At 66.4% G+C, this 57,671-nt stretch carries 46 protein-coding genes and 2 CRISPR repeat arrays (1 of these 48 running past the window's edge); of the genes, 14 read left to right on the top strand and 32 right to left on the bottom strand.

Annotation, left to right across the window (positions count from 1 at the left end):
- On the top strand, positions 1 to 481 hold the 3' portion of the coding sequence (locus J2852_RS28065; protein WP_209882076.1) for a uracil-DNA glycosylase. 209 nt of this gene lie to the left of the window's left edge; the window shows 481 of its 690 coding nt (coding positions 210-690); its start codon lies beyond the left edge, outside the window; its stop codon occupies positions 479 to 481.
- A 165-nt stretch (positions 482 to 646) separates the two neighbouring features.
- Here the strand turns inward: J2852_RS28065 and J2852_RS28060 are convergent, their stop codons facing one another.
- The 6 genes from J2852_RS28060 to J2852_RS28035 form a co-directional block, all read right to left on the bottom strand.
- Positions 647 to 880 carry a hypothetical protein gene (locus J2852_RS28060; RefSeq protein WP_209882073.1) on the bottom strand — a complete coding sequence of 78 codons (234 nt, stop codon included), beginning with the start codon at positions 878 to 880 and terminating at the stop codon, positions 647 to 649.
- A 182-nt stretch (positions 881 to 1,062) separates the two neighbouring features.
- Positions 1,063 to 1,677, bottom strand: a complete 615-nt coding sequence (locus tag J2852_RS28055; RefSeq protein ID WP_209882071.1) for a hypothetical protein — start codon at positions 1,675 to 1,677, stop codon at positions 1,063 to 1,065.
- Between the two features lie 116 nt (positions 1,678 to 1,793).
- Entirely contained in the window at positions 1,794 to 2,834 is a 1,041-nt protein-coding gene (locus J2852_RS28050) for a sulfate/molybdate ABC transporter ATP-binding protein (RefSeq protein ID WP_209882069.1), read from the bottom strand.
- Between the two features lie 10 nt (positions 2,835 to 2,844).
- Complete coding sequence (gene cysW, locus J2852_RS28045) at positions 2,845 to 3,702, bottom strand: sulfate ABC transporter permease subunit CysW (protein WP_209882067.1); 858 nt, start codon at positions 3,700 to 3,702, stop codon at positions 2,845 to 2,847.
- Positions 3,692 to 4,525 carry a sulfate ABC transporter permease subunit CysT gene (gene cysT, locus J2852_RS28040; protein ID WP_211112366.1) on the bottom strand — a complete coding sequence of 278 codons (834 nt, stop codon included), beginning with the start codon at positions 4,523 to 4,525 and terminating at the stop codon, positions 3,692 to 3,694. Before cysT ends, cysW begins: the two co-directional genes overlap by 11 nt.
- Positions 4,526 to 4,582: 57 nt before the next feature.
- Entirely contained in the window at positions 4,583 to 5,596 is a 1,014-nt protein-coding gene (locus tag J2852_RS28035) for a sulfate ABC transporter substrate-binding protein (RefSeq protein ID WP_281418492.1), read from the bottom strand.
- Positions 5,597 to 5,835: 239 nt separating this feature from the next.
- Here J2852_RS28035 and J2852_RS28030 point away from each other — a divergent pair, with 239 nt between their 5' ends.
- The gene (locus J2852_RS28030) at positions 5,836 to 6,972 is read left to right on the top strand and encodes a hypothetical protein (protein WP_209882063.1); all 1,137 of its coding nucleotides are present in this window, start codon (positions 5,836 to 5,838) and stop codon (positions 6,970 to 6,972) included.
- A 24-nt stretch (positions 6,973 to 6,996) separates the two neighbouring features.
- On the opposite strand, the gene J2852_RS28025 is transcribed toward J2852_RS28030, so the two are convergent.
- Positions 6,997 to 7,560, bottom strand: coding sequence for a manganese efflux pump MntP (locus tag J2852_RS28025; RefSeq protein ID WP_209882061.1), 564 nt, complete (start codon positions 7,558 to 7,560; stop codon positions 6,997 to 6,999).
- Positions 7,561 to 7,843: 283 nt separating this feature from the next.
- Complete coding sequence (locus J2852_RS28020) at positions 7,844 to 8,485, bottom strand: cation efflux transmembrane domain-containing protein (RefSeq protein ID WP_209882059.1); 642 nt, start codon at positions 8,483 to 8,485, stop codon at positions 7,844 to 7,846.
- A 77-nt stretch (positions 8,486 to 8,562) separates the two neighbouring features.
- On the opposite strand from J2852_RS28020, the gene J2852_RS28015 reads away from it, so the two are divergent.
- Both J2852_RS28015 and J2852_RS28010 read left to right on the top strand, forming a co-directional pair.
- Positions 8,563 to 9,003 carry a MerR family transcriptional regulator gene (locus tag J2852_RS28015; RefSeq protein WP_209882057.1) on the top strand — a complete coding sequence of 147 codons (441 nt, stop codon included), beginning with the start codon at positions 8,563 to 8,565 and terminating at the stop codon, positions 9,001 to 9,003.
- A complete protein-coding gene (locus tag J2852_RS28010) occupies positions 9,000 to 9,326 on the top strand; it encodes a YnfA family protein (RefSeq protein WP_209882056.1) in 327 nt (108 codons plus the stop codon). Before J2852_RS28015 ends, J2852_RS28010 begins: the two co-directional genes overlap by 4 nt.
- Here the strand turns inward: J2852_RS28010 and J2852_RS28005 are convergent.
- On the bottom strand, positions 9,321 to 9,782 hold the full coding sequence (locus J2852_RS28005; RefSeq protein ID WP_209882054.1) for an Lrp/AsnC ligand binding domain-containing protein: 462 nt from the start codon (positions 9,780 to 9,782) through the stop codon (positions 9,321 to 9,323). The genes J2852_RS28010 and J2852_RS28005 overlap by 6 nt on opposite strands.
- A gap of 151 nt (positions 9,783 to 9,933) precedes the next feature.
- On the opposite strand from J2852_RS28005, the gene putA reads away from it, so the two are divergent.
- The 3 genes from putA to hmgA all read left to right on the top strand — a co-directional run bounded on the left by putA (position 9,934) and on the right by hmgA (position 16,080).
- Positions 9,934 to 13,656 (top strand): trifunctional transcriptional regulator/proline dehydrogenase/L-glutamate gamma-semialdehyde dehydrogenase, encoded by a 3,723-nt coding sequence (gene putA / locus J2852_RS28000; RefSeq protein WP_209882052.1) that lies wholly within the window; start codon positions 9,934 to 9,936, stop codon positions 13,654 to 13,656.
- Positions 13,657 to 13,764: 108 nt separating this feature from the next.
- Entirely contained in the window at positions 13,765 to 14,694 is a 930-nt protein-coding gene (gene lhpI / locus J2852_RS27995; RefSeq protein ID WP_209882050.1) for a bifunctional Delta(1)-pyrroline-2-carboxylate/Delta(1)-piperideine-2-carboxylate reductase, read from the top strand.
- An 84-nt stretch (positions 14,695 to 14,778) separates the two neighbouring features.
- Positions 14,779 to 16,080, top strand: coding sequence for a homogentisate 1,2-dioxygenase (gene hmgA / locus J2852_RS27990; protein WP_209882048.1), 1,302 nt, complete (start codon positions 14,779 to 14,781; stop codon positions 16,078 to 16,080).
- On the opposite strand, the gene J2852_RS27985 is transcribed toward hmgA, so the two are convergent.
- The 5 genes from J2852_RS27985 to J2852_RS27965 all read right to left on the bottom strand — a co-directional run bounded on the left by J2852_RS27985 (position 16,049) and on the right by J2852_RS27965 (position 22,145).
- Positions 16,049 to 17,380: an acetylornithine deacetylase/succinyl-diaminopimelate desuccinylase family protein gene (locus J2852_RS27985; protein WP_209882046.1), complete on the bottom strand. Its 1,332-nt coding sequence runs from the start codon at positions 17,378 to 17,380 to the stop codon at positions 16,049 to 16,051. The genes hmgA and J2852_RS27985 overlap by 32 nt on opposite strands.
- Positions 17,381 to 17,433: 53 nt before the next feature.
- Positions 17,434 to 18,267: a carboxylating nicotinate-nucleotide diphosphorylase gene (nadC, locus tag J2852_RS27980; RefSeq protein WP_209882045.1), complete on the bottom strand. Its 834-nt coding sequence runs from the start codon at positions 18,265 to 18,267 to the stop codon at positions 17,434 to 17,436.
- A complete protein-coding gene (locus J2852_RS27975) occupies positions 18,252 to 19,904 on the bottom strand; it encodes an L-aspartate oxidase (RefSeq protein WP_209882044.1) in 1,653 nt (550 codons plus the stop codon). Before J2852_RS27975 ends, nadC begins: the two co-directional genes overlap by 16 nt.
- Before the next feature lie 22 nt (positions 19,905 to 19,926).
- Positions 19,927 to 20,925, bottom strand: coding sequence for a quinolinate synthase NadA (gene nadA, locus J2852_RS27970; RefSeq protein ID WP_209882043.1), 999 nt, complete (start codon positions 20,923 to 20,925; stop codon positions 19,927 to 19,929).
- A 128-nt stretch (positions 20,926 to 21,053) separates the two neighbouring features.
- Positions 21,054 to 22,145, bottom strand: coding sequence for a TRAP transporter substrate-binding protein (locus J2852_RS27965; RefSeq protein WP_209882042.1), 1,092 nt, complete (start codon positions 22,143 to 22,145; stop codon positions 21,054 to 21,056).
- Between the two features lie 211 nt (positions 22,146 to 22,356).
- Between J2852_RS27965 and J2852_RS27960 the strand changes: the two genes are divergently transcribed.
- On the top strand, positions 22,357 to 22,863 hold the full coding sequence (locus J2852_RS27960) for an OsmC family protein (protein WP_209882041.1): 507 nt from the start codon (positions 22,357 to 22,359) through the stop codon (positions 22,861 to 22,863).
- Positions 22,864 to 23,411: 548 nt separating this feature from the next.
- On the opposite strand, the gene J2852_RS27955 is transcribed toward J2852_RS27960, so the two are convergent.
- Together J2852_RS27955 and J2852_RS27950 are read right to left on the bottom strand one after the other, a co-directional pair.
- Positions 23,412 to 24,359 (bottom strand): replication protein RepA, encoded by a 948-nt coding sequence (locus tag J2852_RS27955; RefSeq protein ID WP_209882040.1) that lies wholly within the window; start codon positions 24,357 to 24,359, stop codon positions 23,412 to 23,414.
- Between the two features lie 325 nt (positions 24,360 to 24,684).
- Positions 24,685 to 25,317, bottom strand: coding sequence for an MBL fold metallo-hydrolase (locus J2852_RS27950; protein WP_209882038.1), 633 nt, complete (start codon positions 25,315 to 25,317; stop codon positions 24,685 to 24,687).
- A 163-nt stretch (positions 25,318 to 25,480) separates the two neighbouring features.
- On the opposite strand from J2852_RS27950, the gene J2852_RS27945 reads away from it, so the two are divergent.
- Positions 25,481 to 25,933, top strand: a complete 453-nt coding sequence (locus J2852_RS27945; RefSeq protein WP_209882036.1) for an RrF2 family transcriptional regulator — start codon at positions 25,481 to 25,483, stop codon at positions 25,931 to 25,933.
- A gap of 26 nt (positions 25,934 to 25,959) precedes the next feature.
- On the opposite strand, the gene J2852_RS27940 is transcribed toward J2852_RS27945, so the two are convergent.
- The 8 genes from J2852_RS27940 to J2852_RS27905 form a co-directional block, all read right to left on the bottom strand.
- Positions 25,960 to 26,562 carry a response regulator transcription factor gene (locus J2852_RS27940; protein ID WP_209882034.1) on the bottom strand — a complete coding sequence of 201 codons (603 nt, stop codon included), beginning with the start codon at positions 26,560 to 26,562 and terminating at the stop codon, positions 25,960 to 25,962.
- Positions 26,555 to 27,664, bottom strand: coding sequence for a sensor histidine kinase (locus J2852_RS27935; protein WP_209882032.1), 1,110 nt, complete (start codon positions 27,662 to 27,664; stop codon positions 26,555 to 26,557). The genes J2852_RS27940 and J2852_RS27935 overlap by 8 nt, the downstream gene beginning before the upstream one ends.
- Before the next feature lie 133 nt (positions 27,665 to 27,797).
- Positions 27,798 to 28,991, bottom strand: coding sequence for a 2OG-Fe(II) oxygenase (locus tag J2852_RS27930; RefSeq protein ID WP_209882030.1), 1,194 nt, complete (start codon positions 28,989 to 28,991; stop codon positions 27,798 to 27,800).
- 373 nt (positions 28,992 to 29,364) lie between these two features.
- Entirely contained in the window at positions 29,365 to 30,087 is a 723-nt protein-coding gene (locus tag J2852_RS27925) for a Bax inhibitor-1/YccA family protein (RefSeq protein ID WP_209882028.1), read from the bottom strand.
- Between the two features lie 45 nt (positions 30,088 to 30,132).
- A complete protein-coding gene (locus tag J2852_RS27920; protein WP_209882026.1) occupies positions 30,133 to 31,035 on the bottom strand; it encodes an anti-sigma factor family protein in 903 nt (300 codons plus the stop codon).
- Entirely contained in the window at positions 31,032 to 31,562 is a 531-nt protein-coding gene (locus tag J2852_RS27915) for a sigma-70 family RNA polymerase sigma factor (RefSeq protein ID WP_209882024.1), read from the bottom strand. Before J2852_RS27915 ends, J2852_RS27920 begins: the two co-directional genes overlap by 4 nt.
- A gap of 240 nt (positions 31,563 to 31,802) precedes the next feature.
- On the bottom strand, positions 31,803 to 35,222 hold the full coding sequence (locus J2852_RS27910; protein WP_209882022.1) for a calcium-binding protein: 3,420 nt from the start codon (positions 35,220 to 35,222) through the stop codon (positions 31,803 to 31,805).
- A 121-nt stretch (positions 35,223 to 35,343) separates the two neighbouring features.
- Positions 35,344 to 36,039: a response regulator transcription factor gene (locus J2852_RS27905; protein WP_209882020.1), complete on the bottom strand. Its 696-nt coding sequence runs from the start codon at positions 36,037 to 36,039 to the stop codon at positions 35,344 to 35,346.
- 179 nt (positions 36,040 to 36,218) lie between these two features.
- Here J2852_RS27905 and J2852_RS27900 point away from each other — a divergent pair, with 179 nt between their 5' ends.
- Complete coding sequence (locus tag J2852_RS27900) at positions 36,219 to 38,696, top strand: ATP-binding protein (protein ID WP_209882018.1); 2,478 nt, start codon at positions 36,219 to 36,221, stop codon at positions 38,694 to 38,696.
- 35 nt (positions 38,697 to 38,731) lie between these two features.
- Positions 38,732 to 41,407: direct repeats of the CRISPR family, unit length 32 nt; unit sequence GTTTCAATCCACGCCCTCGCACGGAGGGCGAC.
- 203 nt (positions 41,408 to 41,610) lie between these two features.
- On the opposite strand, the gene cas2 is transcribed toward J2852_RS27900, so the two are convergent.
- From cas2 to J2852_RS27860, 8 genes are all read right to left on the bottom strand, one after another.
- Positions 41,611 to 41,901: a CRISPR-associated endonuclease Cas2 gene (cas2, locus tag J2852_RS27895; RefSeq protein ID WP_209882017.1), complete on the bottom strand. Its 291-nt coding sequence runs from the start codon at positions 41,899 to 41,901 to the stop codon at positions 41,611 to 41,613.
- 9 nt (positions 41,902 to 41,910) lie between these two features.
- On the bottom strand, positions 41,911 to 42,948 hold the full coding sequence (gene cas1c / locus J2852_RS27890) for a type I-C CRISPR-associated endonuclease Cas1c (protein ID WP_209882015.1): 1,038 nt from the start codon (positions 42,946 to 42,948) through the stop codon (positions 41,911 to 41,913).
- Positions 42,945 to 43,601, bottom strand: a complete 657-nt coding sequence (gene cas4 / locus J2852_RS27885; protein ID WP_209882013.1) for a CRISPR-associated protein Cas4 — start codon at positions 43,599 to 43,601, stop codon at positions 42,945 to 42,947. The genes cas1c and cas4 overlap by 4 nt, the downstream gene beginning before the upstream one ends.
- Before the next feature lie 3 nt (positions 43,602 to 43,604).
- Positions 43,605 to 44,477, bottom strand: coding sequence for a type I-C CRISPR-associated protein Cas7/Csd2 (gene cas7c / locus J2852_RS27880; RefSeq protein ID WP_209882011.1), 873 nt, complete (start codon positions 44,475 to 44,477; stop codon positions 43,605 to 43,607).
- A 6-nt stretch (positions 44,478 to 44,483) separates the two neighbouring features.
- Entirely contained in the window at positions 44,484 to 46,310 is a 1,827-nt protein-coding gene (cas8c, locus tag J2852_RS27875) for a type I-C CRISPR-associated protein Cas8c/Csd1 (RefSeq protein ID WP_209882009.1), read from the bottom strand.
- 3 nt (positions 46,311 to 46,313) lie between these two features.
- Positions 46,314 to 46,967: a type I-C CRISPR-associated protein Cas5c gene (cas5c, locus tag J2852_RS27870; RefSeq protein ID WP_209882008.1), complete on the bottom strand. Its 654-nt coding sequence runs from the start codon at positions 46,965 to 46,967 to the stop codon at positions 46,314 to 46,316.
- A gap of 208 nt (positions 46,968 to 47,175) precedes the next feature.
- Positions 47,176 to 47,352 carry a hypothetical protein gene (locus J2852_RS27865; RefSeq protein ID WP_209882006.1) on the bottom strand — a complete coding sequence of 59 codons (177 nt, stop codon included), beginning with the start codon at positions 47,350 to 47,352 and terminating at the stop codon, positions 47,176 to 47,178.
- A 222-nt stretch (positions 47,353 to 47,574) separates the two neighbouring features.
- Complete coding sequence (locus tag J2852_RS27860; RefSeq protein ID WP_209882004.1) at positions 47,575 to 49,842, bottom strand: CRISPR-associated endonuclease Cas3''; 2,268 nt, start codon at positions 49,840 to 49,842, stop codon at positions 47,575 to 47,577.
- Positions 49,843 to 50,068: 226 nt separating this feature from the next.
- Positions 50,069 to 51,166: direct repeats of the CRISPR family, unit length 32 nt; unit sequence GTCGCCTTCCGTGCGGAGGCGTGGATTGAAAC.
- A gap of 878 nt (positions 51,167 to 52,044) precedes the next feature.
- Here J2852_RS27860 and J2852_RS27855 point away from each other — a divergent pair.
- The 4 genes from J2852_RS27855 to J2852_RS27840 are packed head-to-tail and all read left to right on the top strand — an operon-like array spanning position 52,045 to position 57,551.
- Complete coding sequence (locus J2852_RS27855; protein ID WP_209882002.1) at positions 52,045 to 53,475, top strand: class I SAM-dependent DNA methyltransferase; 1,431 nt, start codon at positions 52,045 to 52,047, stop codon at positions 53,473 to 53,475.
- Positions 53,472 to 55,025, top strand: a complete 1,554-nt coding sequence (locus tag J2852_RS27850; protein ID WP_209882000.1) for a restriction endonuclease subunit S — start codon at positions 53,472 to 53,474, stop codon at positions 55,023 to 55,025. Before J2852_RS27855 ends, J2852_RS27850 begins: the two co-directional genes overlap by 4 nt.
- A 1-nt stretch (position 55,026) precedes the next feature.
- Positions 55,027 to 56,703, top strand: coding sequence for an AAA family ATPase (locus tag J2852_RS27845; protein WP_209881999.1), 1,677 nt, complete (start codon positions 55,027 to 55,029; stop codon positions 56,701 to 56,703).
- Positions 56,700 to 57,551, top strand: coding sequence for a hypothetical protein (locus J2852_RS27840; RefSeq protein ID WP_209881997.1), 852 nt, complete (start codon positions 56,700 to 56,702; stop codon positions 57,549 to 57,551). Before J2852_RS27845 ends, J2852_RS27840 begins: the two co-directional genes overlap by 4 nt.
- The last annotated feature ends 120 nt before the right edge of the window (positions 57,552 to 57,671 follow it).

The raw sequence follows: 57,671 nt of genomic DNA, 5'->3' as shown, positions 1-57,671 counted from the left end.
CCGCTTCAGCGGCATCCCCATGACCTGCGAGCGCACCCTGCTGGGCGCGAAGCCGCAGGTTTCGCCGGACCTCGTCTTCGCCGGCCCGAAGCGGCGGACCAGCGTCGCCTCCGTCGCCCGCAACGCGGCGGAACGGAGCGGCGGCTTCTGCGAGCCGACCGCGACCATCGTGTGGACGACCCTGCTGGGGCTGGGCGTGCCGGCCGACGGCTTCGTGCTGTGGAACAGCTTCGCCTTTCACCCGCACCGTCCCGGCGAGCCGCTGACCAACCGCACGCCGACCGACCGCGAGGTGGAGGAGCAGGCCGAGGTTCTGGACGCCTTCCTCGCGCTGTTCCCGCGTGTGCCGGTGGTCGCGGTGGGCGAGACGGCGCGGCGGCGGCTGGCCGCGCACGGGACGGATGTGCCCGCCGTACGCCATCCGGCGAACGGTGGCGCCACGGCCTTTCGGGAGGGGGTGGGGAGGATCGTGAAGGGATGAGGCAAGCCACATCCCCTCTCCCCCCTGGGGAGAGGGTTAGGGTGAGGGGGAAACATCGGTGGATCTGAGATTTTCCGGCCTATCGGCCGCCCCCTCACCCCAACCCTTCTCCCGCTCTCGGCGGCCACAGGCCAAGGGGGAGAAGGGCTTGAGGAACCGTAGCGATCAGCGCAGAAGGATCTGCGTCTCTCCGGTGCAGGTGTTCTTCTTGTACAGATACGGGGTCGTGTAGGTGACCCAGACACACAGTTTGGTCTGTGGGGTCATGCTGGCATAGGGCGACCGGATGCGGCTGGTCCAGCTGGTGTCGGCCAGCGACGGGCCGGCGGCGGAGGCGGAGGCGGTGGCAACGGCGGCGAGCACGGCAAGGCGCAGAGGACGGGACAGCGAGCGGACCATGTCGGGTTCTCCATCGGGGCCGCGGCGCCGGTGCCCAGTGCCCCGGCTGGTCGCGATGGACGCAACCCTACCTGCCAGCGCGCCGGGCGGCTGTGAACCGCCCGACACTCCGCGTGATTTTTAGCGACTCGTATAGCCATCCCGTCAAACAGAAAAACAGCCTAGCGAACCCCAAAAGCGACCTAACTCATCGCCGTCAGAGGCAATCTGCCAGCACGCCTGAAACAAGCAATGACATAGATAAAAACTATAAAAGCAAAGCACATTGCATAAACACTCTTGCAAGCAGAGTAGAATTTACTTAAAAAGTCATCCAAACTAATTTTGCTTACCCCATTCTTCGACACAAAGTCAATCATTATATTTATTTCGAAAATCTCTGATCGCAAAAAATAAAGCATAATTCCGCCAAAGCATAGCATTACAACGAAAAACGCCATTTGCCCCCACATATTCCTCAATGTCCTTCCAATATTAATTCCCCAGCCCAAACAAATGATAGACGCTGCAAGCAAAATTGACGACACAACCCCATAAGCAACAGCGACGTCGAAATACGCATAAGCCGCACTTGTGACTATACGCGCCGTCTCCCAATGCGGAACATTACCCTTAACTGAGGAAAGGAAAATTCCGCTCGGTAGAAATTTCATTATTGTGGAATGATCGTAGGCCGCTGATAGTTTAGAAAATATTGGCAGTGTTGAGCGATCAAAAATATACATTTTCGCTGGCAGCAGGAGCGCTGCCGACAAAATCATAATACACAGGCCTATGCGCCCCGCGTTCTTGACCATAGCGCACCTTTCGTGCAATGGGCACAAAGGCGCACAACAACCCAACATTTTGCAGAGCTGAAGCAGGCTGGGATTCGCGTGCGCTCAGCCCAACCTACGCAGCCTTAAAGATGTCGTCAACGCCGCGCGAACACCCGCGCGCGGTCGATGTGCACGGCGCAGCGGTCGCCGGGGCTGAGGCCCAGGACGCCGAGACGCTCGCGGTCCATTTCCGCTTCCAGAACCAGACCGGCCAAATCCACCTCGATCCGCGCGTCGGGGCCGACGACCTGGATGGAGGACACACGGCCCGGTCCGCCCACCGTGGGGCTGAGGCCGAGGTCGTGCGGGCGGACATAGGCGATGGCCGGACCCTGGACGGCGCCGTCGGTCGCGATGGACAGGGCGCCGTTCGCCGCCTTCGCCACGCCGTCTTCCACGGCGCAGTCGAAGCGGTTCACCTGCCCCAGGAACTCGTACACGAAGGCCGAGGCCGGGTGGTCGTAGACCTCGGCCGGGCTGCCCACCTGCTCAATCCGGCCCTGGCTCATCACCACGACGCGGTCGGCCAGCTCCAGCGCTTCCTCCTGGTCATGGGTCACGAAGACCGAGGTGACGTGGATGTCGTCGTGCAGCTTGCGCAGCCAGCGCCGCAATTCCTTGCGGACCTTGGCGTCGAGCGCGCCGAACGGCTCGTCCAGCAGCAGGACCTTCGGCTCGATGGCCAGCGCGCGGGCCAGCGCCACGCGCTGCCGCTGGCCGCCCGACAGCTGCGCCGGATAGCGGTCGGCGAAGTGGGCGAGCTGAACCAATTCCAGCAGCTCCATCACGCGGCGCTTGATCTCCGCGCTGGCGAAACGCTGGCCGCGCGGGCGTACCTTCAGGCCGAAGGCAATGTTGTCGAACACCGTCATGTGACGGAACAGGGCGTAGTGCTGGAAGACGAAGCCGACCTGCCGCTCGCGCGGCTTCAGGCCCAGAGCCTCCTCGCCATGCAGCTGGAGGCTGCCGGCGTCGGCGTGCTCCAGCCCCGCCATGATGCGCAGAAGCGTCGTCTTGCCCGAACCTGACGGCCCGAGCAGGGCCAGAAGCTCGCCCGAGCGGACTTCGAGATCCACCGAATCGAGCGCCAGATAGGACCCGAACCGCTTGGTGATGCCGGAAACCTGGATCGCCATCGTTTGCGCCTCAATGCCGGGTCGCGGCCAGCTCGGCCCCGAAGCGCCACTCCAGAACCGCCTTCGCCACCAGCGTGACGAGGGCGAGCAGGGCAAGCACCGAGGCCACCGAGAAGGCGGCGACAAAGTTGTATTCGTTGTATAGAATTTCGACGTGCAGCGGCATCGTGTTGGTCTCGCCCCGGATATGGCCGGAAACGACCGACACGGCGCCGAATTCGCCCATCGCGCGGGCGTTGCACAGCAGAACGCCGTACATCAGGCCCCACTTGATGTTCGGCAGCGTCACCCGCCAGAAGGTCTGCCAGCCGCTTGCCCCCAGCACCAGCGCGGCCTCCTCCTCCTCCGTGCCCTGCTCCTGCATCAGCGGGATCAGCTCGCGCGCGACGAAGGGAAAGGTGACGAAGACGGTGGCGAGCACGAGGCCCGGCACGGCGAAGATGATTTGGATGCCCTGCGACTTCAAAAACGGCCCTATCAGCCCGTGCAGGCCGAACAGCAGCACGTAGATCAGGCCGGAAATGACCGGCGACACCGAAAAGGGCAGATCGATCAGCGTGATCAGCAGGTCCTTGCCGCGAAAGTCGAACTTCGCGATGCACCAGCTGGCTGCGATGCCGAAGACTAGGTTCATCGGCACGGCGATGGCGGCCACGGTCAGGGTCAGCTGGATGGCCGCCAGTGCGTCCGGCTCGACCAGCGCCGCCCAATAGGCGCCGACGCCGCGCCGCAACGCCTCGACGAAGACGGAGGCCAGCGGAAGCACCAGGAACAGCAGCAGGAAGCCCAGCGCCGTCGCGATCATCAAGGCCCGGACCAGCGCGGAATCGCCGGTGGCCGGTGCATGGCCGCGTGCCTTAGCGAGCATGACGCCACCTCATCCAGGCTTGCAGAAGGTTCAGGATCAGCAGCAGGAAGAACGAGACCACCAGCATCATCGTGCCGACGGCAGCCGCCCCGCCGTAATCGTACTGCTCCAGCTTGATGACGATCAGCAGGGGCACGATCTCCGATATGCCCGGCATGTTGCCGGCGATGAAGATCACCGAACCGTATTCGCCGACCGCCCGCGCGAAGGCCAGCGCGAAGCCGGTCACCAGCGCCGGCAGCAGGGCCGGGAAAACCACCCGCGAGAAGGTCTGCCAGCGCGAGGCGCCGAGCGAGGCGGCAGCCTCCTCCTCCTCCGGCGGCAGGTCCTGAAGGATCGGCTGCACCGTCCGCACCACGAAGGGCAGGCCGATGAAGGTCAGCGCGATGGCGATGCCGATCGGCGTGAAGGCGACCTTCAGCCCGAACCAGTCCATCAGCAGCTTGCCGATCCAGCCGTTCGGCGCGTACAGCGCGCTGAGCGCGATGCCGGCCACGGCGGTCGGCAGGGCGAAGGGCAGATCGACCAGCGCATCGACGATCCGGTGGCCGGGAAAGCGATAGCGCACCAGCACCCAGGCGACGATGAAGCCGAAGACGGCGTTGACCGCGGCGGCGGCCAGCGACAGGCCGAAGCTGACCTGAAACGCCGACAGGACACGCGGCGTCAGCACCGCGTTCCAGAAGCCGGACCAGCCGAGCCCGCCCGCCTTGATCGTCAGCGCCGCCAGCGGCAGCAGCACGATCAGGCCCAGGTAGGTCAGGGTGAACCCTAGCGTCAGGCCAAATCCGGGAATAACGCTGGGCTTTTTCAGAACACTCAAGACCGTGCCCCCCGATGAGGGGAGCACGGTGTCGGTCGAGGCCGCCGCAACCACGGATCAGCGACCCTTCTGGTAGATCTGGTCGAAGACGCCGCCATCCGCGAAATGCTTCTCCTGTGCCGCGCGCCAGCCGCCGAACGACTGGTCGATGGTCACCAGCTTAACATCCGCGAAGCGGCCCGCATACTGGGTTGCCAGTTCCGGCTGGCGGGGGCGGTAGAAGTGCTTGGCGGCCAATTCCTGCCCTTCACGGGTGTAAAGGAACTGCAGATACGCCTCGGCAATCTTGCGGGTGCCCTTGCGATCGACCACCGAGTCCACCACGGTCACCGGCGGTTCGGCCAGGATCGACAGGGATGGGACGACGATCTCCAGCTTGTCGGCGCCGAACTCCTGCAACGACAGGAAGGCCTCGTTCTCCCAGGCGAGCAGGACGTCGCCGATCTCGCGCTGCGTGAAGGTCACGGTCGAACCGCGCGCACCGCTGTCCAGCACCGGCACGTTCTTGAACACATCGGCCACGAACTGCTTGGCCTTGGCCTCGTCATTGCCGTTCTTCTCCAGCGCGTAGGCCCAGGCGGCGAGGTAGTTCCAGCGCGCGCCGCCGGAGGTCTTCGGGTTCGGCGTGATGACCTGGACGCCCGGCTTCGCCAGATCGTTCCAGTCCTTGATCTGCTTTGGGTTGCCCTTGCGCACCAGGAACACGATGGTCGAGGTGTAGGGGGAGCTGTTGTTGGGCAGGCGCGACTGCCAGTTCTTGGCCAAGGCGCCGGAATCGGCAATGGCGTCGATGTCGTAGGCCAGAGCCAGCGTCACCACGTCGGCATCAAGGCCGTCGATGACCGAGCGGGCCTGCTTGCCCGAACCGCCGTGCGACTGCTTGACGGTGACCGAGCGGCCGGTTTCCGCCTTCCACTTCTTGGCGAACGCCTGGTTGAACTCCACATAGAACTCGCGCGTCGGGTCGTAGGAGACGTTCAGCACGGTATCCTGCGCCGTCGCGGCAGCGGCGCCCAGAACGGTCAGGGCCAAGCCGGCGGCCAGCAGGGACAGGCGATAACGGAACGACATGACGCACTCCTTCGGTTGCCCAAACTCAGTGACTCACGGCAGAAACGATATACAACAGTATTTACACACAAACACTGCGTATTAATTTCTATTTGTCCCGTAGAGTTTGCCAAAACGCGTCGTGCCTGCAAAGCCATTTTTTGTCCTCTGGCGCAAAAGACAATACACATTCCACACAGGCCCCGGAACCCGGCCCAGAACCAGCTGGTAGCGATGGCGCGGATCGGTATCATGGGGCCATGCCGTCACAGCCCCTCTCCCCCGCCCTTTTGACCGCTCTGTTGGAGGCCGAACGCGCGCTCGGCCGCTTGGCGGAGGTGACCAACGATCCCCTGCGCAAACGCCGCCTGTGGGCTGATGCGGCGCGGCGGGAGGCCTGCGCGGCGGCCCGGTTGGACGGCGTCGCGGTGGACAGCACGGAATTCCTGGTGGCGACCGTCAGCACCGACCTCGTTCCCACCGCCGGGCGGGGGGCGGCCCAATCGGTTCGCGCGCTGTGGCAGGGCGCGCGCTTCTCCCAAGGCGTGATTTCCGCCCCGGCTCGCTACGAGGACGGCCGCGCGCCCATGTGCCCCACCGGCGGCGCGGCGGCCGACGCGTGGCGCGCCGTGGCGGAACTGGAAGCCGGGCTGACCGACCTCGACACACCGGCACTGGACGAGAATGACGACACGGATACGCGCGCGGACGCGCTGCTGCCCTGGACGCTCGGCTGGATGGAGGCGCTGTGGCGCTGCCTGGAGGCCGAGGTGTCGGGGCGCGATCCGGGGCGGCTGGTCTTCTCACCCCAGCGCGAGGGGGAAGCCGTCGTCCTGCTGGAACGGCTGGAGGCGGCGGGCGAGGCCCCTGCCCTGCTCGGCGGGGTCGGCATGCTGGCGGAACTGCTGCGCCCGGCGCCCGACCTGCGGATCCCCAGCTGGGCGGTGCCGTCGGCGCGGCTGATGGGGGCGCTGGCGGTGGCGCGGACCTGCCGGGTGCCGTCGGTGTGGCTGCCCATGTCCGTCGCGCTGCACACCGACCGCACCGCCGCCGGCATCGCCGCGCGCGGCCGCGACGAATCCTGGCGGCTGTGGCTGGCCGACACGGTAGCGGAAACCGCCCGGCGCGAGCGCCAGCGCGCCCTGATGCTGGATCAGGCGGCAACCCACTGGCGCCGCCGGGTCGGGACAAAGCGCCGCAATTCCCGCCTGCCGGAGATTCTGGAGTTTCTGTTCGACGAACCGGCCTTCACCGTGCGCCGCGTCCAGAAGCTGCTGGGCAGCACCTTCCGAGGCGCGCAATTGCTGGTGGACGAGTTGATCGAGGCCGGCATCGTGCGCGAGGCCACCAACCGCGCGCTCGACCGCGTGTTCGTCGCCGTGGATTTGATGCCGTAAGCGCCCCTGATCGAAACCCGCCGCCTAGAACAGGGTGTGCTCGACGAGGATCTTGGCGCCGATGGCCATCAGACCGAGGCCGCCGACCAGCTCGGCCCGGCGGCCCAACAGGGGACCGGCGGCGCGGCCCAGCAGCACGCCGCCGAAGCCCATCAGGAAGGTGACCACGCCGATCAGCGTCGCGGTGACCACGATGTCCAGGTCGGCCATGGCGAGGCCGACGCCGACCGCGCTGGCGTCGATGCTGGTGGCGACCGCCATGGTCAGCAGGGCCAGCCAGCCCGACCGCTTCACGGCGGCCTCGTCGTCCTCCTCGCCACCCACGGCGTTGCGGACCATCGACCCGCCGATCAACAGCAGCAGGCCGAAGGCGATCCAGTGGTCGATGGCCTGAACCTGTTCGGCAAACGACACGCCCAGCGCCCAGCCGATGAGCGCCATGGCGAGCTGCACCGCCCCGAAACTAAGGCCGACCCGCAACGCCTCGGAAACGCTGGGGCGCTTCTGCGCGGCGCCGCAGCCGAGCGCGGCGGCAAAGCTGTCCATGGAGAGGCTGACGGCAAGGGCGATGGAGGTAACGCCGAGCATGGGACTTCTCCGGCCAATCGGGACACGACAGCGCCGCCATCCCCCGGTTGGCCGCGAAGGACGATGCGCCATCGGTCTCGCCGAGCCTCCAGACCAGTGTCCGGCTGCCGCGCGCGCCACGGAGCGTCCCTGAAGTCGGTCGGCCCCGAGTCTGTTGGCGCGCACCCCTCTTCGCCGAGGGTGGCTACTCCCCAATGCTGGGGCGATAACTACCGCCACCCCGCGCAAACGTCAACCTATATGAACAGCTGTTCACACTCTTTTAGAGTGGTTCTAAAAATCCTCATTCCGCGGCCACCCCCGCCGGACCGGGGCGGAGTTCCGCGAGGGCCTGCCGGACGATCTGCGCAGCGCCAGACACCGACAGTCCGGCCATCACGGCGGCCACCACGACGTCGGGCCAGCCAGTGCCCGTGCCGAAGACGCCCGCCGCCGCCGCCAGAACCGCCAGATTGGCGATGGCGTCGTTGCGCGAGCAAATCCACACCGACTGGCGGTTCGAATCGCCGTGCCGGTGGGCGTACAGCAGAACGGCGACGCCGACGTTGGCCAGCAGCGCCAGGGTGCCGACCACGCCCATGACGTGGGCCTCGGGCACGGTCTGATGAATCGCGTTCCACAGGGTCTGCCCGGCCACCCAAAGGCCGATGACGCCGAGGGACAGCCCCTTCAGCAAAGCGGCGCGCGCCCGCCAGGTCAGCGCCATGCCGAGGACCAGAAGCGAAATCAGGTAATTCGCGGAATCGGCCAGAAAATCCATGGCGTCGGCCTGGAGCGACACCGACCCGGCCGCCGCCCCCGCGACCAGTTCGACCAGGAACATCGTCGCGTTGACCGCCAGCGCGATCCACAGGATGCGGCGGTAGGTCCGGTCGACCGGCGGCTTTGACGACGAACAGCTGCTTGCGCAGCAGGACGATCCCATGACGGCTCTCCTTGCAATTGTGTGTGCCGTCCATGACGATGGACCTTCGAGTAACTAGAAGGTCAAGGGGTGTTTCGATGAAACCGGGCCTGAGCATCGGAGCCCTGGCGAAGGCCACCGGGACGAAGGCGGAGACCATCCGCTATTACGAACAGATCGGCATCCTGCCACCGCCCGCGCGCACGGCGGGAAACTACCGCAGCTATGACGGGGAACATGTCCGGCGGCTGGCCTTCGTGCGCCGGGTGCGCGCCCTCGGCTTCCCGTTGGAGACGGTGCGGGCGCTGCTCGCCCTGGCGGACCAGCCGGACCGGCCCTGCGGCGAGGTCGATGCGCTCGTGGTCGAGCAACTGCGCGAGGTCGAGCGCAAAATCGCGGATCTCCAGCGGCTGCGCGCCGAACTCGACCGTCTGGCGCACCAGTGCCGGAACGACGGGCGCGTCGCCGACTGCCGCATCATCGAGGCGCTGTCGCCGCAGGATCCCGCCCCAAATCCCACTCCGGGGGATCGCCCGTGAACGCGCTGGCCGTCTACGCCGCCGCCGCCGTGTGCGAGATCGCCGGCTGCTTCGCCTTCTGGGCGTGGCTGCGGCTGGACAAGACGCCGCTGTGGGTGCTGCCGGGCATCGGCAGTCTGGCGCTGTTCGCCTGGGCGCTGACCCGCATCGACGCGGATTTCGCGGGACGCGCCTACGCGGCCTACGGCGGCATCTACATCCTGGCGTCGCTGCTGTGGATGTGGGCGGTCGAGGGGTCGCGGCCCGACCGCTGGGACATGGCCGGCGCCGCCCTGTGCGTGGCCGGCGCCCTGGTCATCCTCCACGGGCCGCGCGCGTCATAGCGGCAGCGGGCTGTCGTTCTTCACCTCCTCCATCACCGCGTAGGTGCGGGTTTCCTTGACGCCCGGCAGGGAGAGCAGAACCTCCCCCAGGAAATGCCGGTAGGAGGCCATGTCGGCGACGCGGGTCTTGACCAGATAGTCGAACCCGCCGGCGACCATGTGGCACTCCAGCACCTCCGGCATGGCGCGCACCGCCTTGGCGAACTTGTCAAAGACGTCGGGCGTGGTCTTGTCCAGCAGCACCTCCACGAACACCAGCAGCCCGAAGCCGAGCCGGTGCGGGTTCAGCCGCGCGCCGAAGCCGGTGATGTAGCCGTCCTTCTGAAGGCGGCGCAGCCGTTCGCCCGTCGTCGTCGGCGACAGGCCGACCTGTTCGGCGAGGTCCACAGCGGAAATCCGGCCATCGACCTGCAAGGTCGCGAGGATGCGCCGGTCGAACTTGTCGATGTCCGTCATAGTCACGATCTTTTGCCTGTTTCTCCGTGCTTATCGCGGAAAACCGGCGAAATCAACTGTGGAGCCACGGCCGGTCCATTCGTAAGCTTGGTTCATACGCTTGGGCAACAAACAGGCCGCTCCCGGCCGGTCGAACAGGGCGACGAGACCAATGACGATCCTCAGCACTCCGAACGACATCACCGTTCCCGGCCACGGTCCGGATTCGTGCGGCCCTGAGACGCGGCCGCATCCCTTCGCCGCCTTCGCCCGGCCGATCCGCCCGGCGAGCGACCTGCGCGCCGCCATCACCGCCGCCTACCGCCGGCCGGAAAGCGAATGTTTGCCCGTCCTGCTGGAGCAGGCGACGCTTCCCCCCGCGACCGCCAAGGCCGCCGAGACGACCGCGCACACACTGATCGCAGCACTCCGCGCCAAGCCGCCGGGGCGCGGGGTGGAAGGGCTGATCCACGAATACAGCCTGTCCAGCCAGGAAGGCCTTGCCCTGATGTGCCTGGCGGAAGCGCTGCTGCGCATCCCCGACGCCGCCACCCGCGATGCGCTGATCCGCGACAAGCTGGCCGGCGGCGACTGGCAAGCGCATCTCGGCAACAGCCCGTCGCTGTTCGTCAACGCCGCCACCTGGGGCCTGCTGATAACCGGCAAGCTGACCGCGTCGGTCAACGAACAGGCGCTGTCCTCCGCGCTGACCCGGATGATCGCGCGCGGCGGCGAGCCGCTGATCCGCAAGGGCGTCGATTTCGCCATGCGCATGATGGGGGAACAGTTCGTCACCGGCCAGACCATCGCCGAAGCGCTCGCCAACAGCCGCGCGATGGAGGCGGAGGGCTTCCGCTATTCCTACGACATGCTGGGCGAGGCCGCGCTGACCGCCGAGGACGCCGCCCGCTACTACGCCGACTACGAGCAGGCCATCCACGCCATCGGCAAGGCCTCGGCCGGGCGCGGCATCCACGAGGGGCCGGGCATCTCCATCAAGCTGTCGGCCATCCACCCCCGCTATTCCCGCGCCCAGGCGGACCGCGTGATGGCGGAGCTGCTGCCGCGCGTGCGGGAGCTGGCGCTGCTGGCCAAGGGCTACGACATCGGCCTGAACATCGACGCGGAGGAGGCCGACCGCCTGGAACTCTCGCTCGACCTCATGGAATCGCTGTGCTTCGATCCGGTTCTGGCGGGATGGAACGGCCTGGGCTTCGTGGTGCAGGCCTACGGCAAGCGCTGCCCCTACGTCATCGACTTCCTGATCGATCTGGCGCGGCGCAGCGGCCACCGGCTGATGGTCCGGCTGGTCAAGGGCGCCTATTGGGACGCCGAGATCAAGCGCGCGCAGGTGGACGGGCTTGAGGGCTTCCCGGTCTACACGCGCAAGGTCTACACCGACGTGTCCTACGTGGCCTGTGCGCGCAAGCTGCTGGGCGCGCCGGACGCGGTGTTCCCGCAGTTCGCCACCCACAACGCCCAGACCCTCGCGACCATCTATGAGCTGGCCGGGCCCGACTTCCACGTCGGCCAGTACGAGTTCCAGTGCCTGCACGGCATGGGCGAGCCGCTCTACAAGGAGGTGGTCGGGCCGCTGAAGCGCCCCTGCCGCGTCTACGCGCCGGTTGGCACGCACGAGACGCTGCTGGCCTATCTGGTCCGCCGCCTGTTGGAGAACGGGGCCAACAGCTCCTTCGTCAACCGCATCGCCGACAAGTCGGTGCCCATCGACGAGCTGGTCGCCGATCCCGTCGCGGTCGCGCGTTCCATCGCCCCGCTGGGCGCCCCGCACGCGATGATCGCGCTGCCCCGCGACCTGTACGCGCCGGAACGCGCCAACTCCGCCGGCCTCGACCTGTCCAACGAACAGGAGCTCGCCCGCCTGTCCGCCGCCCTGTCGGCCAGCGCGCGGGTTCCCTGGACCGCCGCCCCGCTGCTGGCGGACGGGGAACGGGGCGGCGAGGCCCGCCCGGTGCTGAACCCGGCCGACCACCGCGACGTGGTCGGTTCGGTGATCGAAGCGACGGAGGAGGTAGTCGGGGCCGCCGTCCGCCATGCCGTCGCCGCCGCCCCGGCCTGGGCCGCCACGCCCCCGGCGGAACGCGCCGCCAGCCTGTTCCGCGCGGCGGACGCCATGCAGGCGCGCATGCCGACCCTGCTCGGCCTGATCGTGCGGGAGGCCGGCAAGTCCCTGCCCAACGCCATCGCCGAGGTGCGGGAGGCCATCGACTTCCTGCGCTATTACGGCGCGCAGGTACGCGACGGATTCGGCAACACCACCCACGTCCCGCTCGGGCCGGTGGTGTGCATCAGCCCGTGGAACTTCCCGCTGGCGATCTTCACCGGACAGGTCGCGGCGGCGCTGGCCGCTGGCAACCCGGTGCTCGCCAAGCCGGCCGAGGAAACCCCGCTGATCGCCGCCGAGGCCGTGCGCATCCTGCGCGAGGCCGGGGTTCCGGCCGGTGCCGTCCAGCTTCTCCCCGGCGCCGGCGAGGTCGGGGCGGCCCTGGTCGGCAACCCGGACACCCGCGCCGTGATGTTCACCGGCTCCACCGAGGTGGCGCGGCTGATCCAGCGCCAGCTGGCCGGGCGCCTGTCGCCGGACGGGGCGCCGATCCCGCTGATCGCCGAGACCGGCGGGCAGAACGCCATGATCGTGGACAGCTCCGCGTTGGCCGAACAGGTGGTCGGCGACGTGATCGCCTCCGCCTTCGACAGCGCGGGCCAGCGCTGCTCGGCCCTGCGCATCCTGTGTTTGCAGGAGGATGTGGCCGACCGCGTGCTCGCCATGCTCCGGGGCGCGATGCGGGAACTGCGCATCGGCAACCCGGACCGGCTGGCGACCGACATCGGCCCGGTCATCACCGAAGAGGCGCGGGACATCATCACCGGCCACGTCGAGGCCATGCGCGCCAAGGGCCGCCGGGTGGAGTCCCTGCCGCTGCCGGCCGAGACCGCCAACGGCACCTTCGTCGCCCCGACGCTGATCGAGATCGAGCGCATCGCCGATCTTCAGCGCGAGGTGTTCGGCCCGGTGCTGCACGTGCTGCGCTTCCGCCGCGACGACATCGACGCGCTGGTCGATGCGATCAACGCGACGGGCTACGGCCTGACCTTTGGCCTGCACACGCGCATCGACGCCACCGTCGAGCGGGTGACCGGGCGCATCCGGGCCGGCAACGTCTACGTCAACCGCAATACCATCGGCGCGGTGGTCGGCGTGCAGCCCTTCGGCGGCCATGGCCTGTCGGGCACCGGCCCGAAGGCCGGCGGTCCGCTCTACCTCACCCGCCTGCTGAGCCGCCGGCCGAAATCCGTGCTGACCCTGCGCGGGACGGAGGCGGACCGCGCCCCGGCCCACGCCTACGCCGACTGGCTGCGGGCGAAAGGCCGTACGGCGGAGGCGGCGTGCTGCGCCGATTACGCCACCCGCAGCGCGCTCGGCGGCAGCGTGGAACTGGCCGGGCCGGTGGGGGAACAGAACGTCTACGCGCTGCACCGGCGCGGGACCATCCTGCTGCTGCCGCAGACGGAAACCGGCCTGCTGCTGCAACTGGGCGCCGTCTTCGCCACCGGCAACGACGCCGTGCTCGACGCGCCCGCCGCCCTGGCCGACGTGCTGCGCGGACTGCCGGCCGAGCTGGCCCGCCGGTTGCGGGTGACCGGGGACTGGGACGCGGCCGGGCCGTTCGCCGGTGCCCTGGTCGAGGGCGACGCGGAGCGTCTGACCGCCATGAACCGGCGCATCGCCGACCTGCCCGGCCCCATCGTGACGGTGCAGGGCATGACTGGCGGTGACGGGGACTGCACCCTCGACTGGCTGCTGGACGAAGTGTCGCTCAGCGTCAACACCACGGCGGCCGGCGGCAACGCCAGCCTCGTCGCGATCAGTTGAGGGGGTGAGGAAGGCCCTGCCGCGGGCGGCCTTATCCGATTGAAAGGGTGGGGCATCGCCGTCCATTATCCGGCCAGAAACACCAACCATCCAGAGGAACGCCCTTCCATGACCGCGCCGGTTCCGACCATCCTGACCGCCGAACAGACCGCCGCGCATCTGCCGTTCGACCGGCTGTGCGACGCTCTGGCCGAGGCCGCCCGCGACTACGCCGCCGGGCGGATCGTCAGCCCGGAACGGCAGGTGCTGCCGCTGCCGGAGAACGGCGTTCTGCTGTCGATGCCGGCCACCGCCCAGGACATCGGGATCCACAAGCTGGTCAACGTCTGCCCGGCCAACGGGGCGCGGGGGCTGCCGACCATCCATGGCGTGGTCGCCGCCTACGACGCGGCGACCGGCGCGCCGCTGGCGATCCTGGACGGCCCGACCGTCACCGGCCGCCGCACCGCCGGCATTTCCATGCTGGGGATCCGGACGCTGGCCCGCACGGCACCGAACCACGTCGCGCTGATCGGCTGCGGCACGCAGTCGTCCCATCACGCGGAGGCGCTGGCCGCCCTGTACCCCGGCATCCGCGTGGACGCCCACGCGCGCAGCCTCGACAGCGCGGAGGCCTTCTGCCGCAAGTACGCCGGCCTCAACCTCGATCTGCGCGCCACGGTCGGCGCCGTCGACCCGGCGGCCTCGGTCGTCATCACCCTGACCACCAGCCTCCAGCCGGTCTATGACGAGACGCCCCGCCCCGACCGGCTGCTGATCGGCGTCGGCGCCTTCAAGCCGGAGATGGCGGAGTATGGTTCGACCGCCATCCACGGCAGCGAGGTCTTCCTGGACGACCCGGCCGGCGCCAAGCACGAGGCCGGCGATCTGATCCAGGCCGGTTTCGACTGGGCCAAGGCGCGCTCGCTGGTCGATGCGCTGGAAGGCCGCGTGTCGCCCGACCGGCCCCGGCTGTTCAAGAGCGTCGGCTGCGCCGCCTGGGACCTCGCCGCCGGCCGCTGCGCCATGGCGGAACTCCGTCGGGCAAATCCGCGATAACCACCCCGGCCAAGCTGCCCCCCGGCCACGTCCGTCCTAGATTATGGGCGGGAACCCGATTGGTTTTGCGTGGCGGGGGGCAGCATGACGGCCGATCTCATCTACCAATCCGGCTTCGGCAACGAGTTCGCGACCGAGGCCCTGCCCGGTGCGCTGCCGGTGGGCCGCAACTCACCGCAGCGCGCGCCATACGGCCTGTACGCGGAGCAACTGTCCGGCACCGCCTTCACGGCACCGCGCGCGCACAACCGGCGGTCCTGGCTCTACCGCATCCGCCCGGCGGCGATGCACCAGCCGTTCGAGCGCATCGACCATGGCCGGCTGCTGAGCCGCTTCGACGAGGTGCCGACGCCGCCAAACCAGCTGCGCTGGGATCCGCTGCCCCTGCCCGACCGGCCGACCGACTTCGTGGACGGGCTTGTCACCATGGCCGGCAACGGCGGGCCGGCGGCGCAGGTCGGCTGCGGCATCCACCTCTACGCCACCAACCGGTCGATGGACGGCCGCTTCTTCTACGACGCGGACGGCGAGATGCTGATCGTGCCGCAGATGGGACGGCTGCGCCTTGCCACGGAACTCGGGATTCTGGAGGTCGAGCCGCAGGAGATCGCGGTCATCCCGCGCGGCGTCCGCTTCCGCGTCGAACTGCCGGACGGACAGGCGCGCGGCTATGTGTGCGAGAATTACGGCGCGCCCTTCCGCCTGCCGGATCTGGGGCCGATCGGGTCGAACGGTCTGGCCAACCCGCGCGACTTCCGCACCCCGACCGCCTGGTACGAGGACCGCGAGGGCGATTTCACGCTGGTCGCCAAGTTCAACGGCCATCTCTGGGCCGCCGCCATCGACCATTCGCCGCTCGACGTGGTCGCATGGCATGGCACCTGCGCGCCGTACAAGTACGACCTGCGCCGCTTCAACACCATCGGCTCGATCAGCTTCGACCACCCGGATCCGTCGATCTTCCTGGTGCTGCATTCGGTCAGCGACACGCCGGGCGTGGACAACATCGACTTCGTGATCTTCCCGCCGCGCATCCTGGCGGCGACGGACACCTTCCGCCCGCCCTGGTTCCACCGCAATTACGCCAGCGAGTTCATGGGCCTGATCCACGGCGTCTACGACGCCAAGGAGGAAGGCTTCCTGCCCGGCGGCGCATCCTTGCACAACTGCATGAGCGGCCACGGGCCGGACGCGGAGACCTTCGAGAAGGCGTCCGCCGCCGACACGTCCAAGCCGCACTACGTCACCGACACCATGGCCTTCATGTTCGAGACGCGCGCCGTCATCCAACCCACCCGCTACGCGCTGGAGACGGCGCAGTTGCAGCACGAGTATTTCCGCTGCTGGCAGGGCCTTAAAAAGAACTTTGACCCCAATCGCCCTTAAAGTTGGAAACCCTGAATTCCGGCGGGGCCTTCAGCAGGGACAGCGCCGACAGGGCCATGACCTGGGCCGAATGCACCATGTCGTCGATGCCCACATACTCGTCCGGCTGGTGGGCGAGGTCGAGGATGCCGGGACCGTAGGCGATGCAGTCCTTCAGGTGCCCCACGCGCACGATGTGCTTCTGGTCGTAGGTACCGGGGGAGACGACATGTTCCGCCGGGCGGCCCAGCACCGCCTGGATGGCCCCCTCCACCGCGCGCACCACCGGCGCGTCGGCGTCGGTCATGGTCGGCAGGAAGGCGAGAACCTCGCGCAGCTCGTAGTCGAAGCCGGGGCGCTCGCGCCGCAGTCCCTCCAGGATGTCGACGATCTCGGCCTTCACCGCCTCCGGCTCCTCCTCGATCAGGTAGCGGCGGTCGATGACCATGCGGCAACTGTCGGGGACCATGGGGCTGGGCAGACCCTCGCGGTCCTCCGGCTGGCCGCCGTGGATGGCGTTGACGTTGATGGTGGACTGGCGCGCGCCCTCCGGCACGACGGGCATGGCGGTGCGCTTGGATGCCAGGCGCGGGATCAGCTCCGATTCGATCCGGTGCAGCACGGCCCCCATGTGGCGCACCGCGCAGTTGCCGAGGAAGGGCATGGAGCCGTGGGCGACGCGGCCCTTCGTCTCGATCTCCGCCCACCAGACGCCGCGATGACCGATGCACACGCGGTCCACGTTCAGCGGTTCGGGGATGATGACGTGATCGACGCGCGGGCGGGAGAAGTAGCCGAGCCGCGCCAGATGCCCAACGCCGCCGTAGCCGCCCGATTCCTCGTCCACCGTGCCGGAGATCTCCAGGGCGCCGCCGAAGGGGATACCCTCGTCCAGGATCGCTTCCGCCGCGATAATGGAGGCGGCGATGCCGCCCTTCATGTCGCAGGCGCCGCGCCCGTAGACGCGCCCGTCCTTTACCACGCCTTCGAAGGGATCGACCGTCCAGCCGCGCCCGGCCGGTACCACGTCGATGTGCCCGTTGAAGTGGACGCAGGGGCCCGGCTCCCGCCCCTCGATGCGGGCGATGACGTTGGTGCGGGGGTAGCGGTCGCTGTCGCCCGGCGCGCCGTCCGCCCGCACATACTCCACCTGGAAGCCGCGCGCGGCTAGCCGCCGGCCGATGAACTCCGCGCATGGCGTGTAGGCATCGCCCGGCGGGTTGACCGTGGGGATACGGATCAGATCGCGGGTGAGATCGACAAGGTCGTCGCGGCGATCCTCGATCCTGCGGAACAGGGACTCTCGTGTGCCCGGCGGCATGTGTCCTCCCACATATCTTTATTTCTTATGTGGGAGGATCGGCCAAGCTCGCCCTACATGTCGAGCCCGATATCGAGGTTCGGCGCGCTGTGGGTGATCCAGCCGACCGAGATCATGTCCACCCCGGCCTCCGCGATGGCGCGGACGGTGGACAGCGTGACGTTGCCCGACGCCTCGGTCAGCATCCGGCCATCGACCATGGCGACGGCGCGGCGCAACGTCGCCGGATCCATGTTGTCGAGCAGCACCACGTCCGCCGGCAGGGTCAGCAGCTCTTCCAACTGCTCCAGCGTGTCCACCTCGACCTCCACCTTCACCATGTGGCCGATGTTGGCGCGCACGCGCTCGACCGCCGGGCGGATGCCGCCGGCCACGGCGATGTGGTTGTCCTTGATGAGGACGGCGTCATCCAACCCGAAACGGTGGTTGAAGCCGCCGCCCAGCCGCACCGCGTGCTTTTCCAGAACGCGCAGGCCCGCCGTGGTCTTGCGGGTGCAGACAATGCGGGCGTGGGTGCCCTCCACCTCGCGGACCAGCGCGCGGGTCGCGGTGGCAATGCCGGACAGGCGGCCCAGCAGGTTCAGCGCGGTGCGCTCCCCGGTCAGGAGGGCGCGGGCGTGGCCGGTCACCGTAGCGATGGTGCCGCCCGGCGGCACGTCGGCGCCGTCGCCATGCTCCACCTCCACATGGGCATCGGGGTCGAGGATGCGGAAGGCGGACAGCGCGACCTCCAGGCCCGCAACGCGGCCGTCCTTGCGGGCGACGAGGCGGGCGGTCGCGATGGAGTCCGCAGGGACGATGCTGTCGGTGGTGATGTCGCCGGCCCGCCCGAGATCCTCGGCGAGGGCGGCGCGGACGATGGGCTCGTAGGTCAGAGAATGGAGCATGCGGCGTCTTCCAGGGTAGCTTCGGCGTTGCCGGCGAGGTCGTTCAGGGTGAAGCGGTGGCGCTGCGCCGCCGGATCTTCCAGCGGAAAGTCGGAGCGGAAGTGTGCGCCACGGCTTTCGGTGCGGGCCAGCGCCGCGTGCACCACCAGCCGGCCGACCAGCAGCCGGTTGCGCGCCTCGCCCCAGCGGCGCACGGATTCCGCGTCCGCCGCGCAGCCGCCGCCCACGTCGCCCCGCAGCCGGTCGAGCGCCACGGCCAACCGGTCGAGCCGCTGCCGGGCGCTGCGCAGGGTGGCGCCGTCGCGCACCAGCCCGGCGGCCTGATAGAGCGTGGCGCGGGAATCGGCCGTGATGGCGTTGAGCAGCGCGGCGCCCGCCCCACCCGCGATGGCCGGCGGCTGCGGCAGGGCAAAGGGAGCCAGGGTGGGCAGGGACCGCTCGGCTACGTCGCGGGCGACGCGGGCGCCGAACACCAGCGCCTCCAGCAGAGAATTGCTGGCCAGCCGGTTGGCGCCGTGCACGCCGGTGCAGGCGGTCTCACCGCAGGCCCACAGCCCCTCCACGTTGGTGCGGCCGGACAGGTCGGTGACGACTCCGCCCATGTGGTAATGCGCGGCCGGGGCCACCGGCACCGGATCCGTCCACGGGTCGAGGCCGTGTTCGGCGCACAGCGCCAGCACGGTCGGGAACCCCTCGGGCTTGGCGGCCAGCGCCGGGCGCAGGTCGAGATAGACCGGCTCCCCCGCCGCAATGCGGGCGCCGATGGCGCGGGCCACCACGTCGCGCGGGGCCAGCTCGGCCAGCGGATGCTCGTGGGCCATGAACCGCTCGCCATGCCGGTCGAGCAGCAGGGCGCCCGCCCCGCGCAACGCCTCGGTCAGCAGGGGCGCGGGGTCGGCATCGACGGCCAGCGCCGTGGGGTGGAACTGCACGAACTCAACGTCGGCCAGCGTCGCCCCGGCGCGGGCGGCCAGCACCAGCCCGTCGCCGGTCGCCTCCGCCGGGTTGGTGGTGCGGGCGAAGGCCGCCCCGATGCCGCCGGTCGCCAGCACGACGCGCGCGGTGCGGTGAAACACCCAGCCGTCAGGATGGCGGGCCAGCACGCCGCACACCCGCCCGCCGCGCACCGCCAGATCCACGGCGAAGGCATTGGTTTCCACCCGAATGGACGGCGCGGCGCGGACTTGGTCGGCCAGCGCCGCGACCAGCGTGCGCCCGGTGGCGTCGCCGCCCGCGTGCACAATACGCGCGGCACCATGCGCGGCCTCCCGCCCCAGCAACGGCGCGCCGTCGGCATCGCGGTCGAAGGGCAGACCGGCGTCCAGCAGGGCGCGCACCCGCTCCGCCCCCTCCTGCGCCAGAACCTGAGCACGGGCGGCGTCCACAAAGCCGGCGCCGGCCGACACGGTGTCGGCGGCGTGGTCCTCCGGCCGGTCGCCTGGGCCGATGGCGGCGGCGATGCCGCCCTGGGCGTACGGACTGGACCCGCCCGGCAGATCGGCGGTCTTGGTCAGCAGCGTGACCGGCGCAGCTGGTGAATGATGGTGTATCAAATTCAGCGCCGTCGTCAGCCCGGCGAGGCCGGAGCCGATGACGACCACCTCCGCGTTGCGGACGGTGTAGGGAACGGCGGACATGGCGGCGCCTCTTTGTTCGGGCCTACCGGGGCTTTACGGCCAACATGCGCTCGACCGAGCGGCGGGCGCGTTCGGCCAGTTCCGGGGCGATCTCCACGCACGGCTCCAGCGTGCGCAGGGATTCCAGGATGTTCGCCAGCGTGATCTTCTTCATGTGCGGGCACAGGTTGCAGGGCCGCACGAATTCGGTGTCCGGGGAGGCGGCCGCGACGTTGTCGCTCATCGAGCATTCGGTCACCATCAGCACGCGCGGCGGCCGGCGATTGGCGACGAAGTCGATCATGCGCGCGGTGGATCCGACGAAGTCCGCTGCCTCCAGCACATCGGGCGGGCATTCCGGATGGGCGATGACGACCAGATCGTCGAAACGGCCGCGGAACTCCCGGATCTCGTCGCCGGTGAAGCGTTCGTGCACCTCGCAATGGCCCTTCCAGGCGATGATCTCGACGCTGGTCTGGGTAGCGACGTACTTCGCCAGATACTCGTCGGGCAGCATGATGACGCGCGGCACGCCCAGCGATTCCACCACCTCCACCGCGTTGCCCGAGGTGCAGCAGATGTCCACCTCCGCCTTCACCTCGGCCGAGGTGTTGACGTAGGCGACCACCGGCACGCCCGGCCAGCGCTCGCGCAGCAGGCGCACGTCGGCGGCGGTGATCGATTCGGCCAGCGAGCAGCCGGCGCCCGCGTCGGGGATCAGCACCGTCTTGGCCGGGTTCAGCAGCTTCGCCGTCTCCGCCATGAAATGCACGCCGGCCAGCACGATCACGTCGGCGTCCGTCTGCGTCGCGCGGGCGGCCAGCGCCAGACTGTCGCCGACGATGTCGGCCACGCCGTGGAAGATCTCCGGCGTCTGGTAGTTGTGGGCCAGGACCACCGCGTTGCGCTCCGCCTTCAGGCGGTTGATCTCGTGCACCAGCGGGGCGTGGAACGGCCATTCCACCGCCGGGATCACGTGCTTCACGCGCTCGTAAATCGGCCGGGTCGCCTCGGCGATGTCGGGGGTGTAGCTGTCCGGCATAGCTCGCTTCCTTAATGCTCGCAACGAGCAAAACCGTAAATGCTCTTTTCGAGCATATCAAGCCGGAAAATGAAGGCGCCCTCCGCGCCGGCCCATCGGGACCGGGGGAAGGCGCCTTGAAGAGCCGCTTACTTGCGCTGGGCGGACTGGGAATAGATGTAGGAATCGAAGGAGTTCTCGGCGACGCGGAACCACAGCCTCTCCTCGTCGCGGAAAGGCTTCCACGCGTCATAAACCTTCTTGAAGCGCGAGTTCTTGGCCGACAGCTCGTCATACAGCTCGTTGGCGATCTTCTCGCAGGCCTGCATCAGCTCGCGCGGGAAGGCGCGCAGCTGGGCGCCGCCGGCGACCAGACGCTTCAGCGCCGCCGCGTTGACGGTGTCGTACTTGGCGATCATCCAGCTGTTGGCCTCCCAGCAGGCCTGCTCCAGGATGACCTTGTAGGAGGCGGGCAGCTGCTCCCACGCGGTGATGTTGATCATCAGCGGGATTTGGGCCGAGCCCTCCCACCAGCCGGGCGAGTAGTAGTATTTGGCGACCTTGTGGAAGCCCAGCTTCTCGTCGTCGTAGGGGCCGACGAATTCCGCCGCGTCGATGGTGCCGCGCTCCAGCGCCGGGTAGATGTCGCCGCCGCCCAGCTGCTGCGGGACGAGGCCCAGCTTGCTCATGATCGTGCCGGCCAGACCGCCGACGCGCATCTTCAGGCCGTTCAGATCCTCGGTGGACTTGATCTCCTTGCGGAACCAGCCGCCCATCTGGGCGCTCGTGTTGCCGGCGGGGATGTTATAAATGTTGTGGTCCTTGAACAGCTCCCGCATCAGCTCCAGGCCGCCGCCGTGCATCATCCAGGCGATGTGCTGGCGCGTGTTCAGGCCGAAGGGCATGGCCGTGTCGAAGCAGAAGGTCGGGTCCTTGCCGATGTAGAAATAGGCGGCCGACTGCCCGCACTCCACGGTGCCGTTCTGCACGGCGTCCAGCACCTGCAGCGCCGGGACGATCTCTCCGGCCGCGAAGGTGCGGATCTGGAACTTGTTGTCCGTCGCGGCGGCGACCCGGCGGGCGATCAGCTCGGCGGCGCCGTAGATGGTGTCGAGGCTCTTGGGATAGCTCGACGCCATGCGCCACTTGATCTCGGGCTGGCTCTGCGCGATGGCCGGGGCGGCGACGGTGCTGGCGGCCAGCCCGACACCGGCGCTGGTCAGAAAGGCACGACGTTTCATGATGGGGGTATCTCCCTTCCCTTTTCTTTATGTTTCCACCGTCCGTCATAGCGGGAAACATCCGGCACCTCCAACCCACGCGAACGCAGGTCGGTCCTGCGCGCGGCCATCGGGGGCGGCTATTGGGGCAGCCATCGAGATTGCCGAAGCGAACGGCGCAGGTCATGCTTCCATCGCCCACAATCAATCAACCGAGAGGAAATGCGAGGGCATGGACGCACAGGATCTGCGCGCGCTTCAGGCGCCGCTGAAGGATCAGTACAAGGAGAACCCCGATTCGGCGGTCGTGACGCTGAAGGCCAAGGGGGCTCTGGACGACACCGGCATCGCCTGCAAGGTGGACACCGGCCGCGCCCTGGTCGAGGCGGGGCTGCACCCGGCGACCGGCGGGCCGGGCACTCAGGCCTGTTCCGGCGATATGCTGCTGGAAGCGCTGGTCGCCTGCGCTGGCGTGACGCTGAAGGCGGTCGCCACCGCGCTGGAGTTCAACCTGCGCGGCGGCACCGTGTCGGCGGAAGGCGATCTGGACTTTCGCGGCACGCTGGGCGTGGCGAAGGACGCCCCCGTGGGCTTCCGCGCCATTCGCCTGCGCTTCGACCTCGACACCGACGAACCGCCCGAGCGCATCGCCACCCTGACCAAGCTGACCGAGCGCTATTGCGTTGTCTACCAGACGCTTGCCAACCCGCCGCCTCTCACCCTCGCCATCGAAACCTGAGGAGACGCGAGCTTTGCCACAAGGTTACGCATCCCGTGCGTAGTCTTGTGGAACGGGCGACTCGTAATCTTGTGGAGAGCGAGGTGGACGGCGATGCGGGAGCCCACCCCGATTCGTAATCTTGTGGAAGCCGAGTCGCCGGTGCGTAATCTTGTGGAGGACAGGGCGCGCGTATTTTTGTGGAAGCCCTTGATTCAGCGTGAAATCCACTCATCTCGACGCAGCCGTGCCGCCGCCCGGAGAAACATTGCCCCCGGAGCCCTCCCCTTTCCTCATCGTCATCCCCGCGCAGGCGGGGATCCAGAAGTTTTCCGTACAAGTGCTTGTTCCGCCTGGATTCCCGCCTGCGCGGGGATGACGATGGAGAGGTGGCGGGACACTTGAACTGCTCGTCCGGCCCTAATGTCCGCGCCTATGCGCCCTTGCCGGAGCGACGGCCGAATGCGGACACAGAAACGGCGGCCGGGGGAGGCTGCCCGGCCGCCGTGCGTAGTTTTGTGGAGGCTGTTGTTTTTAAAGGATTTCCTGCGCGTATTCTGGTGGAAGTGCTACATCCCGATCAGCGCCGCCTGACGGCGGTCGGACGCCACCGGCGGAAGCGACGGGTGCATCACCATGCCTTCCCGGTTCACCTCCACCTTGGCTTCCGGATAGACGTTCAGGGCGACGCGCAGGGTTTCCGGGAAGCGGGTCTTGAAGTGGCGGATCTCGTCATAGCCCGCGCCGAACTGCGCGTAGAGCGACTGCCAGGACACCTTGGTCGGCTCGCTCAGCGAATGCAGGCGGTAGGCCAGCCAGATGTAGACGTCGATGGCCATGGACTTGCTGGAGATCTCGCGGATCGCCGATTCCAGAACCGGCACCGGATGCTCGCGCAGCGACTTGAAGAAGCTTTCCGACAGCAGCACCCGCTCTTCCCACAATGAGCCCTGACGGTCGTCCTCCTCGGTAAAGGTCAGGCCGCCGACGACGATGCTGTCCTTGGCGAACTTGCTGCCGCGCCCGCGCGTTTCCGGCTCGTCCCAGAAGAAGGTCAGGTGGCAGGCGGACAGGCGGTTACATTGCTCCTTCACGTCCCGGTAGGACTGGCCGCCGGTGGACACGTTCATCCGGCTCATCCAGTCGCGCATCGAGGCGCCCAACTCCACCTCGCGGCTGTTGGATTGCAGGGCGCGCGTTTGCAGGTACAGCATGATCAGCCGCGCGCGGCTGCCGTAGGGCACGCCGAACATTTTCTCCTTGCCGCCGATCAGCAGCACGCCCGGCTGCACCACCAGCGTCACGCGGTGGCCATCACGCCGCCAGGTCTGGTCGTCGGGGATGCGCTTGTGCGGCAGGGCGGTCAGGCAGAAACCGCTGTAGGTGATGCCCATCGCCCGCGATTCATCGGCCAGCACGGCGGCGGCGGCATCGACCAGCGGGCGCTGGTCGCGCGGAACCAGTTCGCGGGCGCGCTCGCGCCCATGCTGGATGATGAGCTGGTGGATCTCAGCCATGGCCGACCCCGCAAAACCGTCGATGTCCGTTGAGCGTGAAACGACTCTGGTTTGGTTAAGGTCCCGGCGTCAACGCGTATTCTTGTGGTGGAAGCTATTAGTAGCTAGTTGAGTCTTAAGTTATTAGCTTGTGCCACCAAACTACGCGGGAAAAGCCGAGTCGCAACCACAAGACTACGCATTTCGCGCACCAGATTACGCGGGAAGACTCACTCCCCCTGTGGACGGCGGGATGCAAAAAGGCCGGCTCCGACGGCGAATCGGGACCGGCCAGACTTCCGTAGAACCGAATCACTTCCGTGGAACCGAATCGGGACCGAAAGCGTCAATCGTTCAGGAAGGGATTGTAGAGCCGCTCTTCCCCGAAGGTGGAGGTCGGGCCGTGGCCGGGGATGAAGGTGATGTCGTCGCCCAGCGGCAGAAGCTTGTCCTTGATCGAGGCAATCAGGTCGCCGTGATTGCCCTTGGGGAAGTCGGTGCGGCCGATGGAGCCCTGGAACAGCACGTCGCCGACGATGGCCAGCTTGCTCGGGCCATGCACGAACACCACATGGCCGGGCGTGTGGCCGGGGCAGTGATGAACGTCCAGCGTCAGGTTGCCCACCGTCACCGTGTCGCCCTGCTCCAGCCAGCGGTCGGGGGTGAAGACCTGCACGGGGGGGAAGCCGAACATCTGGCTCTGCATCGGCATCCCGTCGATCCAGAACTGGTCCTCGCGGTGCGGCCCCTCGATGGGCAGGTTGAGGCGCGCGGCGAGGTCGGCGACACCGCCCGCATGGTCGATGTGGCCATGCGTGACCAGAATCTTCTCCAGCGTCACGCCCTTCGACTCGGCGGCGCGCAGGATGCGGTCGATGTCCCCGCCGGGATCGACGGCGGCGCCCTTCATCGTCTCGGGGCACCAGAGCACCGTGCAGTTCTGCTGGAACGGGGTGACCGGAACGATGATCGTCTGCATGCCGGAACCTTTGTATTGCAGGGCGTATTGCGGGGCAGTCGCCGGACCTTACGCGCAGGGATGACACCGGGCAAGGTTCGGCACCATTTATTAATCATCGCGGCGTAAAGGGAGTATCAACCGTGAATCCCCAAAGCCGCCGCCAGGAGCGGGTTGTTCCAGAATGCTGTCGCAAAAAGCCAAATACGCCCTGCGCGCGCTGATCATGCTGGCGGAGCGGACGGACGACGAGCTTGTGCTGATCGCCGACATCGCCGAGCGCGAGAACATCCCGCGCAAGTTCCTGGAAGCCATTCTGGTGGAGTTGCGCAAACACGGCCTGCTGTTCGCCAAGCGCGGTAAGAGCGGCGGCTACCGGCTGGCCCGCCCGGCCTCGGACATCACCTTCGGCGAGGTCATCCGCCTGATCGACGGCCATCTCGCCCCGATCCCCTGTGCCAGCAAGTATTCCTTCCGCCCCTGCGAGGATTGCCAGGACCCGGCCACCTGTTCGGTGCGCTGGCTGATGGTGCAGGTGCGCGACGCGACGGCGGGCGTGCTGGACAACCACACCCTGTCCGACGCGCTGCGCCACCGGCAGGCCACCGGCACCCTCGCCGTAAACTTCGACATCTGATACCGAATCCTCAGCCGAAACGCCCCCTACGGAACGATCAGTCCAAGGAGCGCGGCCTTGACCGCCGCCTGGATGCGGGTGGCGACATCCAGCTTGCGGATGGCGTTGTCCACGTGGAAGTTGACGGTGCGCTCGCTCACCTTCAGCAGCACGGCGATGTCGGTGGAGGATTTCCCGCGCGCCGACCATGTCAGAACCTCGACCTCGCGGTCGGTCAGGTGGACGTTCGTCACCGGAACCGCGCGGCCGGCGCTGCGGGCAATGCGGTTCTGAATCGTTTCGATGAGAAGTTCGAAGTCGATCGGCTTCACGATGTATTCGTCGCAGCCAAGCCGCCGCGCCGCGATCACGTTCTCCCGCTGTCCGTAGGCGGTCAGAAAGATGAAGGGAATGGCTCTGAACGCGGGTCCGATTTCCGGGATGCTCCTCAGAATCTCCAAACCCGACAGCTCGGGCAGGTCGATGTCGCAGAGAATGAGATCGGGCCGGTCCGAGGCCAGCGCCGCCAGCGCGGACGCGCCGTCACCAAAGCCGTCCACCTGAAATCCGGCCTCTTCCAACTCCTCGATCAGCAGATCCCGCGTGTCGGCGTCGTCCTCGATGCAGAGGATTTTCTTGCGTTCAGGCATTGGCAGCGCGTCTCTCCCTAGACATTGACTGCGGCAGGCGCACGGTGACCGTGGTTCCCTCGCCCACGCGGCTCGCGATGGACACGCTGCCGCCATGGGCGGCCACGAACCGGTCCACGAGATAGAGGCCGATGCCCGCCCCCGGAACGCCCCGGCTGTTCCCGCCGCGATAGTAGGGGGTGAAGAGCTTGTGCAGTTCGTCCGGGTCGATGCCTCGGCCTTGATCGGTCACCTCGACCGTCACCTCCGCACCCCAGCTGGCGCCCGTGACGGTGATCGGGCTGCCCGGCGGAGAATACTTGATGGCGTTCGACAGGATGTTCTCGAACAGTTGAAAGAGGAGCGTGGGGTCGGCTTCGATGCGCGCCGGCAGCCCATCCAGATCGCAGGAGACGGCCGTCGCCCCATTCTCGACGGCGTTCTGGACGAGGTCGGTCAGCAGCGCCTTCGGGTCCACCGGCCTGGGCGTCGCCTGAATGGCCTTTTCGCCCACCGACGCCGAGGCCAGCACGGCGTTGATGATGCTGTTGACGCGGGCCGCCGCGTCGCGGACCTTTTGCGCCCGGCGTTCGATGTCCTCCGGCGGCGACGTCCGGCTGAGCTTGATCAGCCGATAGGCTTGGCCGTCCACGACGGTGAGGGGGGTTCGGATTTCATGGGACAGCATGGCTATGAAGCGCTGCTGCCGCTCGACCGTCTCCCGCTGCTCCTGCAACGACCGGTTCAACGTCGCTTCCACCGCCAGACGATAGCGCACCAGAAGCGCCATGGCCCATTGCGTCCCGATCGCGATGACGCGATTGGCGACAAAGGTCAGCGTGATGGCGTCGTTGGGCGGCTGGATGAAGGAGCCGGCGACCGACAGCACCGTCGCGATGCCGGCGTAGAGGAAGGGGCGGCGCCCTCCCTCCAGGATGCTCAGCACGATCGGAATCGCGTAGGCGAAGCAGATCGAGACGTTGTCGGCCGGCGTGATCGAATCGAAGAAGAAAACTCCAGCCAGAATGGCCAAGTTTCCGGCGAAGATCGCGCGGCCGAACCGGCTGTGAATCCGTGGCACCGCTCGCGCAACCGGCTCGTCCCGGCGCATCGCTGCGTTCATGCCATTCCCGCCATTCTTAAAAAACAGGTTCATCACCATTGGCGTCGGGCCGGATTGGAATCGAGCCGGGTGTCGAGTTGGACAACGAACCCTGCATACAGCGGATCGAAACCGAACCGAACCCCTGCGTCGTTCATGCTCCGATTTCGGCGGACGTTCCGGCCGGCGTCGGTTCCACGGCCTGCGGTTCGGCCTGCGGCTGCCCTCGGGTGATCAGTTCGTATTCGCCGACGCCCGCGCCGAGGAAGCGATTGTTCGCCGCACGCTGGGCCGCCGCCGCCTCATCATAGAGGAACGGAAGAAAGACGTAGCGCCGGCCGGCCGTCACCGGCCCCGCCTCGTGCAGCAGCGAGCACGAAAACACCACCGCACCACCGGTGGGAGCCCGATAGGAGCGCGGCCCGAACTCCGGAAAGTGGACCTCGCCTCCTTCGAATTCCTCGGCGTTCAAATTGAGGGACACCGCGAAGCGGCGGTGAGCAGTGCCCTTGGTGGTGTTGTCACGGTGCGCGCGGAAATGGCCGCCGACCGCGCTGTCGTAGCAGGCGACGATGTACCGTTCCATGCGGGTTACCCGGAATTGGAACGCCTTCGCGATCTCCGGGATGAGGCGCCGTTCGATCCGTTCCCGCGCTTCGGCCCGGATCGCCGGATCGGCGATGTGCATGTCGGAGCGGCGCTTGTGCCTGTAGTCATAGACTGGAACGGTTTTTCCATCGACCTCGCGCATGAAGCCGGAATCGCCCCCGCCATGGGTCTCGTAAAGGCCGATCAGACGGCGGCAGAACTCAGGCTCGAAGACCCGCGGCAGGACCAGCACCGGAGCCGGAATTTCCATCCCGGCATGAGTTCCCACGTCCGGCAGGCTGGCGACGCGCTGAAGGACAGCCTCGCTTTCCGCCAGGGGGGCGGAAAAGAGCACCCGCAGCATCGGGTCGAGCAGAAGCCAAAAGGGCCGATAGACGTTCGGACGCTGATCCGCGACCGCATCGGCGGGCAACACGGCCCCGAAACGGCGGGCCAAGGCGAAATCGAGGTCCCAGAAGAAGCGGATACCGGGAAGGGACTGGCGCACGCGTCCCTGCTGGTCCTGCGGATCGGACGAAACGCCGAAGAACGACACCTTGGCGTCGTCGAAGAGATGGCGCTGCGCCTGCACCGCCGCGAGCGCCTGATGGGCGACCTCTGCGCCGGCGGAACCGAAAAAGCACAGGAGAACATAGCGTCCCCCCATTGAACTGAACTGAAAGTGCGGATTGTTCGAAGCGTTGGCTTTGAACCAGGGAACAGGATCGCCGGGGCCGAAGTATGGAAAGGAATACGCCATCGCAGAGCACGCTGGAGCAGTAGAAGACATCGCATTCAATTCATCTTTTCCCCCTCGCGCCTAGCTGTCAGAAATCCCAGGGTGCCGACGGATGGGCAATTGTCCTTCTCCCCGTCAAACCTCACAGCGTGTTCGGAAGTGTGCGAGCAATCATCACCATTCCCATGATGATGCCGGGTGCCCAAACAGGAAGCGGTCAATTGGAGCAGATTTCAATCCGCTTTTCAGCCCGTCGGGCTGCTTGGCGGTCCAGCCCGGTTCGGGGTTTCCCGAGGGACCATCAAAAAACAAGGATCGCAAAAACAAGGGGCCGGCCGCGCGTGGCGGCCGGCCCATCATGGCGTGACGGTGAACGCCCGGAGCAACCGCCCCGTCACTCGTCGCGCTGTCCCATGAGCTGCATGAGCATCTGGAACAGGTTGATGAAGTTCAGGTAGAGCGACAGGGCGCCCATGACGGCCAGCTTGGTGTTGGTCTCGTGGCCGTAATGCTCGGCGTACTCTTCCTTGATGCGCTGGGTGTCGTAGGCGGTCAGGCCGGTGAAGATGACAACGCCGATCACCGAGATGGCGAACTGCAGGGCGCTGGAGTCGACGAAGATGTTGACCAGCCCGGCGATGACGATGCCGATCAGGCCCATCATCAGGAACGAGCCCATCTTCGACAGGTCGGCCTTGGTGGTGTAGCCGTACAGGCTCATCGCCGCGAACATGGCGGCGGTGATGAAGAACACGCGCGCCACGCTGGCCCCGGTGAAGACCAGCAGGATCGAGGCCATCGACACGCCCATGACCGCGCAGAAGGCCCAGAACAGGCCCTGCAGGCCGGACGCCGACATGCGCTCGAAGCGCCAGGACAGCACCATGACGAAGGCCAGCGGCGCCAGCATCACCACCCACTTCAGCGGCGTGGTGAAGATCGGCACGTACAGCGCCGGCGTGCTGGCGACGAAGAACGCCACCAGACCGGTCACGCCCAGGCCCAGCATCATGAAGTTGTAGACCCGCAGCATGTGCTTGCGCAGGCCCTCGTCGAACACCGCGCCGAAGGGGCGGGCGGCGGTGTCGAACGGGCTGGTGTGGAAGGGGTTGCTCATTGAATCACCATCATCTCAACCGTGCAGGAAGATCGGAAAAAGGGATCAGAACCAGCCCATCCGCGCGTCGCGGGCATGAGCCAGGATTTCGCTTTCGGGGAGCGCGCCGCACAGCGCGTAGACCGTGGTCCCGACCTGCCAGTAGGCGACCGACACGCCGCCGATCCGCTCCGTCTGCGGTGCGGTCACCGCGAAGCGCTCGACCTCGCTCGCGAACAGGGTGATCAGATCGGCACGGCCCGACCGGTAGGCCGCCTGGACCGCCACGCCACCATCCCACGCCACCGTGCGCAGGCCGTAGGGAGACGCCGTCCGGTCCAGATCGGGCAAGGACACCGACGCCGCCGGATCCTGCGCCATCAGCGGGGCGAGCGGCGAATGGCCCGCCGCCGCGAAGGGCCGGAACGAGGTATCGTCGCGGACGGCCTGCTGGTGCGCCTCCGCCGCGACCATCAGATAATGGGTGGCGGCGTGCGCGGCGGACACCGGGTTGACGTTGATCGCCATCACCGCGCCGTGCGCAACCCATCCGAGGCCAAGCAGGCAGAGAGCGGCGACGGTCCGCCGACCACGCCCGACCACCGCGCGGGCGCGCCCGCCCGTCCGGCCAATCAGACTCTTCCCAACCAGACTTTTCATGGACGGCGACCGCATCGGCCGGCGCGGGTGCGGCATGTCCATGGGCAGCGGCTGCGGGGCGGGCGCCTCCGGCGCTTCCTCCGGGACTGCCGAATTCGGGAGTGCCGAAGGGGCGGTCGCGGCCGGTTCCACCATGACCGGCTCCGTCATGAACAGGCGGATTTCGTTGCGCACCCGCATGTCGTGCATGACGCGCGCGGCGGCTTCCGGGTGGGTTTCCAAATAGGCCTCCACCTCGATCCGGCGCCGGGGGTCAAGCTCGCCGTCGATGTAGGCGTTGAGGTCGATATCGCTGATGTCTTCGTTCATGGCTGCTTCACCACGCGCAACGAGGGGCGGGGCCGGTTGGTCGGCTTGTCCTGGCGGGTTTCACCGGTCGCCGAGCGCAGCGCCTCGCGGGCTCTGGACAGGCGCGACATCACGGTCCCGACCGGAACGCCCAGGCATTCGGCCGTGTCCTGGTAGGTCATCCCGTCCAGGGCCACGAGGACCAGCACCTCGCGCTGTTCGACCGGCAGGGCCATCAGGGCCGTCATGGTCTGGCCAAGCTGGACGCGGCTGGTCTGGGACGGCGGAACGTACGGTTCGGTAAAGGCGGTCAGAGCCCCGGTCGCCTGCCCCTCGGCCTGACGGCGCCGCCAGCGGCTGACGAAGCTGTTGTGGACGATGGCCAGCAGCCATGTGCGCAGGTCACGCCCTTCCTGGAAGGAATCCGCCCCCTCGATCGCCTTGAGCACCGCCTCCTGGACGAGATCCTCGGCCTGCTCGGGGTCGCGCATCAGCACCAGGGCGTACCGTCGCAAGACGTCCAGATGCTTGTCCAACTCGTGCTTCATTCACCGCCACCGGCACCATTACCCCCAGCATACGCGCGAGGCTGTACCGTATTCCCACGCCTTTGGAAAAAATTTTCCAGGACGTTCCCGATGGCGATCCGCCGGTTGGCGAACGAGAAGATGCCGCCGTCGCGGTCCAAAGCGGATGAAGAGCCGATCACTCCGTGTCACGTCGACAGGCAGGGCGGCAGGCAGGGCGGCAGCAGCCCCATCCCACCCGCCGATAACCTGGCTCGCGGTTCAGCCAAAGACGAACCAGCCGCTCTGCACCTGTTCGACGCGGATGCCGGACAGGGTGACGCGGTCGTCTTGGCCGAAGACGATGACCGCCTCCCCGGCCGCGTTGCTCGTGATGGCGTAGGGCAACCCGAGCGTCATGCTGATCCGGTCGCCCTCGGCGTCGTTGAAATCGGCGATGACGTCATGGCCGGCGCCGCCGGTCAAGACGAACAGGTCGGCCCCGGCGCCCCCGGTCAGCATGTCGTTGCCGAAGTCGCCATACAGGAAATCGTCGCCGGTATCGCCGAACAGCGCGTCGTCGTCCCGACCGCCGTGGAGCGTGTCGTTGTCCATCCCGCCGTACAGCGTGTCCGCTCCCATGTTGCCGAGCAGGAGGTCGCTGCCGGTGTTGCCGAACAGCCGGTCGGCGCCGTCGTCGCCGTGCATCCGGTCGGCGGCGTCGTTGCCGAACAGCGCGTCGGCGTCACGACCTCCATACAGGGTGTCGGTGTCCCGGCCACCGTACAGGGTGTCCGCGCCCATGTTGCCCAGCAGCACATCGGCGCCGGTGTTGCCGAGCAGCAGGTCGTTGTCGCTGCCGCCGAACAGCGTGTCGTTGTCCTCACCGCCCTGCACCGTGTCGTTGCCCTCGTCGCCGTACAGCACGTCGTTGCCGCCCTTCGACCCGACGAAGTCGTCGCCGCCGCCGCCGTGCAGCGTGTCGTCGTCAGCGCCCAGCACGAAGGTCTGGCCGGAACCGTCGCCGTACGCGACCTGCGAGCCGGCGCCGCCGCCGACCAGCGCGTTGCCGACGATCACCACGAAGCCGACATTGTCGAGGTTCAGTTGGGTGCCCGGCGGCAGGGCGCGCGTGTCGATCACCATGGCCTCGCCCCCCGCGCCGCCGCCGGTGATGGTGATCGGTGCGCCCGGAACACCGCCGCTGACGCTCGGGGTGATGGTGCGCACGGTCAGCGACGCGCCGGCTGGCAGGCTTCCGGTGTAGCCGGCGATGGCCTGGGCCAACTCCGCGCTGCGGGCCGGGTCGCTCTCCAGCGCCGCAACGGACGCGGTCAGGGCGCTGGCCGCCCTATCCGGGGTCACCGGGTTCTGCGGCCCGGACGCCGACAGCCCGACGCCGGCCGGCACCGTCGCGGTGATCGCCGTGCCGGAGGAGCCTCCCGTGATCGGCACGGCCACCGGCGTGGCGCCCGTGGGCGGCGTCACCGACACCGACACGCTGGGGATGCCGTTGCCGCCCGTGGTGACCGTCGTCTGCACGGTGGTGCCGCCGATCGTCTGCGTGCTGGTCTGTCCGCCGCCTGAGCTTCCGCCGCCGTCCGAACCGCCGCTGTCGGCGGGCGGCGGGGGCGGGAGCGGCAGCACGGTGAGGGCGCCGTTGACGACCGCGAAGTCCTTGAGCGTCCGGTTGCCGATGTTGGCGATCCGCACGGCCAGGACGTCGCCGCCTCCCCATCGCGTGTCGTTGTCGACGCGGACGATGGCGTCGCCGCCCACGAATTCGACCGCCGCGCCTTGCCACGGTATTTCCCAAAAATCGCGGCCTTCAGCGATCGGGCCACTCAACGGATGGCTCCACCCGTAGTCGTCGGCGAAGATGATCCGGTCTTCGCTGGTGAAGTCCGTGATGACGTCGATGTCGCCGTAGTCGAAATAACCGATCCGAAAGATGTCGGCCCCCGCGCCGCCCGTCAGCGTGTCCGCGCCGGAGTCGCCCCGCAGCGTGTCGGCGCCGCCGCCCCCCGACAGCGAATCGGCATCGGCTCCCCCCGACAGCCAGTCGGGGTGCGCGCCGCCGAGGAGGGTGTCGTTTCCATCTTCGCCGGCAAAGAAGCCCATGCTGGCGCGGCCGTCCACGAAATCGTCGCCCAGCCCACCCTCGGCCCAGACGAAGCCGGTGCCGCCGATCATGGAATCGTTCCCGCCCCCCAGGTAGATGGAGTTGCTGCCGGAGCCGCCCTTGATCGTGTCGGCGGATTGCGAGCCGTAGACCGTCAGCCCGCAGGACACGTCCTGGGTCAGGGTGAGCCGGCCGTTCAGGGTGGACGCCCGGACCGCCATGGTCGACGACCCGACGCCGAGGCCGGTCACGGTGACGTCGCCGTTGCCGGTGAACTCCACCTGCGACGCCCCGCTCACCGACCCCATATCGACCGTGCCGAGGTTGGTCCCATTAAGGACGAGGTTCTCGACACCGGTTATGCTTGGCCGGGCGGCCGTCGCCGACCAGTCGGTGATGGTCGCCCGCACAACGTCGTTGGCGCCGCCGATGACCGTGTCGTTGCCGTCCAGCGTCGTGCCGAAATCGAAGGTGTCGTACCGCGCGCTGCCCACCACCTTCACGTCGCCGCCGGTGAAGGTCGCGTAGAAGTAGCCCTGCATGCCCGACCCGTCGATGCTCACCGACGCGTTGGTGACGTTGATGACCGCCGAACCGAGCAGCTTGATGGAGGAGTCGCTGACGTTCGCCGCGTTGAACGTGCCTTGCTCCCAATTGTTGGCATCGCCCAGGACGGTGACGTTCAGGGTCTCGAATCCCGAGACCGTCGCGGCGCCGGTGGTGGTGGACTTCTCCAGAACGACGTCGAGCGTGTCGGTCCCGTCGCCGCCGCTGATGCTGTCGCCGGTGCTGAAGGTCACCAGGGTGGGCGTGTTGTACGAATAGGCCCGGAAATCGTTGCCGGCCGCGTCGGTGTGGCTGTCGGCCCGCGACGAGAAGGCGAAGCGGTCATACAGGGTCAGGTAGGTGCTGCCGTCCCGCTCCTCGACCCCCAGATGCATCCCGGCCGGCAGGGCGTCGAAGGTCAGCGTCCGGCCGCCGCCGAGATCGAGACCGCCGTCCACGACCGTGTTCTGCAAGCCGAGGAAGGACCCGGTGACGCCGTCGATGCGGATCTGGTCCTCCCCCAGCCCGACCTCGGTGATGGTGTCGCCGTCCAGCTCGTCCGGGGTGCCGTGGATCAGGTCCTTGCCGGCGCCGCCGGTCAGGGTGTCGGCGCCAAGCCCCCCGGCCAGCGTGTCGGCGTAAGGCGATCCGATCAGCCGGTCGGCGAAGGACCCGCCGGTCATGTCCGCCTTGTGGGTTCCGGCGGACCAGTCGAACAGATAGCCGGCGTTGTCGCGCCGGGGAATGAACGGGCTGGCGCTTCCCGGATCGGCCCGCACCGTCCATCGCGAGTAGAGCGCCTCGCCCTGAAGATAGCCCTCGAAACGGACGCGGCCCAGCGTCGCGCTCGGGTCGGTGCTGACGTTGTTCGGGTATGGCGAGGAGACGTTCTGGTAATAGCCCAGGATCACCCACTCGTTGAGCGACGCGATGAGACCGGGCGTGACAGGGTTCGCGTAAGAGGTCGTGTAAATGTCTTCGGATGAATTCTCGTTGTAATCGCCGCCGCGAGTGAGCTTGAACCGATTTGCCATGACACAACCCTTGAACGCGCGTTTCGACTGGATCGCGCGGAGTTAGTCATGGCAAATAAAGGCGACGCAATCGGCTGCGCTCCATTTTCAACGAACGTTGAAAAAGACGAGCTGTGGGCTGCTACGAATCGCCGCTTTCGCCCGCCAGCACGTAGCCGACGCCGCGCACGGTGAGGATGGGGGCGTCCCGCCCGTTGTCCTGGCGCATCTTGCGCCGCAGGCGCATCACCAGCGTGTCCACCGTGTGCTCGCTGACATTGGCCCGGTCGCGGCTGCTGATGACGTCGAGAAGATACTCGCGGTTGACTGGGTTCGGGCGCATCATCGCCAGGGCGGCCAGGATGTTGAACTCCCCGGCCGTCAGCGCCAGGAACGAACCGTCCGGCCGGAACAGCGCGCGGCGCACCAGATCGAGCGTCCAGCCGTCGAAGCGCACATAGGTGTCGTCGGGCGACCGGCGGCGCAGGAGGTTGCGCACCCGCGCCACCAGCTCGCGCGGGTCCACCGGCTTGGTCACGTAATCGTCGCCGGCATCCTCCAGCGCGGCGATCCGGTCCTCGTTGTCGGTGCGGACGGTGACGAAAATCAGCCCGGCCTGATCGCGGATCCGCATCCGGCGCGCGCAGTCCAGTCCGTTGCCGTCGGGCAGGTCGATGTCGAGCAGAACCAGGTCCGGGCGGTCGCTGGCCAGAAGCCGCGCCATGGTGGCCGCGTCTGCCGCCCGCAGCACCCGGAACCCGGCCGCCTCCAAGCAGTCGGCGTACAGTTCGCGGACCTCGGGCGCATCCTCCACCACCAGAACCGTGCCTTGCACCATGCCCTCCTGAACATCACGCCGCCGCCGCTTGGGCGAGCGCCGAAAACCCGTTGGCGAGCGCATCGCACGAGGCGGACGACGCGCACGCACCGGGTGTGTTCGCATGCATTATATGGTCCACGCGGCGCCGTCGATGATGGCATAGTGCCGCGCCTCCACCAGCAGGGTGCCTCGCCCCCATGTCCAGCGCCGCTCACCCGGTCCGAACGGTCGCTCTCGGGCTCCTGTTCGCCCTGTGCTATTATGGGGCGGTGATCCTGAGCGTGAAGGTGGCGCGCCTTCCCGAAGCGAACTGGACGGTCATCTGGTTCAGTTCCGGCGTCGGCCTGCTGTGCGTGCGCACGCTCGGCTCCGCCGGGCTGGGCGCCATCGCCGCGGCCTCGATGACGGCGTCGTTCGTCTACTACAGCCTGCGCTCGGGTCTGCCTCTGCCGGTCGCGGCACTCGCCGGGCTGTCCACGACGGCGCTCGACGTGATGCAGGTCTGGCTGGCCGGCCGGGCCGATCGCCGGTTCGGCCGATGGGACGCGGCGGAGACCGGGGAGCCCTATGGGCGCCTCGCCTCCTATCTGTTTTGGGTGTGCCTGATCCCGCCGCTGCTGACCTGCCCGGTGCTGGTCATGAAGGACCCGCTGATCGGCATCGGCGGCCTCAGCCCCGACGGCTCGCTGGGCGGCATCGTGACGAAGCTGTTCATCGTCGTCACCGGCAACGCACTCGGCCTGTTCCTGCTGGGCCCCTTGGCCGTCGTCTGGGAGCGGCGGCGCGCGCTTGCCGCCGACTGGCGCCCGCTTTTGGGAATGCTGGCGATGGTGCCGCTGCCGATCCTGCTGTCCACCGTCACGATTCCGCACGTCGCCATCCTGGCGCTGGCGGTGGCGCTGGTCGTGGCGGTGCGGCATGGGCTGCTCGGCTCCGTGCTTGCGATGCCCATCCTGACGCTGACGACGGCGGGCACGGTGGTCGCCAACGCCGGCCCCTTCCCAGCCGACCAGTCCGGCCTGACCATGTTCGGCTTTGCGCTGGTCATCGTCGTTCTTGGCCTGACCTTTCATTTCGTCGGTCTCGCCGTGGACGCGCTGGCCCACCAGCAGGGCATCCTGGAGCGTCAGGTCGCCGCCCGCACCAGCGCGCTGGAGGCCAAGAGCGCCGAACTGGCCGCCGTCGCCGAGCGCAAGACGCTGTTCCTCGGCTGGCTCAGCCACGAGGTGCGCACCCCGCTGAACGCGGTGCTCGGCATGGTGCGGCTGATGCGGCGCGACGGTCCGGGCCCCGGCTGGGACCGGCGGCTCGACATCGCCGAAGGGGCGGGACGGCATCTCGTCCACCTGCTCGACGACGTGCTCGAACTGTCGCGGCTGGAAGCTGACACGGTTTCCCTGCGGCCGGAGCCAGCCGACCCGCGCGCGCTCGCTGGCGAGGTCCTGGCGATGCTGGAGGGCGAGGCGGCCGGCAAAGGCCTGCGCCTGTCGCTGGAGGTCGGAGAGGAAGTCGGCGGCGGTTACCGGCTCGACCCGCTGCGCCTGCGCCAGATCCTGCTGAACCTCGCGTCCAACGCCGTCAAGTTCACCCCGGCTGGCGCCGTCGCCATCCGCATCGACGTCCAGCGGGGGGAAGGCGGGAAACAGCGCCTGACCTTCGCGGTCGAGGACAGCGGCCCCGGCGTGTCGGAGCACGAGCGGGAAATCATCTTCGACGCCTATGCCCGCGCGGCCCCGGCCAGCCAGACGAAGGGCGTCGGCCTCGGCTTGGCCATTGTGCGGCGCATCGTGGAGCATATGGACGGAACGGTCACCGTTGACCGGAGCACCCTTGGCGGCGCGTCGTTCCTCGTCTCCATCCCCGTTGAATCGGCCGATCTCCCACCGGCTGATCTACCACTGGCCGAGCCTCCGGCGGAACGCGGCCATGCATCCCTGTCCCTCCCGCCCCTGCCGGTTCTGAACATCCTTCTTGTCGAGGACGGGCCGGAAAACCGTGCGGTGGTGCAGGAATGGCTGGCGCCCGGCGGCCATCGCGTCCGATGCGCGGTCAGCGGCGAAGAAGCCCTGAGCGCCATCGCCGAGCAGAGCTTCGACCTGATCCTCATGGACATCCGCCTCGCCGGCATGGACGGCGTCGAAGCGACGCGCCGGATCCGCGCCCTGCCGGATGCGGAACGCGCCATGACGCCGATCATCGCCCTGACGGCCAACGCCAGCCCGGACGACCTGCACGCCTATGTCGCCGCGGGCATCGACGAGGTGCTGACCAAGCCGCTGATCCCCAGCGCTCTGCTGGATGCGCTGGCCCGCAATGCTCCTTCCTGCGTCAACGCTCCCCCGCCCACGCAGGAACTGGCGGGATCCTTCGCGATCTCCGGACGTCTAGAGCGCATGTTCCTCGTTACCCTGCGCGATCTCGATGCAGCACTCGCCGCCGCGCTGGCAACGGGCGACCGCGAATCCATGGGCCGCATTGCGCATCGGCTGAATGGTTCGGCGGCAACCTATGGATACACCGCACTGTCCCAAACGGCCGCGCGCCTGGAAGCGGCGGCGCTTCGCCCCGACACCTCCCCGGAACACCTCCATCGGCTGGTTGCCGACTTGCGCGACCAGATCGCCGCGACCGCCGACGGGCAAGAAGGCGCACGGATTCCCCACCTTGACCTGTAGCCGGGGCTTGGGCATCCGGCCGCCACGCAGGCGCTGTTTCAATCCACGCCCTCGCACGGAGGGCGACTGTGACAGGCCGAGCGACTTGTCGATCTCCGCGGCGTTTCAATCCACGCCCTCGCACGGAGGGCGACGCGCGCTCGATGGCGGCGAGCTCGGGGGGCGGCGTGTTTCAATCCACGCCCTCGCACGGAGGGCGACCCCGCTCTCCCCGCCGGAGATCAGCCACGACAGGTTTCAATCCACGCCCTCGCTCGGAGGGCGACGCAACACTGCCGAGCGCAATCACCGCTTCCTGGTTTCAATCCACGCCCTCGCACGGAGGGCGACGCAACACTGCCGAGCGCAATCACCGCTTCCTGGTTTCAATCCACGCCCTCGCACGGAGGGCGACGGTCCGGCGACCGCGCGTTCAAGCGGACGGGGGTTGTTTCAATCCACGCCCTCGCACGGAGGGCGACCAGGATGCGGCGCGACCGCGTCCAGGGCGAGGTGTTTCAATCCACGCCCTCGCACGGAGGGCGACCCCGCTTGGGGCCATTCGGAGATGGGCTTCACCTGGTTTCAATCCACGCCCTCGCACGGAGGGCGACGACCGGGCGTGTCGCGATCTCGACGGCGGCCTGGTTTCAATCCACGCCCTCGCACGGAGGGCGACACGGGGCGTTCAGTTCGCGATATATGGGGCGCGGGTTTCAATCCACGCCCTCGCACGGAGGGCGACCGGTGGTCAGGCGGCGGGGTTGGCCGGAGCGCCGGTTTCAATCCACGCCCTCGCACGGAGGGCGACGAGTACAGCCGGCCGCGCCCCGTCTCCGTATCGAGGTTTCAATCCACGCCCTCGCACGGAGGGCGACAAGCCATGAGAGGTGAAAGCCTTCCTCGACGGTCGGTTTCAATCCACGCCCTCGCACGGAGGGCGACAGACGGTGCTGCGGTCGCCGCGCTGGGCCTACCTGTTTCAATCCACGCCCTCGCACGGAGGGCGACAGGTAGACCACCGGGGCGTCGGAGCCGACCGACCGGTTTCAATCCACGCCCTCGCACGGAGGGCGACGCGCGACGTTGCCGGCGTGATGCTGAACGACATGTTTCAATCCACGCCCTCGCACGGAGGGCGACAAGATCAACCGGCGCCGCGTGACAGCGGCCATCGGTTTCAATCCACGCCCTCGCACGGAGGGCGACACTAGGGAGGGAGTGGTGGTTAGGCGGCTTGCGGTTTCAATCCACGCCCTCGCACGGAGGGCGACGACCACGGTCACCCTACACCTCGCCGTCGAGGCGTTTCAATCCACGCCCTCGCACGGAGGACGACCGTCGGGCGCCTGCACCGCGGCGACCAGGGCCGGGTTTCAATCCACGCCCTCGCACGGAGGGCGACGGGCCGCTCATCCGGTTGACCATGGCGGCGTGCGGGTTTCAATCCACGCCCTCGCACGGAGGGCGACAAAGCCGCAGGCCGGTACTACCCGCCTCGACTACGTTTCAATCCACGCCCTCGCACGGAGGGCGACATATTCAGAATGGGCGCATTCCCACAAGGCGACGTTTCAATCCACGCCCTCGCACGGAGGGCGACAAGAGGCTCTTGAGGCGCAAGCGCGCCGCGAGATGTTTCAATCCACGCCCTCGCACGGAGGGCGACCGGGCGCAACGTGCTATCCGGCGGGGCGAACTTGTTTCAATCCACGCCCTCGCACGGAGGGCGACGGCCGCCCGGCGCAGTCTGGCGCGCATCATGGCCGGTTTCAATCCACGCCCTCGCACGGAGGGCGACCCAAACCCTCTGCGGCTGCGCTGGGGTCACGACGTTTCAATCCACGCCCTCGCACGGAGGGCGACTCTGCCGATGCCGGCCGACATGCCGACCTGCAAGGTTTCAATCCACGCCCTCGCACGGAGGGCGACACGGTGACCAGTCCGTCGCGGGCCATAGGGGCGTGTTTCAATCCACGCCCTCGCACGGAGGGCGACAACCGATACCGCGCCCGCTGCTTCAGGTTGGTGTCGTTTCAATCCACGCCCTCGCACGGAGGGCGACCACAGGTGACACCACCTGGGCCGGGGCTTCGCCATGTTTCAATCCACGCCCTCGCACGGAGGGCGACGCGGTAGCGCCAATCGGCCACCGCGAACAGCCACGGTTTCAATCCACGCCCTCGCACGGAGGGCGACGAGGGACGCGCTTAGGCGCGCGTCGCCAGAGAGACGTTTCAATCCACGCCCTCGCACGGAGGGCGACTTTCGCCAGATTCGAGAGACTGGCGATCCGTGAGGTTTCAATCCACGCCCTCGCACGGAGGGCGACCGCGTGCTCGAACTCGACCTCGACCGGATCCGCAAGTTTCAATCCACGCCCTCGCACGGAGGGCGACAGTCCCTGGCGGACTCGATCGACCGGTACGGCCTGTTTCAATCCACGCCCTCGCACGGAGGGCGACGATACCTGTCCATGGCACCGGCCGGTTGAGGAACTGTTTCAATCCACGCCCTCGCACGGAGGGCGACAGCCCGTGGCCGGGTACTCGGCCAGCGCAACCTGGAGTTTCAATCCACGCCCTCGCACGGAGGGCGACGAGGGCGAAGCCTGGGACGCCGCCACCATCGGCGGTTTCAATCCACGCCCTCGCACGGAGGGCGACCTTCCTCGGACAGGTTGCCGCGCTCGGCCAGCGAGTTTCAATCCACGCCCTCGCACGGAGGGCGACCGCCTGAGCATAGCGACTTCGCAAATCAGCGAAAATAACAGCGTTTGCGCGAACCTCTGGAAATGGCCAATCTTGCAACAGAGCCGCTTTCCTATATTCCACTACATCCCTTGGAATGCATGGCTCGACCCACCCGCGCGAATCCACCGGCAAATGCATGGCCGCTTGGGGTTCGCGCGGCGGTTTTGGCGACCAGCGCCGGATCAGAGTATCAGGGGTTCGTCCAGATCGGTCGGCGGCCGGTTGCCGATATGCTCCACCTTGCGTCGCGCCGCCGAGCCCAACAGGTAGAAGCGTAGACTGTCTGTTTTTGGGTCGACCAGATCCAGCAGTCGCGCCCGCAGCGTGGTCCATTGTGCCGGATCCACCGTGCACTCGAATACCGAGAACTGCACGCGCACACCATGGTCCTGGCATGCCCTTGCCACCCGGCGCAAGCGCCGCCGGCCGGCGGTGGTTTCGGTGGACACGTCGTAGCAGACCAACACCAGCATGCGCGCCTCTCACTTCCACAGAAACGGCGGATAGGCATCGAGATCGCCGCGCAGATGCCGCGCCAACAGCCGTGCCTGGACGTGCCACATCAGCCCGAACGGCAGCTTCTCGTTCAGGAAAGGGTGGGTCAGTTCCTCCTTCTTGCGCTTCTGATAGGCAACCAGGACCGCCTTACGCGCATCATCGGTCAGCGTCACCGCGCCCGTTTCACCAATCTCGAAGTCGTTCGGCCCCAATTCCTGACGGTTGATCAGCGTCAGCACCAGACGGTCCGCGAAGGGGGCGCGGAACTCCTCCACAAGGTCGAGTGCCAGCGACGGGCGGCCCGGACGGTCCGCGTGCAGAAAACCCACCTGCGGATCAAGGCCCACCGCCTCCAAAGCGCCGCGCACGTCATGGGTCAGCAGCGTATAGGCGAAGGACAACAGGCAGTTCACCCGATCCAGAGGCGGACGGCGGCTGCGCCCCCGGACGCGCCATTCCTCGCCGCTGCGCCGGATCATCGCGCCGAACGCCGCGAAATACCCCGCCGCCGCGTCGCCTTCCACCCCGCGCAGCCGATCCACCTCGCCCGCTGGATCTCCCACCCGATCAAGTTGGGTCAAGGCACGGCTCAATGTGTCCTCCGCCGCGCCCAGCGCGCCGGTGGGATCGTCGTGGTCCCGCCGGTGGCGGCGCACGACGGTGCGTTGGTTGGCGAGCTTACCGGCCAGCAGGCATCGCGTCACCGACGCGGCACGTTCTGCATCATCGGCGGCGCGGTACTGCGCCCGGCGCAGCAGCACGTTGCCGGAAACCGGCCCCTCGACGCGGGCGAGAAAGCGCCCATTGTCCGTCAGGAACCCGACCGAAACTCCCTGCGCCGCGCAATGACCGAGGATGTAGGGACTGGCTCCCACGGCGCCGAACGCCACGACGCCTTCCAGCGCCAGCAGCGGCACCAGCGTGCGTGCGCCGTCCTCGCGCCGCACTTCGATGGCCTCGCCTTCCTTGGACAAATAGCTGCCGGGCGTGGTGACGTAGAGCGTGTTGAGCAGGCGCTTCACGGCGCATCCTCCCGAAGAACGCGGGCAAGCCAGCCGGCGACCGACCGTCCGGCGGCGGCCTTTGGCAAACAGAAGGGTTCGAGGGAGCAGGACCGGCATTTGGCCGCCGGTTCGGGCGGTGGCGTCACACCGGCGGCGAGCAGCGCGTGCAACGCACGCGCCGTTTCCTCCGTCCGCGCCCGCAGGGCATCATCGAAGGCGACCTCCTCGCGCCGGCGGGGCTCGCCATAGAAAAGGGCACCGCGCGGTACCGGCGTCTCCAGCATCTCCTCCAGGCACAGCGCCTGCGCGCAGAACTGGATGCGGTCGGCATCGTGCGGCTTGGGCTTGCCGCGCTTGTACTCCACAGGATAGGGCTGCGGCGGGCCGGAGCGGCGGGAGCGGAACTCCACCACGTCGGCCTTGCCGATCAGCCCCAGCCGCACACTGCGCAGCGCCACGGCACGGGCGACGCGCACGCCGCGCCGGGTCTCGCCGGGCGCCTCGTCCACCCGCTCGTGCAGCACGCGGCCCTCGGCGGTCAGCAGGTTCTCCGCCCAGGTGCCCTCCAGATGGATCAACGCGCACTGGCGCGGACAGAAGGCAAGGTGCTGCAAGGCCGACAGCGCTGCCAGCCCGGCGTCCGGATCCTGCCCAAGGTCCGGGACCGTCATCGCCTACAGCCGTTCTTCGATCTCCACGCCTTCGGGCATGCCGTTGCGGTCGATGGTCACGGTGTAGTCCTCGAAGCGGCGAGGAGCGGTCACGCCTTCCTTCCGCTCGACCGACACCCGCTTCAGCAGCGCGTGCGCCGGCGCCTCGCCCAGGGGGGAGCGGTGACGGAAGACAACGAGCTTGCGCGCCGCCATCTCGCCGCGCGAGGCGGAACGGTCATGGTCGAACATCAGCAGCAGGGACTGGAAGAAAGCCTCCAGGTCGGTGTCGGAAAAGCCGGTCTGCTTGGCCAGATGCGGGGAGATGAAGCCGCGGGCGGCGTACAGCCCATAGGGCACGATGTACTTCCGGCCCATGGTGCGGTTGTCACCCTGCTGCTTGTCGGCTTCCGCGTCGGTGGTCACCGCCATGCGGGTTACGGCGACCTCGGTCGGCACAATGGGGTCGATGCTCTCCGCGAAGGTCAACTGCACGGGGCCACGCACCTGACCGCAGTTGATCTCGGTGGTCATCACCGCGCCGAAGGTGCGGACGTCGAAGAAGGTCTGGCACATCCACTTCGTCACCGCGCCGGCGCCGTCGCCCTTCGGCAGCTTGCGGGGCTCGTGCTTGATGCCCGTGGCCTCGTAGGCGCGGTTGTGCTGCTGGTTCAGCACCGCCTTTTCCCGCACGTAGATCTCATAGCCCGGCTCACCGCCGCGGGTCAGTTCGACGAAGTTGCGGACCTTGCGCTTCAGGCAGACGTCGGTGACCAGCCCCCGCCCGGTCTCGGGGTCGAGGCGCGGCATGTTCCCGGCGTCCGGGTCTCCGTTCGGGTTGCCGTTGCGTACGTCGAACAGATAAACGAACTCGATGCGGGACTCGTGGATGCCCATGGCGGCTCACTCCGAAGCGGGGGTGGGTTCGACGGACGCGGCGGTGTCCAGGCCAGTGTCGGGAACCGCCTTGCCGGCCTTGCGGTCGGCGCGCTCGTGGTAATAGCCGAGGAAGAACAGGCCGCGCTGTTCCAGGTCGAGCGTCGCCGGGAAGCCGGTCAACGGCTCCTGAATGTCCTGCAAGGCAACGTCCAGAACGCGGGCAAGGCCGGGCTTGCCCCCTCGCACCTTCTTCAGGTGCTTCTGCGTCAGATCAAGCAGGAAGGGGAAGGCGGAGCGCGGGGTGGAGGATGCCGACCCGATGTACTTGTCGCGGATGGTGGCGTTCAGGTCACGCCCGTCGGCGGCGGCCTGCTGGATGCGTTCCAGCACCGCGAACAGGCGGCCCAGCCGGTAGCCGATGTCGGTGCGGTTCGGATCGAGGCTCACGAGGCTTTCCCCCTCTTGCCCAAGGCCGGCAAGCCGCCGACGGCGCACCAGCACCGCCTTCAGCAGCGCCATGCGCGGGTGGTTGATCGTGTGGTCGGCGCGGATGCGGTCGAGCAGGACGGCCAGCAGGCTGGCCGGGTACGGACCGCCGCTCAGCACAGCGCGCAGCAGGTCGCCTTGCAGCTTGGCCAGCCCCTTGTCGTTGGGGTCCGGGCGGGCGTGATCGCCGTCGCGCCGGTACTTGGCCTTGGTCTCGTTGGCGAGCGCCCAGACGGTGGGGCGGCGCGGCTGGTTGTCCCACTGGGTGACCAAATCCAGATCGCGGAAGTGATCGGCCAGCCGGTCGGCCATCGCGCCCAGCCCATCGGCCACCCAGAAGCGCACCGCCACCCGCGCCGCGTTGCCCGACAGGCCGAGCACGAAGAAGCGCGCGCTCCGATCCTCCGGGAACACGCCGTCACGTCCCTTCGCCAGCCGGTCGAGCGCCGCGCGGATTTCCTCGGCGAGGCCGCTGTCCTCCGTCTGGGCGTCCGGCCGCCCGAAGACGAGGCCCACGTCCTCTTCGAACCGGGTCGGCCGGTCGGTCCAGAACAGGACGGAGACCTCGCCGACCACGATGTGACGCTTTCCGCGCTGGGCCAGCAGATGGTTCAGCGCCGCCGTGTAGCCATGCGCCACCCGCGTGGACATGGGCGCGTTGAAGTTCTGCGTCTTGCCGTAGGAGGTGTAGGCGTCGTCGTTGAAGGACACCAGCGCCGCCCCGGCGGTCTGCGCCCCCGGCACGCCCTTCACGGCGGGGTGGATGCGGGCGATGGGCTGGCCCTCCTCCCCCGTGGCGAGGCATTGACCGGTGACCGCGCCCTCCTCCTCGGCCAGCAGCGTCCGTTCCCAGGCGGCACGGATGTCGGGCAGGTCGTGGACGAAGTCCTCCTCGTTCCGCAGGCGGAAGACCAGCCAGCCGGACAGGACCTCGGGATCCGACGCCGGCGGCTCCCGCCCCGGTTCCCAAGTCCGGAAAAAGTCCAGCACGGCGCGTGCGGCGGGGTGGTCGATGCCGGCCAGCACCGTCTCGTGCCGAGCGCGGGAGGCCGCGAACTGTTCCAGCGCCCGCGCCCGCTTGCTCCCGTCCGCCACGCCGAACAGATAGGCGGCGGAGTCGCACAGGAAACCCGGCAGGATCGCCACCGTCCGGCGCGGCGGCTGCGGCACGTCGAGCAGGCTTGGGCGCTGCACCGTCTTCTTGCCGACGGTGACGTCCTGGCGCATGTCCTCGACCGTGAAGACGCCGCCGTCCGGATGCAGCACGACGCAGCCCGTGACCTTCTCGGCGGAAAAGCCGTAGGGCGGCAGTTCACCCGCGTCGCGCAGCCGTTCGTAATAGCGGAAGAGTTCGGTGACGATCATCGCTCACCTCCCGGCGCGGTCGGGATGCGGCACCTCGATCACGCCGTCCACCATCGTGGCGCGGAAGAATCGCGGCGTCATGCCATCGGCGAAGTCGATGTCGTGCAGCATCCAGCCAAGGTCGCGGGTGCCGCGCAGGTCGTCCGGCACCTCCGGCACGCCTTCGAACGGTTCGAACCAGGCGGGAAACTCACGGCAGCCGAGACAGGGCTGCCAGACGCACTGCCCGCGCGCGATGCGGCGGCGGGCCATGTCCAGATGCTTGCCGGGGTTGTCCTGCGGCCCCGCCTTGGCGGTCATCTCGAAATGCGCCTCGATTATGTAGCCGACATCGCGCAGCAGGACGCTCGCGCGCTGCTGGCGCTCCTCGTCGGCGAACAGGGCCGGAGCCTCGCCGCCCGCCATGCCCTGCCGCGCCGTGGTGTAAGACGCCTTGGACCCCACCTCGTTGCGCCGGATGGTGTCGAAGCGGATCGGCTTCAGCACATGGATGCGGTCGACGACCCAGCGGATCGCCGGCTTCCAGTGGATCGCCTCCAGCACGCCACGCGCCGCCGAGGGCGTGATGACGTCGTACGAGACCCTCTCGGCCTTCATTTCCGGCCGGGAAAACAGGGCACGTTCGCCCCAGACATGAACGCGGATGCCTTGGGACATGGGTCCACCCCTGGCGGTGCGCGGGACAGTTCAGGCTGGCCCGGCAATCAGGGTAAGTCAACCGGACGGCGAAAATGTCGCAGGGGGGAGAGGGAAAACGTAGGTTGGGTTGAGAGCCAGTGAAACCCAACGGCTTTAGACACCGGGCGCATTGATTTCGCTGGCCTCAACACCGAATGCATCTCCCGTCACGACCGATAATTTTGCGTTACCCCAAAATGCGCCGGAGTATTTTTGCCGCTACAGGCCATGACGAAGCTAAATTCTCTGAAGAATCATGATCATTTTGCCTGATCGTGATTCTTCCAAAATTATAAATATTTATAAAATTTCTTTCTTTTTCCTTTTTCTTCTTGGCATCGTCGCGCGCAAAATCCGTATCCATGGGATCCTCCATGCTCAACCTACTATAGGCCGAGCGAAATTATGCCTAGCGTGCGCAACCTGGGCCTGACAGTATTTCAACCCCCTTGCAATCAGCACTCATCTTGCAAGTCATGCTTTACTGTAAGGCAAGATACGAACCTATCCAGTTCAGCTCGCCCATCATATTTCATTCCTTTGGCCACTCCACGCGCAAACCAGAAGCTGCAAATACCCAATTTGGCTAGAGAACGTTTTCCTCTTCGGTGCGCTCCCTCGGATCGCGCGCTGTCAGTCCCACATCCTTGTCGTAGGCATCGCCGTCCGCCAGCACGAGGAACTGCTTGTCCGGCCCTACGGCCTGCACCGTCCCAGCAGCCAGCAGCCGCAACGCGCGGGAGCGGGGCAGCGACACCGTGTGGCGCTGGAGCTTTCGTGCGAGCCCGCCGGGCCGTTCCACCGCACGCAAGGCGGCGGCCCACCCCCACGCCTCGTCCGTAAAGGGTGTAATGACCGCAAGCTGGTCGTCGTCGATCAGGCGGAACCGCTCCGACACCGTGCGGAATGGCAGCGCCTCCATCCGTCCCGCCTTGCCGAACGCCTCCCACGCTCCGCACGCATCGAACGGGTCGGCACCATCGCTCCCCCGCCCCTTCTTCCCCGCCGCATAGAGCGCGCGGAAGTAGGCTTCCAGCACCTTTGGATCCAGCGCCTCGTCCCAATCGCGGCCGTACAGCACCTCGCGCGCCTTGTCGCGGCGGCGGTTCAGGTCGGCCAGCCGCAGGGCGCGTTCCGTGTCGAACACCAGCACGGTGCCCAACGCGTCCTCTCCCAACTCGCCATGCCGGTTGCAGCGCCCGGCGCTCTGGGCCACCGAGTCCAGCCCGGCCATGGCGCGCAGCACCAGGGGAAAGCTGACGTCCACCCCCGCCTCGACCAGTTGGGTGGACACCACCCGGCACGGCCTTCCCTCCTTCAGGTCCGCGCGGATGGCGTCCAGCACGGCCGAGCGGTGTTCGACGCACATGGCGGCGGACAGGTGGCGCACGCCCTCCACCCCGCGTCGGCGGAGCAGCCGGAACAGCTCGGCGGCGTGCGGCCGGGTGTCCACCACGCACAGCGCCTGCCCGGCTTCCGCGATCCGGTCGGCCAGCGCCTCGTCGTCCATCGGCCCGGCGTGCGCCACCCGCACGCGCTTCATGGCCGTGTGCAGACGCTCCGGTTCTTCCACGATGGGTGTGATGGCTGGAAGACCGAAGTCCAAGGGCCGGCCAAGCCCGAGCGCCGGCTGGGTGGCAGTGCACAGCAGCACGGTGCAGCCGTACCGCTCCACCAGTTCGCGCAGCACGGCCAGGCACGGCCGCAGGTGCGGCACCGGCAGCAGTTGCGCTTCGTCCAGCACGATCACCGAGCGCGCCACGTTGTGCAGCTTGCGACAGCGCGAGGGACGCCCGGCGAAGAAGGATTCGAAGAACTGCACGGCGGTGGTGACGACGACCGGAGCGTCCCAGTTCTCCGCCGCCAGCTTGTGCCGGTCGGGGCCACTGCCCTCCTCCCCGTCCCCCTCCGGCGGGCGGTAGGCGCAATGATGCTCCACCACCGCGCCGGGCAGACCGGCGAACACCCTGTCTCGGAACTCCTGCGCCGTCTGCTCGATGATGCTGAGGTAGGGGATCACGTAGATCACCCGCCGCAAGTCATGGGCTCGCGCGTGGTCCAGCGCGAAGGCCAGCGAGGACAGCGTCTTCCCCCCACCCGTGGGCACGGCCAGAGAGAACACCCCCGGCGCCCGTCCGGCGGCGTCGCGGCAGCGCGCCAGCACATCGGCACGGATGCGGTTGACGCGACCGCCGCTTTCGGCGCGCGCGACCGCCATCTTTTTCTCCAAATACCGGTCGAGCGCCTCCGCCAAGATCTCCAGCCCCGGCGCGCGCCCGCGCTCGGCGGACGTCTCCGGATCGGAAAAGCTCTCGGTCGAGAGGGCATCGGCGTCGGTCAGGCAGGAGAACAGCATGCGCACGAACAGCGATGCCGCGAAGCCGTCAGGCAGGTTGGTTCTGGGCAGGACTCCCGGCAGCCGATGCCCGATCTCCGCCATGAACCCGGCCCGCGCCGCGGCCGCCGAGGGCGAGTCCGCCAGCCACTGCTTCAGACATCCGGCTTCTCCGCCCCCGCCATCCGGCAGCCCGGCGTGATGTCCGGCCACCGCATAGGCCAGCATCCAGCCGGCAGCACCGGGGTAGCGCTCCACCGCATAGACCGCGCCAGCGGAGGAATGATCCACCCGCCCCTTCCGCTTTTCGTCCGCCGTCTCCAGATAATCCTGAAAGGCCGGAGCATACTTCCCGGCGTCGTGCAGCAGCCCCAACGCCCGGGCGAACACCGCCGCGCCGGCCTCCGGCAAAACGGCTCCGAAACTCTCGGCCTGATGGGCGACAAGTTCCAGATGGGACCGCAACGGCTCCCACTCCGCCTTCGGCCGGGCGGGTAGCGTATGAGCGTACCAGTGCATGGTAACCTCGCGCGATGGTGGCACTCCACCCTACCAGCCCCGCACCGCCGCGCGAACCCCAAGCTCCCACGCCACCCCCGGCACGTTCGCGCGGCGCATCAGCGCAGGCGTGCCAACGTCTTGGAGCCGCTATGATCGAATTGAACGCTTCCCGCTCCCTCCCGCAAATCCGGTTCGCGCAAACACTGCCGTTTTCCACGAGCTGACAAAGGCTTACACTTCGGAGGTCGCCTTCCGTGCGGAGGCGTGGATTGAAACATGGTCTCGCCGGGAAGCACCGGGGCCAGCAGGAGTCGCCTTCCGTGCGGAGGCGTGGATTGAAACAGCATCCCGTTCTGGCAAGCCGGCGCAACTTGGTAGTCGCCTTCCGTGCGGAGGCGTGGATTGAAACTAGACCTCGACCGTCAGGCCCGGCCTGGTGTCGTGTCGCCTTCCGTGCGGAGGCGTGGATTGAAACAGCGCCTCCAAGGCGGACCAGTCGTCGGACACGAAGTCGCCTTCCGTGCGGAGGCGTGGATTGAAACAGGCGCTTGCCCGTGACGGCGTGTCGCTGGATGGTCGCCTTCCGTGCGGAGGCGTGGATTGAAACTGCAACTTCGCCCTGACCGAGACGGACGCGGGCATGTCGCCTTCCGTGCGGAGGCGTGGATTGAAACATGGGGCTGGCGGAACATGTGGCCGGCTGGTCGAGTCGCCTTCCGTGCGGAGGCGTGGATTGAAACCGACGCCCACACCCCGTTTGGGCTGAGCGGACCGGTCGCCTTCCGTGCGGAGGCGTGGATTGAAACATGCCGCTCGGCGGGCCTGCTATCGGTGGCGGCGTCGCCTTCCGTGCGGAGGCGTGGATTGAAACAAGCGCGACCTGCAGACCACGCTGGTCGAAGAGATGTCGCCTTCCGTGCGGAGGCGTGGATTGAAACCACCCACACGCAAGCGTGTGGGCCCCTGCGAAGGGTCGCCTTCCGTGCGGAGGCGTGGATTGAAACTTGAGGCGGTCGTTCTCCCGGTCGAACTCGCACGCGTCGCCTTCCGTGCGGAGGCGTGGATTGAAACACGTCCGACCGGCGCAACAGCGCGAGGTCGGGGTGTCGCCTTCCGTGCGGAGGCGTGGATTGAAACCGGAGCGGCCGGGGCGGGGTCACGGCGCGGCACGCGAGTCGCCTTCCGTGCGGAGGCGTGGATTGAAACACGACCCGAACGCCTGGTACATGGCCTGCGACCCCGTCGCCTTCCGTGCGGAGGCGTGGATTGAAACTCGGCGGCGCGGGCGGCATAGGCCGCGACTGCCTCGCGTCGCCTTCCGTGCGGAGGCGTGGATTGAAACATGATGCCACGGCGGACACGCCGGCTCACATGTGCTGGTGCTCGCTTTCCAACACCTGCTCAACCGAGCTATTCTGAGGCTTTCAACCTTATTATGCGCCTGTGCCAGCTTGGCATTCAGCCAAGCTCCAACCGCGTAACACGAATAGACGCTATTTCTTCTTTTGAGGGAAAGTCGGTCTGCAGAACACATTGTTTCGCCGCGATTTTCTGCTATTTTTCTAACTGGAAAAGCTCATAGACGGAGTAATTATTTCTTCTTAATGGCCGGGTGACGGCGCATGTTGATCTTCGGCCATCAATGCGAATGTCTTTTCCGGGGAGCAATCTGCGTTCAGCCCGATCCGGGCCATGAGCAAACATTTTTGTTGATGCGCAGACTTTTTTGTCAATGTGAAAACATTTTTGAACGAACACAAAAATGTCGGCGGACAAAAATATCTGCACATGGACTGCCGCTAAAGCATTGATTCGGCGTGCGTGGTTAATGAGCTAGATTTGGGATGTTTGCACATGGCGGCCACGCCGAGGATCGTCCACCGGCTTGGCCTGACAAAATTGTTTGCACCTGATGACCATCCCCCGCCTGCCCGCTGATCGGGCAACCTTGCAGGAAGGATGTCCTTATGCCCCGCACACATGCTTCCTGCGACGGGGGACAAAAATCCAATTCAGTGATGCTAAGATCGTGCCTGGTCATCAACCCAACCCTCTGGAGAGCCGCGATAATCTATTTCAATCAGATTGATGCACCGCGACAGAAGCCTTGAATTCCAGCGACGACAGCGTCAAACATCGCGCCTCTGCGCTCCCGTTCTTCCCATCCTGATCACCGCACCACACTGGCCCCGTCAACATGCACTATCTCGGAGATCGCGAGTGACAACCAAGCCGGCTAGGACCAGCAATGACCTCGTCAGGCGCATCTGGAGTCTCTGCCACATCTTGCGGGGGGATGGGGTTAGCTACCATGAGTACATCTCCGAACTCACCTACCTCCTGTTCCTCAAGATCGCCGAGGAGACGGGTACAGAGTCGGCATTGCCGGAGGGCTGCCGCTGGCGTGATCTGGTCGGATATGAAGGACCAGACTTGCTAACCTTCTATCGCGACATGCTGACCTACCTTGGAGGGCATGCCTCGAGCCCCATCGTACAGGAAATCTATGCCTTTCCAACCACCGTATTCTCGCACTCGGAAAATCTGAAGGCAGTGATTGCGGGAATTGCCAAGCTCGACTGGCATTCCGTAACCGCGGATGGGATGGGTGACATCTATGAGGGGTTGCTCGCCCGGAACTCACAAGATGCGCGATCAGGCGCTGGTCAGTATTTCACGCCGCGCCCGCTGGTCGACAGTATGGTGCGACTGACACGCCCAGCGATGGGCGAGACAATACAAGATCCCTCATGTGGCACCGGCGGTTTCCTGATTTCGGCGAAGCAATACGTCGAGGCTGGCGCGTCCCCCGGTGCATACCCTGGCAATCCGCCGTTGTTCGAGGGTGTCGAAATAGAGAAGGGGACCTATCGCATCTGCCAGATGAACTCATTCCTCCACCGTTTGGACGCCCGGATTTTGTTGGGCGATGCGCTCACCACGGATGCAATATCCCTCAGGCCGGCCGACCTCATTCTGGCCAATCCACCGTTCGGCAACAAGGCTGGAAGCGCGAGGAGGACGCGCAGTGATCTTCCTCACAAGACAGCAAACAAGCAATTGGCCTTCCTCCAGCACATCCGACTCGGCCTTAAAGACGGCGGCCGAGCGGCAGTCGTCGTGCCGGATAATGTGTTGTTCGAGGGTGGTGCTGGAAGATCGATACGCGCTGACCTGCTGAGTGCGTGCGATTTGCATACCATCCTACGCCTGCCCAACGGGATATTCTACAGTCAGGGCGTCAACACCAATGTCCTATTCTTCCGAAGACGAGATGGGGTCGCCAATAATTCGGAGCGGATATGGGTCTATGACATGCGGACGGCTATGCCCCGGTTTGGCAAGACGCGCCCGCTCCTGCCCGAGCATTTTGCTGAATTCGAGGCGCTGTTCGGCAATGACCCACATGGCAGGGCACCGCGCTCGGAAGACGACGCCACTGGAAGGTGGCGCTGCTTCGGGCGCGCGGAGATCGCGGATCGTGAGGAGAACCTAGATCTGGTTTGGCTCACCCCACAGGATAGGGACGGGGAGGCAGGGGAAATTCTACCCCAAGAGATTGCTTCTACTATTCTCTTTCATCTCCAGACGGCAATGGCGGAGATCGAGGTGCTTGCCGAGGAGTTCGCGTCCGAGGAGGACGAACGGTGAAGGAACTTCCGCTTGGTTGGGCGAGGACCACAATTGGCTCGATTGCGGAGCTTGTGAACGGACGAGCTTTCAAGCCGAGCGATTGGACGAGAACGGGCCTCCCAATCGTCCGAATCCAAAACCTGAACAGGGCTGACGCAGCATTCAACCACTTCTCGGGACCAGTCGCGGAGAAACATTTAGTCCGCAATGGCGACCTCCTGTTCGCTTGGTCGGGAACGCCGGGCACGTCGTTCGGGGCGCACATTTGGCGCGGCCCCACCGCTGTCCTGAACCAGCACATTTTCAACGTCCGGGTCGATCCACACCTAATCGACCGAGAATTCCTGCGGCTCGCGATCAACCAGACGCTCGAAGAGCAGATCGCTAAGGCGCACGGAGGAGCCGGCCTCCGCCACGTCACCAAGGGCGCCTTTGAAGCGACAGAAATTGTCGTGCCTCCGCTTAACGAGCAGAGACGCATCGTTGAGCGACTGAGGAGCGCCGAAGAGCGAAGTGCCGCCGCACGATCGCACCTCGATAGCGTTATTGCCTCCGTCGAGACTGGGCGGTCGGCCATCCTGCAGTCCGCCTACAATCTCACCATACTCCCAAAGCAACGGCGCGCAGAATACCTTGGTGGGCCGCCAGTCGTCTCCGTGGACGAGATCGCGACTGACCTGATGTATGGCTCGTCCGCCAAGTCGACGCCGACCGGAAAAGTGCCCGTCCTGCGAATGGGCAACATCCAAGACGGCATTCTCAACTGGTCCAACCTAGTCTACACCTCCGATGATCAGGAGATTGAGCGCTACTCGCTCCAGCCTGGGGACGTGCTGTTCAACCGGACCAACAGCCCCCAACTCGTCGGCAAAACAGCCCTTTTCCGCGGGGAGCAGCAGGCGATCTTTGCCGGATACCTGATTCGAATAAGATGCGCTGATCGCATGCTGCCGGAATACCTGACCCATTGTCTCAACAGCCCTGCCGGCCGCAGCTACTGCCGTGCCGTTAAGAGTGACGGTGTGAGCCAGTCGAACATCAATTCCAGGAAGCTTGCAGCCTTCCGACTCCCCTGCCCCAGCATTGCCGACCAGCGCGAAATTATCGAGCGCGTCAAGGCGGGTTTGAGTAAGCTGGCTTCAGCTGCGGAGCAGGCGAGAAGAGCTCGCGAAGGAATTGCCATGCTGTACCGTCGGCTGGTCAATCAAGCCCTTGCTGGGCAGCTTGCAACCCGGAACCCCGCCGACGAAGCCGCGACGAAACAAATCGAGAGGCTCGCTGCCGCGAAGAAGCGTCAGAAGGCCAAAGACATCGATAAAATCGCAATCGGGGTCGAAGCTATGCAGAGAACGGTAGAGGATATCCTGCGGGAGGCAGACGACTGGCTGCCATCCCAAGAGGTTGCAAGGCTATATGGCATAACGTCCGGAACACCCACCGAGGTGGTGGAGCCATTCTACACGGAGTTGCGCAAACTCGACGCGTCTGGCAACCTGCTATCGGAACCGATCCGCGACGGCGCGGGGACGAAAATCGGTGATCGCCTAAGATTGAAGGCCTCCGTCTAACATGCGTGTTGACAAAATAAAGATCGGGAGCGACAAGGACAGCCCGACGCACCAATTTAAGAACCTCAAGGACGTTACCATCGATTTCGACCAAGGCGAGTGGGTGACCGTCGTCATAGGTTGGAACGGTACAGGTAAGTCAAACGTCCTTGAGGCCCTCGCGATCATCTTCCGCGAGTTGATTGGACCACGGAGAACGCCTCGCATAGATTTTGCGTTTGAGTTGATCTATCGGATCGGTCGCGGTGACCTCCAGAAAAACATTAGCATCTATCACGACCCCGACAAGAGGGAGCCATTCCAAATCATGGTGGCCTCCACTGCCATGTTAGAAAATGGAGAAGCTTCGGCTCCACGAAAAATAAAGTTGGGAGCATTTCTCAAGGACGAGTCAAATCTTCCACGCTATGTCTTTAGCTATTATTCCGGCGAGAGCCGTCGAATGCGAGACGTTTTTTCGCCGTACACCCAGTGGTATGACGAGCAACTGAGACGAGGCAGAGACCCAGGTTTGAAGAGGCTGTTCTATGCCCTGCCGGTACATAGTCAATTTGTTCTGCTTGCGTTTATGATCGGCGGTTCGGGTCAAGCCTCTGATTTGCTTCGCGACCACTTGGGGCTCGACCCTGACGAGGGTCTCGAATCTGTTCTGTTCGTCCTGCGCAAACCGCCCTGGAAACCGCATCCCGACGGGGATCCCCGCTTCTGGGGCGCAAGAGGGATCGTGAGCAGCTTCCTAGATCGCGTCTGGGAGGTAGCCCTCGCACCAATCGAGGTGGAGCGCCGAGTGCCTACATCTCTCTGGAATAAAGAGACTCTGCAGTTCAAGTACCTTTACATTAAGGACATACAGGCGCTTAGGAGGTTGGTTGGAACCCAGTCTCCAGCACATTTCTTCAGGGATCTCGAGAGTACTTATGTGTCACAGCTCGTCGAGGAAGTTCGAATCAAGGTTAAGCTCAGGAAAAACGATGGAACGGTCACTTTCCGCGAGCTGAGCGAGGGCGAACAGCAGCTACTTACAGTGCTCGGTCTGCTCCGGTTTACTGCTGAAGACGAGAGCCTGTTCCTCCTCGACGAGCCAGATACCCATCTTAATCCGAAGTGGAGCGTCGATTATCTTACTTTCCTAAAGGAGTTCATAGGCAGCTCGGTGGAAGAGCAGGAAACCAGCCACGTTATAATGACTACACATAACCCGCTCGCCATCGCAGAACTTCTGAGGGAGCAGGTTCAGATACTTCAGGCGCGCGACAATGACGGCAAGCGCCGGATCGTGGCTGCGTTTCCCGAGATGGACCCCCGAGGAATGGGCTATGCCGCCATTGTCACGAGCAAGATGTTCGGCATTGCATCGTCCCTCGACAGGTCCACGCAGCTCGATCTCGAAAAGCAGCGCCTCTTGTCTACGAAAGACCAGCTCTCACAGGCGGAGCAGGCGGATTTGGACGACGTTAATAATAGGTTGGATCAGTTGGGGTTTCGCTTTTTCTACCCGGATGACGAGTACTCAAGGTATCTCCGCCTTCGAAGCCAGGAGTTGGAGCAAATCTTCCATACGCAAAATGTCGACAATCTTGCTAACCGCGTGCTCGACATGAGCCTGGAGGAGCGGGAGGAGCTTTCCCGACGGCTTATCGCGGACTTGGTGCGTGACCAGCAGGGGCCGTCGAATTGAGATACGTTGACATTGATGAACTGCGTCTGCGTGACGGCTGGCTCGAAGAAGCCGAGGCTGCAACACGGGCGGTAGTGCAAAACGGAGCCGTGCCTGGCGAACGTGACCAGATCTGGCGCGATGTAAAGGCGAAACTTGCAGATTTACTCCACGATAAATGCTGGTTTTGCGAGACGCCGATTCCGAGATCGGACAACGCCGTTGACCACTTTCGCCCGAAAGGGCGTGTTAGCGACGCAAAGCAGGAGCACTCAGGGTATCGCTGGCTCGCGTTCGAGCGTGGAAATTTCCGGTATGCCTGCACTTACTGCAACAGCCGACGCATCGACGTGGAGCACGGCACCAGCGGGGGCAAGGCGGACCGGTTCCCGCTTGTTGACGAGGCTGCACGCGTCTATGAAGTCGACGTGACGACGCTGGATTTCAGTGACCTTCTCAGGACGGTGCGAAAGGAACAGCCGGAGATTTTGGACCCGTGCGATCTCGAAGATTGGAAATTATTAGGCTGCCAGCGCGAGAACGGACATCCATGCCCAACAAGCAGCGACAAGAGTGTTGTCGATCGTGTCCAGAAATCCATTGAGGTATACCATCTCAACCACGAGCCCACGTGCAAGCAGCGGCACCGTGAGGCTGTAATGCTTCTAGAAGCTGTACGCGAAGCAAAAGCCGCCTTTCTTAGAATTGACGACACCAATCCGGATACTAAAGCAGATTTCCGGGGCATTGCGAAGCGCATCCAGCGGATGATCAACAGGAAGGCTCCGTACAGCGGCGAGATGATCTTCCTCCTCCGCGGCCAACGGTCACCTGATCATCCTTGGATTCGACAGCTGCTGGAGCTCTAGTATCGGCGTGGGTCACTTCTGTACAGTAAGCGGTGTTCTGGTCCCACCTTCCGGCGCGGTCGCTGTGGGGTGAGTCTCCCGGATCGGATGATCGGGAGAACGGTTTGTGTCTACGCTCGA

The organism is Azospirillum soli (assembly GCF_017876165.1).
In the GTDB taxonomy this organism is placed as follows: domain Bacteria; phylum Pseudomonadota; class Alphaproteobacteria; order Azospirillales; family Azospirillaceae; genus Azospirillum; species Azospirillum soli.
This window is presented reverse-complemented; position numbering and strand designations above follow the sequence as displayed.

What these genes read in the sequence shown, in the direction of transcription:
- J2852_RS28060 (WP_209882073.1), bottom strand. Translation starts at nt 880, where the DNA reads ATGGTCCGCTCGCTGTCCCGTCCTCTGCGCCTTGCCGTGCTCGCCGCC.
- J2852_RS28055 (WP_209882071.1), bottom strand. Translation starts at nt 1,677, where the DNA reads ATGGTCAAGAACGCGGGGCGCATAGGCCTGTGTATTATGATTTTGTCG.
- J2852_RS28050 (WP_209882069.1), bottom strand. Translation starts at nt 2,834, where the DNA reads ATGGCGATCCAGGTTTCCGGCATCACCAAGCGGTTCGGGTCCTATCTG.
- cysW (WP_209882067.1), bottom strand. Translation starts at nt 3,702, where the DNA reads ATGCTCGCTAAGGCACGCGGCCATGCACCGGCCACCGGCGATTCCGCG.
- J2852_RS28035 (WP_281418492.1), bottom strand. Translation starts at nt 5,596, where the DNA reads ATGTCGTTCCGTTATCGCCTGTCCCTGCTGGCCGCCGGCTTGGCCCTG.
- J2852_RS28030 (WP_209882063.1), top strand. Translation starts at nt 5,836, where the DNA reads ATGCCGTCACAGCCCCTCTCCCCCGCCCTTTTGACCGCTCTGTTGGAG.
- J2852_RS28025 (WP_209882061.1), bottom strand. Translation starts at nt 7,560, where the DNA reads ATGCTCGGCGTTACCTCCATCGCCCTTGCCGTCAGCCTCTCCATGGAC.
- J2852_RS28020 (WP_209882059.1), bottom strand. Translation starts at nt 8,485, where the DNA reads ATGGGATCGTCCTGCTGCGCAAGCAGCTGTTCGTCGTCAAAGCCGCCG.
- J2852_RS28015 (WP_209882057.1), top strand. Translation starts at nt 8,563, where the DNA reads ATGAAACCGGGCCTGAGCATCGGAGCCCTGGCGAAGGCCACCGGGACG.
- J2852_RS28005 (WP_209882054.1), bottom strand. Translation starts at nt 9,782, where the DNA reads ATGACGGACATCGACAAGTTCGACCGGCGCATCCTCGCGACCTTGCAG.
- putA (WP_209882052.1), top strand. Translation starts at nt 9,934, where the DNA reads ATGACGATCCTCAGCACTCCGAACGACATCACCGTTCCCGGCCACGGT.
- lhpI (WP_209882050.1), top strand. Translation starts at nt 13,765, where the DNA reads ATGACCGCGCCGGTTCCGACCATCCTGACCGCCGAACAGACCGCCGCG.
- hmgA (WP_209882048.1), top strand. Translation starts at nt 14,779, where the DNA reads ATGACGGCCGATCTCATCTACCAATCCGGCTTCGGCAACGAGTTCGCG.
- J2852_RS27985 (WP_209882046.1), bottom strand. Translation starts at nt 17,380, where the DNA reads ATGCCGCCGGGCACACGAGAGTCCCTGTTCCGCAGGATCGAGGATCGC.
- nadC (WP_209882045.1), bottom strand. Translation starts at nt 18,267, where the DNA reads ATGCTCCATTCTCTGACCTACGAGCCCATCGTCCGCGCCGCCCTCGCC.
- J2852_RS27975 (WP_209882044.1), bottom strand. Translation starts at nt 19,904, where the DNA reads ATGTCCGCCGTTCCCTACACCGTCCGCAACGCGGAGGTGGTCGTCATC.
- nadA (WP_209882043.1), bottom strand. Translation starts at nt 20,925, where the DNA reads ATGCCGGACAGCTACACCCCCGACATCGCCGAGGCGACCCGGCCGATT.
- J2852_RS27965 (WP_209882042.1), bottom strand. Translation starts at nt 22,145, where the DNA reads ATGAAACGTCGTGCCTTTCTGACCAGCGCCGGTGTCGGGCTGGCCGCC.
- J2852_RS27960 (WP_209882041.1), top strand. Translation starts at nt 22,357, where the DNA reads ATGGACGCACAGGATCTGCGCGCGCTTCAGGCGCCGCTGAAGGATCAG.
- J2852_RS27955 (WP_209882040.1), bottom strand. Translation starts at nt 24,359, where the DNA reads ATGGCTGAGATCCACCAGCTCATCATCCAGCATGGGCGCGAGCGCGCC.
- J2852_RS27950 (WP_209882038.1), bottom strand. Translation starts at nt 25,317, where the DNA reads ATGCAGACGATCATCGTTCCGGTCACCCCGTTCCAGCAGAACTGCACG.
- J2852_RS27945 (WP_209882036.1), top strand. Translation starts at nt 25,481, where the DNA reads ATGCTGTCGCAAAAAGCCAAATACGCCCTGCGCGCGCTGATCATGCTG.
- J2852_RS27940 (WP_209882034.1), bottom strand. Translation starts at nt 26,562, where the DNA reads ATGCCTGAACGCAAGAAAATCCTCTGCATCGAGGACGACGCCGACACG.
- J2852_RS27935 (WP_209882032.1), bottom strand. Translation starts at nt 27,664, where the DNA reads ATGAACGCAGCGATGCGCCGGGACGAGCCGGTTGCGCGAGCGGTGCCA.
- J2852_RS27930 (WP_209882030.1), bottom strand. Translation starts at nt 28,991, where the DNA reads ATGGCGTATTCCTTTCCATACTTCGGCCCCGGCGATCCTGTTCCCTGG.
- J2852_RS27925 (WP_209882028.1), bottom strand. Translation starts at nt 30,087, where the DNA reads ATGAGCAACCCCTTCCACACCAGCCCGTTCGACACCGCCGCCCGCCCC.
- J2852_RS27920 (WP_209882026.1), bottom strand. Translation starts at nt 31,035, where the DNA reads ATGAACGAAGACATCAGCGATATCGACCTCAACGCCTACATCGACGGC.
- J2852_RS27915 (WP_209882024.1), bottom strand. Translation starts at nt 31,562, where the DNA reads ATGAAGCACGAGTTGGACAAGCATCTGGACGTCTTGCGACGGTACGCC.
- J2852_RS27910 (WP_209882022.1), bottom strand. Translation starts at nt 35,222, where the DNA reads ATGGCAAATCGGTTCAAGCTCACTCGCGGCGGCGATTACAACGAGAAT.
- J2852_RS27905 (WP_209882020.1), bottom strand. Translation starts at nt 36,039, where the DNA reads ATGGTGCAAGGCACGGTTCTGGTGGTGGAGGATGCGCCCGAGGTCCGC.
- J2852_RS27900 (WP_209882018.1), top strand. Translation starts at nt 36,219, where the DNA reads ATGTCCAGCGCCGCTCACCCGGTCCGAACGGTCGCTCTCGGGCTCCTG.
- cas2 (WP_209882017.1), bottom strand. Translation starts at nt 41,901, where the DNA reads ATGCTGGTGTTGGTCTGCTACGACGTGTCCACCGAAACCACCGCCGGC.
- cas4 (WP_209882013.1), bottom strand. Translation starts at nt 43,601, where the DNA reads ATGACGGTCCCGGACCTTGGGCAGGATCCGGACGCCGGGCTGGCAGCG.
- cas7c (WP_209882011.1), bottom strand. Translation starts at nt 44,477, where the DNA reads ATGGGCATCCACGAGTCCCGCATCGAGTTCGTTTATCTGTTCGACGTA.
- cas8c (WP_209882009.1), bottom strand. Translation starts at nt 46,310, where the DNA reads ATGATCGTCACCGAACTCTTCCGCTATTACGAACGGCTGCGCGACGCG.
- cas5c (WP_209882008.1), bottom strand. Translation starts at nt 46,967, where the DNA reads ATGTCCCAAGGCATCCGCGTTCATGTCTGGGGCGAACGTGCCCTGTTT.
- J2852_RS27865 (WP_209882006.1), bottom strand. Translation starts at nt 47,352, where the DNA reads ATGGATACGGATTTTGCGCGCGACGATGCCAAGAAGAAAAAGGAAAAA.
- J2852_RS27860 (WP_209882004.1), bottom strand. Translation starts at nt 49,842, where the DNA reads ATGCACTGGTACGCTCATACGCTACCCGCCCGGCCGAAGGCGGAGTGG.
- J2852_RS27845 (WP_209881999.1), top strand. Translation starts at nt 55,027, where the DNA reads ATGCGTGTTGACAAAATAAAGATCGGGAGCGACAAGGACAGCCCGACG.